The 55,525-nt window shown below is 67.1% G+C and carries 55 protein-coding genes (2 of these 55 running past the window's edge); 33 read left to right on the top strand and 22 right to left on the bottom strand.

Going from position 1 to position 55,525, the window contains the following annotated elements; translation table 11 throughout:
- A protein-coding gene (locus AC07U0_RS08315) for a TonB-dependent receptor (RefSeq protein ID WP_494719559.1) crosses the window boundary here: on the top strand, window positions 1-1,485 show its 3' portion. It extends 1,128 nt beyond the left edge of the window; the window shows 1,485 of its 2,613 coding nt (coding positions 1,129-2,613); the start codon falls outside the window, past its left edge; the stop codon is at window positions 1,483-1,485.
- A 278-nt stretch (window positions 1,486-1,763) separates the two neighbouring features.
- Here AC07U0_RS08315 and AC07U0_RS08310 read toward each other — a convergent pair whose 3' ends face one another.
- Window positions 1,764-5,003 carry an efflux RND transporter permease subunit gene (locus AC07U0_RS08310; protein WP_494719558.1) on the bottom strand — a complete coding sequence of 1,080 codons (3,240 nt, stop codon included), beginning with the start codon at window positions 5,001-5,003 and terminating at the stop codon, window positions 1,764-1,766.
- Between the two features lie 11 nt (window positions 5,004-5,014).
- Window positions 5,015-6,172 (bottom strand): efflux RND transporter periplasmic adaptor subunit, encoded by a 1,158-nt coding sequence (locus AC07U0_RS08305; protein WP_494719557.1) that lies wholly within the window; start codon window positions 6,170-6,172, stop codon window positions 5,015-5,017.
- Window positions 6,173-6,403: 231 nt separating this feature from the next.
- Between AC07U0_RS08305 and lepA the strand changes: the two genes are divergently transcribed.
- The 5 genes from lepA to AC07U0_RS08280 all read left to right on the top strand — a co-directional run bounded on the left by lepA (window position 6,404) and on the right by AC07U0_RS08280 (window position 11,899).
- Window positions 6,404-8,212 carry a translation elongation factor 4 gene (lepA, locus tag AC07U0_RS08300; protein ID WP_494719556.1) on the top strand — a complete coding sequence of 603 codons (1,809 nt, stop codon included), beginning with the start codon at window positions 6,404-6,406 and terminating at the stop codon, window positions 8,210-8,212.
- A gap of 2 nt (window positions 8,213-8,214) precedes the next feature.
- Window positions 8,215-8,931, top strand: coding sequence for an SseB family protein (locus AC07U0_RS08295; protein WP_494719555.1), 717 nt, complete (start codon window positions 8,215-8,217; stop codon window positions 8,929-8,931).
- A 91-nt stretch (window positions 8,932-9,022) separates the two neighbouring features.
- Complete coding sequence (gene dcm / locus AC07U0_RS08290) at window positions 9,023-10,225, top strand: DNA (cytosine-5-)-methyltransferase (protein WP_494719554.1); 1,203 nt, start codon at window positions 9,023-9,025, stop codon at window positions 10,223-10,225.
- Entirely contained in the window at window positions 10,218-10,667 is a 450-nt protein-coding gene (locus tag AC07U0_RS08285; protein ID WP_494719553.1) for a very short patch repair endonuclease, read from the top strand. Before dcm ends, AC07U0_RS08285 begins: the two co-directional genes overlap by 8 nt.
- Entirely contained in the window at window positions 10,667-11,899 is a 1,233-nt protein-coding gene (locus AC07U0_RS08280) for a type II restriction endonuclease (protein ID WP_494719552.1), read from the top strand. Before AC07U0_RS08285 ends, AC07U0_RS08280 begins: the two co-directional genes overlap by 1 nt.
- A gap of 94 nt (window positions 11,900-11,993) precedes the next feature.
- Here AC07U0_RS08280 and AC07U0_RS08275 read toward each other — a convergent pair whose 3' ends face one another.
- From AC07U0_RS08275 to AC07U0_RS08260, 4 genes are all read right to left on the bottom strand, one after another.
- On the bottom strand, window positions 11,994-13,202 hold the full coding sequence (locus AC07U0_RS08275) for an LL-diaminopimelate aminotransferase (protein WP_494719551.1): 1,209 nt from the start codon (window positions 13,200-13,202) through the stop codon (window positions 11,994-11,996).
- Window positions 13,203-13,292: 90 nt separating this feature from the next.
- Window positions 13,293-13,604: a GNAT family N-acetyltransferase gene (locus AC07U0_RS08270; protein ID WP_492031434.1), complete on the bottom strand. Its 312-nt coding sequence runs from the start codon at window positions 13,602-13,604 to the stop codon at window positions 13,293-13,295.
- A 61-nt stretch (window positions 13,605-13,665) separates the two neighbouring features.
- Window positions 13,666-14,496 (bottom strand): alpha/beta fold hydrolase, encoded by an 831-nt coding sequence (locus AC07U0_RS08265; RefSeq protein ID WP_494719550.1) that lies wholly within the window; start codon window positions 14,494-14,496, stop codon window positions 13,666-13,668.
- Between the two features lie 212 nt (window positions 14,497-14,708).
- A complete protein-coding gene (locus AC07U0_RS08260) occupies window positions 14,709-15,515 on the bottom strand; it encodes a hypothetical protein (protein WP_494719549.1) in 807 nt (268 codons plus the stop codon).
- Between the two features lie 364 nt (window positions 15,516-15,879).
- Here AC07U0_RS08260 and AC07U0_RS08255 point away from each other — a divergent pair, with 364 nt between their 5' ends.
- Window positions 15,880-16,422: an OmpA family protein gene (locus AC07U0_RS08255; RefSeq protein WP_494719782.1), complete on the top strand. Its 543-nt coding sequence runs from the start codon at window positions 15,880-15,882 to the stop codon at window positions 16,420-16,422.
- Between the two features lie 67 nt (window positions 16,423-16,489).
- Here the strand turns inward: AC07U0_RS08255 and AC07U0_RS08250 are convergent, their stop codons facing one another.
- The 5 genes from AC07U0_RS08250 to AC07U0_RS08230 all read right to left on the bottom strand — a co-directional run bounded on the left by AC07U0_RS08250 (window position 16,490) and on the right by AC07U0_RS08230 (window position 21,305).
- Complete coding sequence (locus tag AC07U0_RS08250) at window positions 16,490-16,903, bottom strand: arsenate reductase family protein (protein WP_494719548.1); 414 nt, start codon at window positions 16,901-16,903, stop codon at window positions 16,490-16,492.
- Window positions 16,900-17,604, bottom strand: coding sequence for an MIP/aquaporin family protein (locus tag AC07U0_RS08245; RefSeq protein WP_494719547.1), 705 nt, complete (start codon window positions 17,602-17,604; stop codon window positions 16,900-16,902). Before AC07U0_RS08245 ends, AC07U0_RS08250 begins: the two co-directional genes overlap by 4 nt.
- The gene (locus AC07U0_RS08240) at window positions 17,601-17,945 is read right to left on the bottom strand and encodes an ArsR/SmtB family transcription factor (RefSeq protein ID WP_494719546.1); all 345 of its coding nucleotides are present in this window, start codon (window positions 17,943-17,945) and stop codon (window positions 17,601-17,603) included. Before AC07U0_RS08240 ends, AC07U0_RS08245 begins: the two co-directional genes overlap by 4 nt.
- A gap of 124 nt (window positions 17,946-18,069) precedes the next feature.
- Window positions 18,070-20,958, bottom strand: coding sequence for a M16 family metallopeptidase (locus tag AC07U0_RS08235; protein WP_494719545.1), 2,889 nt, complete (start codon window positions 20,956-20,958; stop codon window positions 18,070-18,072).
- Between the two features lie 104 nt (window positions 20,959-21,062).
- Window positions 21,063-21,305: a hypothetical protein gene (locus AC07U0_RS08230; protein ID WP_494719781.1), complete on the bottom strand. Its 243-nt coding sequence runs from the start codon at window positions 21,303-21,305 to the stop codon at window positions 21,063-21,065.
- 52 nt (window positions 21,306-21,357) lie between these two features.
- Between AC07U0_RS08230 and AC07U0_RS08225 the strand changes: the two genes are divergently transcribed.
- Window positions 21,358-21,777: a hypothetical protein gene (locus AC07U0_RS08225; RefSeq protein ID WP_494719544.1), complete on the top strand. Its 420-nt coding sequence runs from the start codon at window positions 21,358-21,360 to the stop codon at window positions 21,775-21,777.
- 119 nt (window positions 21,778-21,896) lie between these two features.
- Here the strand turns inward: AC07U0_RS08225 and AC07U0_RS08220 are convergent, their stop codons facing one another.
- Both AC07U0_RS08220 and AC07U0_RS08215 read right to left on the bottom strand, forming a co-directional pair.
- A complete protein-coding gene (locus AC07U0_RS08220; protein ID WP_494719543.1) occupies window positions 21,897-22,574 on the bottom strand; it encodes a bifunctional 4-hydroxy-2-oxoglutarate aldolase/2-dehydro-3-deoxy-phosphogluconate aldolase in 678 nt (225 codons plus the stop codon).
- 93 nt (window positions 22,575-22,667) lie between these two features.
- Entirely contained in the window at window positions 22,668-23,471 is an 804-nt protein-coding gene (locus tag AC07U0_RS08215) for an alpha/beta hydrolase (protein WP_494719542.1), read from the bottom strand.
- A gap of 46 nt (window positions 23,472-23,517) precedes the next feature.
- On the opposite strand from AC07U0_RS08215, the gene AC07U0_RS08210 reads away from it, so the two are divergent.
- Window positions 23,518-23,775 (top strand): Lrp/AsnC ligand binding domain-containing protein, encoded by a 258-nt coding sequence (locus AC07U0_RS08210; protein WP_492948678.1) that lies wholly within the window; start codon window positions 23,518-23,520, stop codon window positions 23,773-23,775.
- 7 nt (window positions 23,776-23,782) lie between these two features.
- On the opposite strand, the gene AC07U0_RS08205 is transcribed toward AC07U0_RS08210, so the two are convergent.
- On the bottom strand, window positions 23,783-24,184 hold the full coding sequence (locus AC07U0_RS08205) for a hypothetical protein (protein WP_494719541.1): 402 nt from the start codon (window positions 24,182-24,184) through the stop codon (window positions 23,783-23,785).
- A 41-nt stretch (window positions 24,185-24,225) separates the two neighbouring features.
- Window positions 24,226-25,578, bottom strand: a complete 1,353-nt coding sequence (glmM, locus tag AC07U0_RS08200) for a phosphoglucosamine mutase (RefSeq protein WP_494719540.1) — start codon at window positions 25,576-25,578, stop codon at window positions 24,226-24,228.
- Between the two features lie 130 nt (window positions 25,579-25,708).
- Between glmM and glmS the strand changes: the two genes are divergently transcribed.
- From glmS to AC07U0_RS08160, 8 genes are all read left to right on the top strand, one after another.
- Window positions 25,709-27,529 (top strand): glutamine--fructose-6-phosphate transaminase (isomerizing), encoded by a 1,821-nt coding sequence (gene glmS, locus AC07U0_RS08195; protein WP_494719539.1) that lies wholly within the window; start codon window positions 25,709-25,711, stop codon window positions 27,527-27,529.
- Window positions 27,530-27,634: 105 nt separating this feature from the next.
- On the top strand, window positions 27,635-28,513 hold the full coding sequence (locus AC07U0_RS08190) for a UTP--glucose-1-phosphate uridylyltransferase (RefSeq protein WP_494719538.1): 879 nt from the start codon (window positions 27,635-27,637) through the stop codon (window positions 28,511-28,513).
- A 105-nt stretch (window positions 28,514-28,618) separates the two neighbouring features.
- Window positions 28,619-29,854 (top strand): argininosuccinate synthase, encoded by a 1,236-nt coding sequence (locus AC07U0_RS08185; RefSeq protein ID WP_494719537.1) that lies wholly within the window; start codon window positions 28,619-28,621, stop codon window positions 29,852-29,854.
- A 49-nt stretch (window positions 29,855-29,903) separates the two neighbouring features.
- Window positions 29,904-30,365, top strand: coding sequence for a translation initiation factor IF-2 (locus AC07U0_RS08180; protein WP_494719536.1), 462 nt, complete (start codon window positions 29,904-29,906; stop codon window positions 30,363-30,365).
- A 13-nt stretch (window positions 30,366-30,378) separates the two neighbouring features.
- Entirely contained in the window at window positions 30,379-30,834 is a 456-nt protein-coding gene (locus AC07U0_RS08175) for a hypothetical protein (RefSeq protein WP_494719535.1), read from the top strand.
- A 69-nt stretch (window positions 30,835-30,903) separates the two neighbouring features.
- The gene (locus AC07U0_RS08170; protein WP_494719534.1) at window positions 30,904-31,497 is read left to right on the top strand and encodes a hypothetical protein; all 594 of its coding nucleotides are present in this window, start codon (window positions 30,904-30,906) and stop codon (window positions 31,495-31,497) included.
- A gap of 151 nt (window positions 31,498-31,648) precedes the next feature.
- Window positions 31,649-32,281, top strand: coding sequence for a LysE family translocator (locus AC07U0_RS08165; RefSeq protein WP_494719533.1), 633 nt, complete (start codon window positions 31,649-31,651; stop codon window positions 32,279-32,281).
- A gap of 81 nt (window positions 32,282-32,362) precedes the next feature.
- Entirely contained in the window at window positions 32,363-32,956 is a 594-nt protein-coding gene (locus AC07U0_RS08160) for a CC0125/CC1285 family lipoprotein (protein WP_494719532.1), read from the top strand.
- Between the two features lie 33 nt (window positions 32,957-32,989).
- Here AC07U0_RS08160 and AC07U0_RS08155 read toward each other — a convergent pair whose 3' ends face one another.
- Window positions 32,990-33,730, bottom strand: coding sequence for a DUF6065 family protein (locus AC07U0_RS08155; protein WP_494719531.1), 741 nt, complete (start codon window positions 33,728-33,730; stop codon window positions 32,990-32,992).
- Window positions 33,731-33,797: 67 nt separating this feature from the next.
- On the opposite strand from AC07U0_RS08155, the gene AC07U0_RS08150 reads away from it, so the two are divergent.
- Window positions 33,798-34,319: a prolyl-tRNA synthetase associated domain-containing protein gene (locus AC07U0_RS08150; protein ID WP_494719530.1), complete on the top strand. Its 522-nt coding sequence runs from the start codon at window positions 33,798-33,800 to the stop codon at window positions 34,317-34,319.
- Window positions 34,320-34,376: 57 nt separating this feature from the next.
- Here AC07U0_RS08150 and AC07U0_RS08145 read toward each other — a convergent pair whose 3' ends face one another.
- Window positions 34,377-36,440, bottom strand: coding sequence for an OPT family oligopeptide transporter (locus AC07U0_RS08145; RefSeq protein WP_494719529.1), 2,064 nt, complete (start codon window positions 36,438-36,440; stop codon window positions 34,377-34,379).
- Window positions 36,441-36,586: 146 nt separating this feature from the next.
- Between AC07U0_RS08145 and AC07U0_RS08140 the strand changes: the two genes are divergently transcribed.
- A complete protein-coding gene (locus tag AC07U0_RS08140; RefSeq protein ID WP_494719528.1) occupies window positions 36,587-37,057 on the top strand; it encodes a cytochrome c in 471 nt (156 codons plus the stop codon).
- A gap of 3 nt (window positions 37,058-37,060) precedes the next feature.
- On the opposite strand, the gene AC07U0_RS08135 is transcribed toward AC07U0_RS08140, so the two are convergent.
- Window positions 37,061-37,891, bottom strand: coding sequence for a phosphatase PAP2 family protein (locus AC07U0_RS08135; protein WP_494719527.1), 831 nt, complete (start codon window positions 37,889-37,891; stop codon window positions 37,061-37,063).
- Window positions 37,892-38,089: 198 nt separating this feature from the next.
- Here AC07U0_RS08135 and mutM point away from each other — a divergent pair, with 198 nt between their 5' ends.
- From mutM to AC07U0_RS08100, 7 genes are all read left to right on the top strand, one after another.
- Window positions 38,090-38,953 carry a bifunctional DNA-formamidopyrimidine glycosylase/DNA-(apurinic or apyrimidinic site) lyase gene (gene mutM / locus AC07U0_RS08130; RefSeq protein WP_494719526.1) on the top strand — a complete coding sequence of 288 codons (864 nt, stop codon included), beginning with the start codon at window positions 38,090-38,092 and terminating at the stop codon, window positions 38,951-38,953.
- Window positions 38,954-38,963: 10 nt separating this feature from the next.
- On the top strand, window positions 38,964-39,497 hold the full coding sequence (locus AC07U0_RS08125; protein WP_494719525.1) for a DUF1697 domain-containing protein: 534 nt from the start codon (window positions 38,964-38,966) through the stop codon (window positions 39,495-39,497).
- The gene (locus AC07U0_RS08120) at window positions 39,494-40,273 is read left to right on the top strand and encodes a carbon-nitrogen hydrolase family protein (RefSeq protein ID WP_494719524.1); all 780 of its coding nucleotides are present in this window, start codon (window positions 39,494-39,496) and stop codon (window positions 40,271-40,273) included. The genes AC07U0_RS08125 and AC07U0_RS08120 overlap by 4 nt, the downstream gene beginning before the upstream one ends.
- A 73-nt stretch (window positions 40,274-40,346) precedes the next feature.
- Entirely contained in the window at window positions 40,347-40,835 is a 489-nt protein-coding gene (locus AC07U0_RS08115; protein ID WP_494719523.1) for a hypothetical protein, read from the top strand.
- The gene (locus AC07U0_RS08110; RefSeq protein WP_494719522.1) at window positions 40,835-41,311 is read left to right on the top strand and encodes a hypothetical protein; all 477 of its coding nucleotides are present in this window, start codon (window positions 40,835-40,837) and stop codon (window positions 41,309-41,311) included. The genes AC07U0_RS08115 and AC07U0_RS08110 overlap by 1 nt, the downstream gene beginning before the upstream one ends.
- A complete protein-coding gene (locus AC07U0_RS08105; protein WP_494719521.1) occupies window positions 41,311-41,526 on the top strand; it encodes a helix-turn-helix transcriptional regulator in 216 nt (71 codons plus the stop codon). The genes AC07U0_RS08110 and AC07U0_RS08105 overlap by 1 nt, the downstream gene beginning before the upstream one ends.
- Window positions 41,527-41,615: 89 nt before the next feature.
- Window positions 41,616-42,404 (top strand): enoyl-CoA hydratase-related protein, encoded by a 789-nt coding sequence (locus tag AC07U0_RS08100; RefSeq protein ID WP_494719520.1) that lies wholly within the window; start codon window positions 41,616-41,618, stop codon window positions 42,402-42,404.
- A gap of 6 nt (window positions 42,405-42,410) precedes the next feature.
- Here AC07U0_RS08100 and AC07U0_RS08095 read toward each other — a convergent pair whose 3' ends face one another.
- Window positions 42,411-42,971 carry a cell wall hydrolase gene (locus AC07U0_RS08095; protein ID WP_494719519.1) on the bottom strand — a complete coding sequence of 187 codons (561 nt, stop codon included), beginning with the start codon at window positions 42,969-42,971 and terminating at the stop codon, window positions 42,411-42,413.
- A gap of 275 nt (window positions 42,972-43,246) precedes the next feature.
- Between AC07U0_RS08095 and rpsT the strand changes: the two genes are divergently transcribed.
- From rpsT to gyrB, 6 genes are all read left to right on the top strand, one after another.
- Entirely contained in the window at window positions 43,247-43,516 is a 270-nt protein-coding gene (gene rpsT / locus AC07U0_RS08090; RefSeq protein ID WP_207870537.1) for a 30S ribosomal protein S20, read from the top strand.
- A gap of 530 nt (window positions 43,517-44,046) precedes the next feature.
- Entirely contained in the window at window positions 44,047-45,498 is a 1,452-nt protein-coding gene (gene dnaA / locus AC07U0_RS08085) for a chromosomal replication initiator protein DnaA (RefSeq protein ID WP_494719518.1), read from the top strand.
- Window positions 45,499-45,805: 307 nt separating this feature from the next.
- A complete protein-coding gene (gene dnaN, locus AC07U0_RS08080) occupies window positions 45,806-46,924 on the top strand; it encodes a DNA polymerase III subunit beta (protein ID WP_494719517.1) in 1,119 nt (372 codons plus the stop codon).
- Window positions 46,917-47,441, top strand: coding sequence for a hypothetical protein (locus AC07U0_RS08075; protein WP_494719516.1), 525 nt, complete (start codon window positions 46,917-46,919; stop codon window positions 47,439-47,441). Before dnaN ends, AC07U0_RS08075 begins: the two co-directional genes overlap by 8 nt.
- Complete coding sequence (recF, locus tag AC07U0_RS08070; RefSeq protein ID WP_494719515.1) at window positions 47,438-48,577, top strand: DNA replication/repair protein RecF; 1,140 nt, start codon at window positions 47,438-47,440, stop codon at window positions 48,575-48,577. The genes AC07U0_RS08075 and recF overlap by 4 nt, the downstream gene beginning before the upstream one ends.
- A 150-nt stretch (window positions 48,578-48,727) precedes the next feature.
- Entirely contained in the window at window positions 48,728-51,166 is a 2,439-nt protein-coding gene (gene gyrB, locus AC07U0_RS08065; protein ID WP_494719514.1) for a DNA topoisomerase (ATP-hydrolyzing) subunit B, read from the top strand.
- Between the two features lie 57 nt (window positions 51,167-51,223).
- Here the strand turns inward: gyrB and AC07U0_RS08060 are convergent, their stop codons facing one another.
- The gene (locus tag AC07U0_RS08060) at window positions 51,224-51,748 is read right to left on the bottom strand and encodes a hypothetical protein (protein WP_494719513.1); all 525 of its coding nucleotides are present in this window, start codon (window positions 51,746-51,748) and stop codon (window positions 51,224-51,226) included.
- A gap of 226 nt (window positions 51,749-51,974) precedes the next feature.
- Here AC07U0_RS08060 and AC07U0_RS08055 point away from each other — a divergent pair, with 226 nt between their 5' ends.
- A complete protein-coding gene (locus AC07U0_RS08055; RefSeq protein WP_494719512.1) occupies window positions 51,975-52,781 on the top strand; it encodes an alpha/beta fold hydrolase in 807 nt (268 codons plus the stop codon).
- A gap of 3 nt (window positions 52,782-52,784) precedes the next feature.
- Here AC07U0_RS08055 and AC07U0_RS08050 read toward each other — a convergent pair whose 3' ends face one another.
- Both AC07U0_RS08050 and recQ read right to left on the bottom strand, forming a co-directional pair.
- Entirely contained in the window at window positions 52,785-54,311 is a 1,527-nt protein-coding gene (locus AC07U0_RS08050; RefSeq protein WP_494719511.1) for a S41 family peptidase, read from the bottom strand.
- Between the two features lie 104 nt (window positions 54,312-54,415).
- Window positions 54,416-55,525, bottom strand: partial view of a DNA helicase RecQ gene (gene recQ / locus AC07U0_RS08045; RefSeq protein WP_494719510.1) — the 3' portion only. The gene runs 771 nt beyond the window's last position; 1,110 of the gene's 1,881 nt are visible here — the last part of the coding sequence; its start codon lies off the right edge, out of view; its stop codon occupies window positions 54,416-54,418.

Genomic DNA, 55,525 nt, shown 5'->3' with positions numbered 1-55,525 from the left:
ACCCAGGAAGTCCGTCTGGCCGGCCAGACCGACAAGCTGGACTGGCTGGTCGGCGCCTTCGCCACGCGTGAGCACATCGACCGCACCGACAGCTACGTCTTCGGCGCCGACTACACGCCGTTCCTGTCCTTCCTGCTGTCGGCCAACCTGAACCGCGCGGTTCCGGCCTTCCCGGTCAGCGCCAACGACATCGGTTGCTTCACCCGCGTGGCCCAGACGGCGCTCGGCCTGCAGCAGTGCCTGGGCACCGGTGGCGCGGTTTCGGGCGGCGGCATCGGTTATATCGTCGGCCAGGGCGTCCGCGACCAGTACAGCCAGGACTCGGACTCGCTGGCGCTGTTCACCAACAACACCTTCCACGTCACCGACAAGTTCGATATCACTGTCGGCCTGCGCTACACCTACGACTCCAAGTCGATGGACGCGCTGCAGACCAACCAGAACGGCAACTCCAACACCTGTAACGCGGCCCTGGCCAACTCGGCGGCCATCGTCGGGGTCCTGGGTGCCGCGGGTTCGTCGATCCTCGGCACCATGTGCCTGCCCTGGGCCAACAGCGCTTTCGAGAGCCGTGCGACGCACCAGGAAGAGAGCGACGGAGAGCTCAGCGGTACGATCAAGGCGGCCTATCGCTTCAACCCGTCGCTGATGACCTATGTGTCCTACGCGCGCGGCTACAAGAGCTTCGGCTACAACCTCGACCGCGTGCAGAACGGCATCACTCCGCTGGCCTCGACCTTCTTCCCGTCGGAACTGGTCGACAACTACGAAGCCGGCTTCAAGGCGACCCTGTTCGACCGCAAGGTCCTGTTCAACGTCAGCTACTTCGACCAGAAGGTTTCGGACTTCCAGCTCAACACCTTCCTCGGCACCGCCTTCGTGGTGGAATCGATCCCCGAGCTGAAGAGCCGCGGCTTCGACGCCGACTTCCTGTGGTTCACCCCGGTGGAAGGCCTGAGCTTCTCCAGCGGTCTGACCTACACCGATGCGAAGTACGGCAACTTCGTCGCCGCGGATCTGGCCAACCCCGCCAACTTCCCGCAACTGTCGCTGCTGCCGGGCCGCACCCCGTCGTTCGCGCCAGAATGGTCGGGCACGGGCTCGGTCAATTTCCAGCGCTCGATCGGTCACGGTCTGCGTCTGGGCGCCAGCCTGACGGCCAAATACACCAGCGACTACAACACCGGTTCCGACCTGCTGCCCTACAAGCAGCAGGACGCCATGACCCTGGTCAACGGCCGCATCACCTTCGGTTCGGAAGACGACCGCTGGACCCTCGAGGTCTGGGGCCAGAACCTGACCGACAAGGAATACATCCAGGTCGGTTACGCCGCCCCGCTGCAAGGCACCGCCTTCCAGTCGTCGGTCCAGACCACGGGCGCCTATGCGGGCACCTACTACAACCCGGCCCTCGATACGGCGACCTACGACGCCTACCTCGGCCAGCCCCGCACCTACGGCGTGACCCTCAAAGTCAAATACTGATCGTCCCGAAAAGAGGACGGAACTCAGAGGCCGGCCGGGGGCGACCCCGGCCGGTCTTTTTATGTCCTCTCGACTGGCGCAGCCGGGGAGGGGTTGAGCCACGCATCTTCCTTTTCCCTTGCGGGAGAAGGTGGCGCGCGGAGCGCGACGGATGAGGGGGCGCGCTGTCGAGGACGGTCAGCGCGGTTGATGCGAAGGCGGACTGAGAGGTCGGTACGACCCCTCATCCGAGCCGCTTCGCGGCCCACCTTCTCCCGCAAGGGGAGAAGGATCAGAAATTACTCCGCCGGCGTTTCCGCTTCCTCGGCCGGGTGGTGGTGGTGCTGACCGCCGAACCACTTGTCCATGCGGCGCTCCAGCCGGGTCTTGACCCCGTCGATCAGGCTGAACACCACCGGCACGAAGAGCAGGCTCAGCGCGGTCGAGGTGATCAGGCCGCCGATGACCGCGATGGCCATGGGCGAGCGGAAGGCCGTGCCCTCGCCGACGGCGGCGGCGATCGGCAGCATTCCCAGACCCATGGCGAAGGTGGTCATGATGATCGGCCGGGCCCGCTTGTGGGCGGCGTCGATCAAGGCCTCGCGCTTGGGCATGCCGCCGCGCATGGCCATGATGGCGTAGTCGACCAGCAGGATGGAGTTCTTGGCCGCGATCCCGGTCAGCATGATGATGCCGATCAGGGCCGGCATCGACATCGACTTGCCGGTGATCAGCAGGGCGAAGAAGGCGCCGCCGAACGACACGGGCAGGGCCGCGAGGATGGTGATCGGGTGGAAGAAGCTGCCGAACAGCAGCACCAGCACGACGTACATCAGCAGGATGCCGGTGAAGATGGCGAAGGCGAAGCCCGCGCCGAGTTCGGCGTTGGATTCCGCATCGCCAGTGAGCTGTTGGCGAACGCCCTGGGGCAGTTCCTTCATGGCCGGCAGTTCGTTGATAGCGGCGGTCGCGACACTCAGTGTCGTGCCCGAGGTCTCGGCGGTGATGTTGGCGACGCGCAGCCGGTCCAGACGGTCGATCTGGTTGGGACCGGCGCCGAAGCTGATGTCGGCGACGGCGGACAGGGGCACGACGGCGCCCGAGGCCGTCGGCACCTTGAGGTTCTCCAGCACGCCGAGTTTGGTGCGGGATTCCTCGGTCAGCATGACGCGGATCGGCACCTGACGGTCACCAAGGTTGAATTTCGGCAGCAACTGGTCGGCGTCGCCCAGGGTGGCGACACGCGCCACCTGGCTAATGTCCTGGGTCGAAACACCCTGCAGGGCGGCGACGTCGGCCTTGGGTGTGATCAGCAGTTCCGGCCGGACGAGGGCCGAGGACGACACCACGTTGGACAGGCCCTGAACACCGCGCATCTCGCGCTCCAGCCGCGCCGCGGCGGGCTCGAGCAGGGTGGGGTTATCGCTGACCAGGGCGACCTGCATGATGCCCGCGCCGCCGGCGCCGGAGCCGCCGAACTGGACCCGGGCGCCCGGCGTCTGACGCAGTGTCGGGCCGAAGTCCTTCTCGAACTCCTGCTGGCTCAGCTTGCGATCGCTGCGCGGCTTCAGGTTGACGGTCAGATTGGCCTTGCGCACCTCGCCCGCGCCGGAGCCGCCGCCGGGGCCGAAGCTGACCGTCGCCGAGCCGATGGAGGAATAGACGGATCTCACCTCGGGTCGCTTCAGAAGCTCGGTATTGATCCGCTGCACGGCGGCGTCGGTCTCGTCCAGCGTCGTGCCGGGCGGGAGCTGGATCGTCAGGCTGGACCGCGACTGATCCTCGACCGGAATGAACTCGCCGGGCAGACGGGTCGCCAGGAAGATGGAGAAGATGAAGAACAGCAGGCCCATCCCCATCACCCAAAGACGATGGTCGCAGAAGCGGGCGCGGACCCGCTTCATGAAAGGCGGCTTGCGCGTGGGTCGCGACAGATCGAAGTTGGCGTTTGGAGCCTGACCCGCAACGGCCGGAACTACCTTGCCGCGATCGCCCAGCGCCCATTCCAGGGCGTGGAGATAGGGCGCCATCCAGAACGGATCCTTGTGCTCCTTGCCCTGGTCGCGCTTGAGCAGATAGGCGCCCATGAGCGGGGTCAGGGTTCGGGCGACCAGCAGGGAGAACAGCACGCTGACGCAGGCCGCGATAGCGAAGCTGACGAAGAACTGACCGACGATGCCGGGCATGAAGCCGGTGGGGGCGAACACCGCCACCAGGGTCGCGGTGGTGGCCATGACCGCCAGGCCGATCTCGTCGGCGGCTTCGATGGCGGCCGGATAGGGCGGTTTGCCGTCGCGGATGTGGCGGACGATGTTCTCGATCTCGACGATGGCGTCGTCGACGAGGATGCCGACGGTCAGCGACAGGGCCAGCAGGGAGACGACGTTCAGCGACTGGCCGGCCATGTCCATGATCCAGAAGGTCGGGATCAGCGACAGGGGCATGGCGATGGCGGCGATCAGGGTGGCGCGCCAGTCGCGCAGGAAGACCAGAACCACCAGAATGGCCAGAAGGGCGCCCAGCAGCAGGGCCTCGACCGAGGCATGGAAATTATTGATCACGTCGTCGGTGGTGTTGGCCACCTGTTCGATCGTCACATCCGAACGCTCGGCGTCCAGTTTCTCGATCTCTTTCAGGGTGTTGTGATAGACGTCGACCTCGGACGAACCGATGGCGCGAGCCACGCCGAAGCCGACGACCTCCTTGCCGTTGAAGCGCGCGCGACCGCGCTGTTCGGACCATTCGTCGGTGATCTCGCCCAGATCGGCCAGACGCACCGACCGGCTTCCGACCGGGATCAGGGTCTCGCGCAGTTGCTCGACGGTCTTGGCCGAGCCGACAGTGCGGATCGCCTGTTCGGCGCCGCCCAGCTCGCCCCGCCCGCCGGGCAGGTTGATGTTCTGGGTGCGCAGCTGGTTGGAGACGGCGGCGGCGGTGACGCCGGCGGCCTCCAGACGGTCGGGGTCCAGTTTGATGCGGATCTCGCGGCTGACGCCGCCGTCACGACTGATCTGGCTGACGCCCTTCACGGAAAGCAGGCGTTTGGCCACGGTGTTGTCGACGAACCAGCTGAGCTCCTCGGGGCTCATGCCCGGCGCGCGAACCACATAGTTGGCGAAGGGGATGGCGCTGAACTCGATGCGCTGGACGATGGGCTCCAGCACGTCCGCCGGCAGGTTCTGGCGCACGCCGGCGACGGCGTTGCGCACGTCATTGGTGGCCTTCTCCAGGTTCACGCCCAGCTGGAACTCGATCGAGGTCGTGGAGACGCCCTCATTGACCACGGACTGGATGTGCTTGACCTGACCCAGACCCGCGACCGAGTCCTCGACCAGACGGGTGACTTGGGTCTCCATCTCGGTCGGGGCGGCGCCCGACTGGATCACCGTCACCGCCACGACCGGCAGGTCGATGTCGGGGAAGTTGTTGGTCCTGAGCTTGAAGTAGCTGGTCAGCCCCGCCACCGTCAGGACGATGAACATGAGCACGATGGGGATCGGGTTCTTGATCGCCCAGGAAGAGATGTTCTGGAAGCCCATGGCCGGGGTCCTTAGCGGGCGGCCGGAGCGGCGGCGGCAGGCGCAGCGGCGGCCGGCGCCGCGCTGACCGTCACATGGTCGCCGTCGCCGAGGAAGCCGGCCCCCTGGACCACGACGCGGGCGCCGGCCTGCAGGCCGTTGGTGATCACCACCGTCTGGCCCGACCGGTCACCGGTCGTGACGGGGGTGAAGCGGACGGTGTTGTTGGCGGCGATCAGATAGACGCCGGGCTTGCCTTCGCGGAACACCACGGCCGCGGCCGGAATGGTCAGGGCCGGGGCGTCGCCGACGTCGATCTCTGCGCGGGCGAACATGCCCGGACGCAGGCCGCTGCCGGGGCTCAGGGTGACGCGGGCGATGCCGAGACGGGTCTGGGCGTCGACCTGGGGCGTGACGATGCGCACGCTGCCGCTGACCGGGCCGTTGGCCTGTTCGGAAGTGATGACCGCGCCCTGACCCGCGCGGACCAGCGGCAGTTCGGTCTCGGGCACCTGGGCGTCGAGTTCGAGACGGCCGTCGCGGACCATGCGGAACAGTTCGCTGCCGGCCGAGATGATCTGGCCCTTGGTCACGCTGCGGCTGATGATCAGGCCCGAGACGGGCGCGCGGATGGTGGCCTGGTTGACCCGGGTCTGGGTCTCCGACAGGGCCGCGCGGGCCGAGGCCAGATTGGCCGCCGAGGCGCGCTGGTTGGCGAGCGAGGTGTCGAGGGAGGCCTGGCTGAGGAAGCCCTTCTCCTTCAGCTGCTGGGCGCGGGACAGGGCCGCGTCGTCGCGGGCGACATTGGCCTCCGCCGTCTGGACCTGCGCCTGTTGCTGGCGCAGCTGGGCGCGCAGCAGGACGTCGTTCATCTGTACCAGCGGCTGACCCTGACGCACGTACGAGCCTTCATCGACGTAGAGGCCGACCGCCGTCAGACCGCCGGTCTCGGCGCCGACCGGCACCTCTTCCCAGGCCGAGACGCTGCCCGAGGCCGAGACCTTGCGGCGCAGGCTGGTCAGGGTCGCGGTCGCCGCCGTCACCGTCTGGCCGGCCGCCGCCTGTTCCTGCTGCGCCTTCTTCGCCGCGTCTTCCTTGCCGCCGCCGCAGGCCGCCAACAGGGCCAAAGTCGCCGTCAGGGCCACGCCCGCATAGGCGCTGCGGGTCCGTGTCATGGTCGTGAGGGCCATGGGTCAGTCGTCCTGTCGATAAGCGCCCGCCCGGGGGAAGCGAGGCGAGAACGTCGAGCTGACGTTCCGGGTTCACTCGCCTTACCGCGTTCGCAGCCCGTTCTCAAACGCCAGCTTCGCCATTACCGGATTGTAATCCGTGCCGGAACCGGTTCCAGATCGGGCCTTCGAAGCCTGTCGCTTAGCCGAAGATTGGCGTTCCGACGCCCTCCATGCTAACCGCGCCGCACAATGACGACGCCCCCAATTTCCCGAATCCGCAACTTCAGTGTGGTAGCCCACATTGACCACGGCAAATCCACGCTTTCCGACCGGTTGATTCAATTTACCGGCGGCCTGACCGCGCGGGAAATGTCGGCTCAGGTTCTCGATAATATGGAGATCGAGAAGGAGCGGGGGATCACCATCAAGGCGCAGACCGTGCGCCTGAACTATAAGGCCAAAGACGGGCTCGACTATGTCCTGAACCTGATGGACACGCCCGGTCACGTCGACTTTGCCTACGAGGTGTCGCGGTCGCTGGCGGCGTGCGAGGGCTCGCTGCTGGTCGTGGATGCGTCCCAGGGCGTTGAAGCGCAGACGCTCGCAAACGTCTACCAAGCCATTGATAATAATCACGAAATAGTTCCGGTCCTGAACAAGATCGACCTGCCGGCGGCTGAGCCCGACCGGGTGCGTCAGCAGATCGAGGACGTCATCGGCATCGACGCCTCGGACGCCGTCATGGCCTCGGCCAAGTCGGGCATCGGCATCGAGGAGGTGCTGGAGGCCATCGTCACCCGCCTGCCGGCGCCGAAGGGCGAGCTCGACGCCCCGCTGAAGGCCATGCTGGTCGACGCCTGGTACGACCCCTATCTCGGCGTCGTCCTTCTGGTCCGCGTCTTCGACGGCGTGCTCAAGGCCGGCCAGCGCATCAAGATGATGCAATCCGGCTCGACCCATCTGGTCGACCGCGTCGGCGTCTTCCTGCCCAAGAACACCCCGGTCGACCAGCTCGGCCCGGGCGAGGTCGGCTTCATCACCGCCCAGATCAAGGAAGTCGCCCACGCCGCCGTCGGCGACACCATCACCGACGAGAAGAAGCCCACCGCCGAACCGCTGAAAGGCTTCAAGGAAGTCCAGTCGGTGGTCTTCTGCGGCCTGTTCCCGGTGGACGCGGCCGACTTCGAGGACCTGCGCGCCGCCATCGGCAAGCTGCGCCTGAACGACGCCTCCTTCACCTATGAGATGGAATCCAGCGCCGCCCTGGGCTTCGGCTTCCGCTGCGGCTTCCTCGGCCTGCTGCATCTGGAGATCATTCAGGAGCGCCTCAGCCGCGAGTTCAACCTCGACCTGATCGCGACCGCTCCCTCGGTGGTCTACAAGATCCAGCTGCGCGACGGCACCGAGATCGACCTGCACAACCCGGCCGACCTGCCCGACGTGATGCAGATCGAGTCGATCGCCGAGCCGTGGATCAAGGCCACCATCCTGACCCCCGACGAATACCTCGGCAGCGTCATCAAGCTGTGTCAGGACCGCCGCGGCTCACAGGTCGAACTGTCCTACGTCGGCTCGCGCGCCTTGGTGGTCTATGAGTTGCCGCTCAACGAAGTGGTCTTCGACTTCTACGACCGGCTGAAATCCATCTCCAAGGGCTATGCCTCGTTCGACTACGAGATCACCGACTACAAGGTCGGCGACCTGGTGAAGATGTCGATCCTCGTCAACGCCGAGCCCGTCGACGCCCTGTCGATGCTGGTCCACCGCGCCCGCGCCGAGACCCGCGGCCGCGGCATGGTCGAGAAGATGAAGGAGCTGATCCCGCCCCATATGTTCGTCATCCCGATCCAGGCGGCCATCGGCGGCAAGATCATCGCCCGCGAAACCGTCCGCGCCCTGCGCAAGGACGTGACGTCGAAATGCTACGGCGGCGACGCCACCCGCAAGAAGAAGCTCCTCGAGAAGCAGAAGGCCGGCAAGAAGCGGATGCGCCAGTTCGGCAAGGTCGAGATCCCGCAGGAAGCCTTCATCGCCGCCCTCAAGATGGACGAGGACTGATCATGGTCGCCCCCTATATTCCGACCCCCGCCCCCAATACGCTCGAAAAGGCCCTCGCCGCCCTTCTCGCCGACCCGGTCAAGGGACAGGCGGTGTTCGAACACGCCCTGCTGTTCGAGGTCGTCTATGTCGTCCCCACGGACGGCGTCCCGCCCGAGGGTCAGGTTCTGGGCGTCGACCGCCCCTTCATTCTGGAAGGCGTCACCCTCTCGGACGGCCAGAAGCCGACCGCCCTGTTCACCTCGCCGGAAAAGGCCAAAGCCGGCTTCGGTCCCGACACCCCGGTCATGGGGATGCGCGGCCTGCACGCGCTTCAGGCGCTTGAGGCCAACGGCGTCGTCCTGAACCCCGGCGCCCCGCCCGGACTGACGCTCAGCCCCGCCGAGATCGCGGCGATCGTCCTCGACGTCAGCGACGCCCGTCTTCAGGTCGGCGACGTCACCCTGAGCGCGCCCGAACGCGAGCCGCTCAACCTCGTCGCCCGCCTGCGCAGCGCCGTCGCCATCCCGCAGGTCTCCGGCGCCTGGCTGGCCCGCGCCGTCTGGGCCGACAATCGCGCCGACGGCTGGTATCTGGAAGTGCGCGGCAAGACCGGTCTGGCCGAGATCCGCCGCCGCGTCACCGCCTCCATCGTCGGCCTCGACTTCCATGGCGAGACCCTGGAAATGAGCATCGCCCCGGAAGGCCCGGGCGAAGGCGTGGGGTTGCGGCTGGTTTGAGGGGTAAGGCGGGAGATTGATTTTGTTCCCTTCTTGTTCTCCTGGCGGAAACCTGGCACTCTGTCATCCTGGATAAACGCGGGAATCAGCCGTGTCGGAGTATGCGATCATGGTGAAGCAGGCGGGTCGGGCGGTGGCCGATAAGGCTGTCGATCTCGGCTATATCGAGGGGCCTGCGAAACCTGCTGTCGCCCAACCGAAGCTTGAGCTGGTCCACGCCGGAGTTGGTGCAGGCACGGACGTGGCCGACTTTACCTTCATCGACCTGTTCGCCGGGATTGGCGGGTTGCGACGGGGGTTCGAGTCGATCGGCGGGAAATGTGTCTTCACCTCCGAGTGGGACAAGTACAGCCAGAAGACCTACGCGGCGAACTTCCCGAACGACGATCACGAAATCAACGGCGACATCACCAAGGTGGATGTCGAGGACATCCCGGCCCACGACGTGCTGCTGGCCGGCTTCCCGTGCCAGCCCTTCTCGATCGCGGGCGTGTCCAAGAAGAACGCCCTAGGCCGCGCCCACGGGTTCGAGGACAAGACCCAAGGCACTCTGTTCTTCGACGTGGCGCGGATCATCAAACACCACCAGCCGGCGGCCTTCCTGCTGGAGAACGTCCGCAACCTAGTCAGTCACGACAAAGGCAAGACCTTCCAGACGATCAAGGAAGTCCTCCAGGATCTCGGCTATACGATAGACTGGCGTGTGATCGACGGCCGCTACTGGACGCCGCAGCATCGCGAGCGGATTTTCATCGTCGGCTTCCGCGAGGATCAGGCCTTCCGCTTCGCGGATATGAAGATGCCCGACGCCGCGCCGAAGCTGGAAGTCATCCTGCATCCCGGCGATGGATCGGAAGTTCCGGACCAGCGGTTCACCGTCGGCAACTCGGGCCGGGTCTCGGACAAATATACCCTGACCGATCACCTGTGGAACTATCTGCAGCGCTACAAGGAAAAGCACCAAGCGGCCGGCAATGGCTTCGGCTTCGGTCTGGTCGGGCCCGGCGACGTCGCCCGCACCCTGTCGGCGCGCTACTACAAGGACGGGTCGGAAATCCTGGTGAAGCGGGAAGGGCAGTCGGTCCCGCGTCGTCTGACGCCGCGCGAATGCGCCCGGCTGATGGGCTTCGACAGCGCCCAGGGCAATGAGTTCATCATCCCTGTGTCGGACACCCAGGCCTATCGCCAATTCGGCAACTCAGTGGTTGTCCCGGCGGTGAAGGCCGTCGCCGAACATGTGAAGCCGCACCTGTTCCGGGCCCTCGGCAAGAAACCCAAAGCCGCCGTTGGCTGACGTCGTCGATCCGGCGACCCGTAGCCGGATGATGTCCGGTATCCGGGGCAAGAACACCAAGCCGGAACTGACCATCCGCAAGGCGTTGCACGCGCGTGGCTTCCGTTACCGGCTGCACTGCAAGCTGCCGGGCAAGCCGGATTTGTGCCTGCCGAAATACCGGGCCGTGATCTTCGTCCACGGCTGCTTCTGGCACGGCCACGATTGTCATCTGTTCAAATGGCCTTCGACCCGGCCGGAGTTCTGGCGGGAGAAGATCGGGCGGAACCGGGCGGTGGATGCGGCAGCGGAAGCGAAGCTGCTGGCCGATGGGTGGCGGGTCGGGACGGTGTGGGAGTGCGCTTTGAAGGGGCGGCAGCGGTTGACGTTAGATGACCTGACGGACGAACTGGTCGGGTGGTTGAAATCCGACAGGACCGGACTGGCCATCAGGGGCAGTTGATGAAGCGCGGTCATCTCTCGAGTTATTTTGCCGGCTTGGGCGTGAAGTCGCTGTCCGGAACCGAGGTCGACCCTTCGGTGTCTCGCGGCCATGAACTTCAGGGCGTGGATGCATTTCAGACCTTTCTCGGGGTGCCGACGGAGAAGCGGTCCATCATCGCGAAATACGTGTGGCTCGCTGACGACGAGGAGCCGCAGGTCTTTGAGGGGGCTGTCACCTGGTATGATAGCCGACGCGGGAAGGCTCATCGGGAGCCAGAACCTCGAATGTATTACCCGGTTGCCGCTGAGCCGATCGTCTACAGGGCCAATGCGGGAGATACCCTTTTTGTCCTGTGTGGCCGTGATGAGAGCCTGACGCTTCTGTTCTGTTCGAGCGGGAGCACCATAGAGAAGCAGCTCCTCTGGCTTTTCGGCCTCACTATTGGCGGTGACGAGGCCGTGGAGCGCGATCTTCGCGGCAATGACGACGTCGAGCTTGGTCTGTCAGCCAGATACGTTCTGGGCCTGATCGGGGTAGACGCGAGCGTTGAGGACGCGACCTATCTGTCCAAACTCGTCAAGAAATTTGGCAACCGCTTTCCGACCACAGCCGTCTTTTCGGCTTTCGCGCGACAGCTTTTCGGCCAAGCCAATATCCTCGCTGACCCCGACGGCACCCTTATGAGCTGGCTCGAGCTGGAAGAACTTCTCTTCTACACGTTCGAAAGGCACTTGATCGCTGAGCGACTGGATCAGGGGTTCGCCAACGGCGGCCAGACAGATGTCGATGGCTTTGTGCAGTTTTCTCTGAGCGTCCAGAACAGGAGAAAATCGAGAGCAGGCTATTCGCTCGAAAACCACCTCCAATATCTGTTCGCTGAGTCTGGATTGGAGTTTGAGCGCGGCGCCCAGACGGAAGGGAAGCGCAAGCCAGACTTCCTGTTCCCCGGTTCAAGGGCCTACCACGACGCAACCTTCCCAACAGAACGGCTCCTTCTGTTGGGGGCGAAGTCAAGTTGTAAGGACCGTTGGCGACAAGTGCTCTCTGAAGGCGCGCGCGTTCAGGCCAAACATCTGGTGACGCTGGAGCCGGGTATTTCGGTCAACCAGACGGACGAAATGCAACAGGAGAGACTTCAGCTCATTTTGCCGGCTGGCATTCACACCACCTATCAGCCCGCTCAACAGCAGTGGCTCATGTCAGTCAGCGACTTCGTCGAGCTCGCCGCCAAGAGGCAACGAGATGCCTGAGCTAACCTGACGCATCGTGTCGCCCCTTCCTGACCGCTGCGTGGTCTGTCCTCCCCATCGCCCGGCGGCGATGGGGAGGTGAAGTCGGCCTCCGCTACGCTTCGTCGCCGAAAGGGCCGTTGACGCCGCGGGCCTTGAGGAAGGCCTTGATGTTGCGGGCGGCCTGACGGATGCGCTGTTCGTTCTCGACCAGGGCGATGCGGACATAGCCCTCGCCGTTCTCGCCGTAGCCGACGCCGGCGGCGACGGCGACCTTGGCGTGGGTGAGGAGCTGTTTGGAGAACTCCAGCGACCCCAGATGCGCCAGCGCCGGGGGCAGGGGGGCCCAGGCGAACATGGAGGCGGCGGGTTTGGGGATCTCCCAGCCGGCGGCGGTGAAGCTCTTGCACAGGACGTCGCGGCGCTTGTGATACAGGGCGCGGTTCTTCTCGACGATATCCTGCGGCCCGTTCAGGGCGGCGACGGCGGCGGCCTGGATGGGGGTGAAGGCGCCGTAGTCGAGGTAGGACTTCACCCGCGCCATGGCCGCGATCAACCGCTTGTTGCCGACCGCGAAGCCCATGCGCCAGCCGGCCATGGAATAGGTCTTGGACAGGGAGGTGAACTCGATGGCCACGTCCTTGGCGCCCGGGACCTGAAGGATCGAGACGGTCGGCTTGCCGTCGTAATAGAGCTCGGAATAGGCGAGGTCGGAGATGATCCAGAGGTCGTTGGCCTTCGCAAAGGCGACGACGCGCTCATAGAAGGCCAGGTCCACCGTCTCGGCCGTGGGGTTGGACGGATAGTTCATCACCAGCACCTTGGGGCGCGGCACGGTGTAGGCCATGGCCCGCTCGAGCGCCTCGAAATACTTCTCGTCGGGCGTGGTCGGGACGCTGCGGATGGCGGCGCCGGCGATGATGAAGCCGAAGGTGTGGATCGGGTAGGAGGGGTTGGGGGCCAGGACCACGTCGCCGGGCTCGGTGATGGCGGTGGCGAGGCTGGCCAGACCCTCCTTGGAGCCCATGGTGACGATGACCTCGGTCTCGGGGTCGAGGTCGACGCCGAAGCGGCGGGCGTAATAGTTGGCCTGGGCGCGACGCAGGCCCGGGATGCCGCGCGACTGGGAATAGCCGTGGGCGTCGGGGTTGCGGGCGACCTCGATCAGCTTGTCGATGACGTGGGCGGGCGGGGGCAGGTCCGGATTGCCCATGCCGAGGTCGATGACGTCCTCGCCGGCGGTGCGGGCGGCGTGACGCATATTGTTGACTTCGGCGATCACATAGGGCGGCAGGCGCCGCATGCGGTAGAATTCTTCGGACATCGTCGGCTCACAGGGAAGGCTTGCCGCCGAGGTGAAGCCAAGGGGCGGAAGACGCAAGAGGCTTGCGTGATCCGCCCTCAGAAAGATGCGTCAGAGGCCGAGCGCGGTGCGGTAGTGGGGGTGGACGATGTCGGCCCATTCGCGGTGCTTCTGGATATAGCCGGCGAAGAAGGGGCAGGTGGGCAGGACGACGAGGCCGCGGTTGCGGATGTCGGTCAGGACGTGTTTCGCCAGACGGCTGGCGATGCCGCGGCCTTCGAGCGGGACCGGAACGAGGGTCTCGGAGATCAGCAGGCCGCCGGCGACCTCATTGTACTGGACCACGGCGGTCTGGCCGTCGACGACCAGCTCGTAGCGGTGGGTCTCGCGGTTGTCGGTGATTTCGGGGTCGAGGTCGGACATGGGGGGACTTTCAGGATGGGGAGGGGCGCCCGCTCCGGAGAGCGGGCGCGGAAGTCGGGGATCAGGCCTGGATGAAGGCCAGCAGGTCGGGGTTGATGACGTCGGCGTGGGTGGTCAGCATGCCGTGCGGGAAGCCGGGGTAGATCTTCAGCTGGCTGCCCTTGACCAGGGCGGCGGAGAGCGGGGCGGAGTCCGCGATCGGCACCACCTGGTCGTCGTCGCCGTGCAGCACCAGGGTCGGGACGGTGATGGCTTTCAGGTCCTCGGTGAAGTCGGTCTCGGAGAAGGCCTTGATGCCATCGTAGTGGGCCTTGGCCGAGCCCATCATGCCCTGCCGCCACCAGTTCTGGATGACGCCTTCCTGCGGTTCGACGCCTTCGCGGTTGAAGCCGTAGAAGGGGCCGGCGGCGACGTCGCGGAAGAACTGGGCGCGGTTGGCGGCGGTGCCGGCGCGGAAGCTGTCGAAGACCTCGATGGGCAGGCCGCCGGGGTTGGCCTCGGTCTTGAGCATCAGGGGCGGGACGGCGCTGACGAGGACGGCCTTGGCGACGCGGCCGGCGCCGTGTTTGACGACGTAGCGGACGACTTCGCCGCCGCCGGTCGAGTGACCGATGTGGACCGCATTCTTCAGGTCGAGGGCCTCATAAACGGCCGCGGCGTCGGCGGCGTAGGTGTCCATGTCGTGGCCTTCGGAGGCCTGACCCGAGCGGCCGTGGCCGCGGCGGTCGTGGGCGACGACGCGGAAGCCCTTGGCCAGGAAGAACATCATCTGGGCGTCCCAGTCATCGGCGCTGAGGGGCCAGCCGTGGTGGAAGACGATGGGCTGGGCGTCTTTCGGGCCCCAGTCCTTGTAGAAGATGGGCGTACCGTCGGCGGCGTTCACGAAGGGCATGGTTCTGATCCTGATTTCAGAGTTGGGGGACGAAGCTTGGGTACTCACCGGGGAGGGGCTTTCGTCGCCGCCGCGACCGGTGTGAGGCCAAGCTACCCGAACCCTGAGGATCGGAAATAGAAACGGTCGAAACACATTGTTTCTGAAAGGCGCAGTTTCGGAAACGACCGTTTACGAATCCGCGACCGTCGTCGAACGGTGATCTTCGCTCGTCAGAGGCCCAGCAGGTCGGACCAGCGCCAGCGGCCCGCGCCGAGGGCGAGACGCGGATCGCCGGGAGCGTCTCCGAGGCGGATCAATACCAAGCCGTTGACGACCTGGGCGCGGCAGGCGGCCGGGGCGAAGGCGACCTCGACGGCGATAGCCTGACGCAGGCCGGCCAGACCCTTGCCCTCCTGACCGGGGTTCCTGAGCCAGTCGCCGTTCCAGACCAGCAGGGCGCCGCGACCTCCGGAGAGAGACGAATGGGCGCTGGCGGCGACGGCGCGGATATTGGCGTCGCGGCGCAGCACGGTCTGGAGGCGTTCGACCATGTCGCACCGGCCGCCGCCGGTTCCGCTGCCCGGACCCGCGCCATTGCCGGAGCCGAGGCCGGACCCGTCGCCGGGGCCTGTGCCCTGACCCGATCCGGCGGTCAGGGCTCCGGCCAGTTGGGCCTCGCCGACGACCGAAATCTGGCCCTCGGTCGAGGCCGGGGCGGCGGCCGCGACGACCGTCGGGACCGTGGGGGGAGGAGTGCGGGCCGGACGATGGCGAACAGGCGCCGGGACGGGTTTGGGCGCCGGCAGGGGGGCGGCGGGTTCGGGCGCTTTTGGAGGCGTGGGTTTCTCGGCCTTCTCGGCGGGAGCGCCGCCGCCGGGATCGGAGCCCGGCGTGGGGGCGGGCGGGGCGACGGGCGGCGGCTCTGGCCGGGTCAGGGTGACGACGACCGGCGGGTCCATCGCCAGGGGCGGCGCGTGGGTCGCGAAAGGCAGGAGAAGGGCGACCAGAAGCAGGTGGAAGCCGACGCTGGCCGCCACGGCGATCGCACGACGGCGCCGGGTTCCGGGTCGCGTTCCGGCCCGGGTGGCGTCCTGTCTCTCTGAAGGCGGCGTCGACACGCGAAAAAAAGATCATTCGCGCGCGTCAGGAACGTGGCGGCGACCTCGCGCGTTTCGCTTCGCGAAAGGTCCCAAGTCACTGAAAATCTTATGGTCAAGCTGACGTAATCCGGCCCTTTCCCGGTCATTCTGAGGCCGATTCCGACCTTGCACCTGACCGGGCGCATTCACGCGGACGTCGCGCCCCGCCGGAATAAGGAGACTGATCTTGATCAGATCGACATTCATGGGCGCCGCGCCCGTCACCACCTTCAAGGGGCGTTTCACCCCCCGCGCGGTGGCCATGGCCGGTGTCGTGATGATGGTGGGGCTCACCGCAAGCGGCTGCGCCTCCCATCGCTTCGTACGGGACAATGTGGCCGTGGTTGACGCCCGCGTCGACGCCACCGACCAGCATCTGGCCCAGGTCGAGGGCACGGCGGGTCAGGCGCTTCAGCGCGCCAATGACGCGCATAAGCTGGCCGAGGGCAAGTTCCTCTATCAGGTCGTGCTGTCGGACGACTCGGTCAAATTCCCGACCGACGCCCACGACCTGTCGCCGGAGGCTGAACAGCGTCTGGCCGAACTGGCCACGCGTCTGAAGGGCGAGAACCGCAACGTCTATCTCGAAATCCAGGGCTTCACCGATTCCACCGGCAGCCCGGAATACAACGAGGAACTCGGCGCCCAGCGGGCCGAGGCGGTTCGCCGGTCGCTCAGCCGTCAGGGCATCGCCCTGAACCGGATGTCGACCATCTCCTACGGCGCCGAGACCCCGGTCGCGCCGAACACGACCCGCGAAGGCCGCGCCCAGAACCGTCGGGTGGCCATCGTCGTCCTGACGTAATCGACGGCGGCGGCCCGCCCGACGTGTGTCGCGTATGGCGTACCGGGGGCCGCCGCCCGTTTTGAGTTCAGACCCGGACGATCTCGCCGTCTTCCTTGACGAAGACGTCCGGTCGCCGTTCCAGCAGGTCGAACACGACCTCCGACGGACGGCACAGTTTCACGCCTTTCGGCGTCTCGACGAGGGGCCGGTTGACGAGGATCGGGTGGGCCAGCATGGCCTCGACGATCTGCGCGGCGGTCACGTCGTCCGCGAGCAGGCCGAGCGCCTCGGCCGGCGTTCCCTTTGTCCGCATCAGGGCCTTCAGACCCAGACCCGCGCGCGCCGCGAGGTCGAGGAGCTGGTGCTGCGACCAGCCCGTTTGCAGGTATTCGACGATCTCCGGTTCGTAGCCCGCCGCTCGCACCATGGCGACGACGTTGCGCGAGGTTCCGCAATCGGGGTTGTGGAAGATGACGACAGGGAATTCCGGGTCGCTCATGAGAGTTTCCGTGGGGTCAAAAGCCAGCCGAACACGGCCGTGGCCACCAGGGCGCCGGCGATCTGGGCGAGAATGAAGGCAGGGACGCTGGCGGGCGCGATGCCCGCGAAGGTGTCGGTCAGGGATCGGGCCAGGGTCACCGCCGGATTGGCAAAGGACGTCGAGGCCGTGAACCAGTAGGCGGCGGTGATGTAGAGGCCGACCGCGACCGGGGTCGTCTCGGGCCGGAAACGCGATGTGCCGAGGATGGTCGCCATCAGCCCGAAGGTCGCGACCGCCTCAGCGAGGACCTGACCGCCGCCAGATCGGACGTGGGTCGAAACCTGAAGCAGTGGCAGACCGAACATCAGATGGACGATCCAGACGCCGACGACGGCGCCAAAGGTCTGGGCGACGACATAGGCGAGCGCGCTCCGGTAATCGAGGTGGCGACGCAGGACGGCGGTCAGGGTCACGACAGGATTGAAGTGGGCGCCGGAGACCGGGCCGAAGATCCAGATCAGAACGATGAGGCCGCAGCCGGTGGCGAGGCTGTTTCCCAGAAGGGCGACGGCGTCGTTGCCGTTCGCCAGCCGCTGACCCATGACGCCGGAGCCGGCGACGACGGTCAGCAGCAGAGCCGAGCTGAGGGCCTCGTCCGCCAATCGCCGGGGCAGGTCGAAGCCCAGCGGGGTCGGGTGGGCGAGGATTTCGGTGGTCACGCCGCAGGTTCGCAACAGACCCGCGCGGTCTCGGCGAGGGGCGCGCAAATCTCCGGATGACCGTTGCAGCAGTCCTCGACCAGCCAGCCGAGAAGCCCCTGCATCTGGTCGAAACGGGCCGCGTGGAGGATCGACCGCCCGTCGCGGCGGGATGCGGTCAGTCCGGCCTGCGCGAGGATGTTCAGATTGGCCGAGAGGGTGTTGGGCAGGATGTCGAGCGTCCGCGCGACCTCTCCCGCCGCCAGTCCCGTCGGGCCGGCCCTGACCAGCAGGCGGAAGACGGCGAGCCGACCCGGGTGACCGAGGGCGGACAGCATTTCGGCGGCGAATATAGATTCCATATTTCCAGTATTATGGAAATGATAGGCGACGCAAGCCTTCGGTTGTCGGGACGTTGACCGCGCCAGGGCGGCCTTCCTGCTGGAGCATTTCGGGCGCTGAGGCGGGACCTCAGCGCCCGGGTTTTCAGAGGCCCAGCGTCGGGCTGCCGAGGTCGAGCGAGGCGGCCGGGATGACCACCAGATCCGGATGTTTGGCGCGCAGGGCGTCGATGAACATCGAGGCGTTGCCGACGACCACGACATAGGCCCGGTCCGAGCCGAGCGTGGCGACAGCGGCGGACTGGATCGTCTCGGGCGTCACCGCGTCGATCTTGGTCGCATAGGCCGTGCTCTCATCGAGCGGCAGGCCCAGGGTCACGGCCTCGGCGAGGAAGCCGCCCAGACCGCCCGTGGTTTCGATCGAGCGCGAGAAGCCGCCGGTCAGGAAGGTCTCGCGGTCGGTCGCCGCCGTCGGGGTGACCGTTTCGGTCTTGAGCCGGTCGAGCTCGGCCAGAACCAGTTCGACCACATCGGCCGCGCTCTCGTTCTTGGTCTGGGTCGAGGCGGTCAGGAGGGCGCTGTCGACGCGCGAGCCGAGCGCCGAATAGGCGCCGTAGCTGAGGCCGCGCTTGGCCCGGACTTCCTGGAACAGGTGACCGTTCTGGCCGCCGCCGATGACGGCGTTGGCGACCGCGAGCGGATAGAAGGACGGATCCGAGCGGTTCGGACCGCGCACGGCGGCGGAGACAGCGGCCTGGCCCGAACCCGGCAGGTCGATGACCACGACGCGCGGGGCCTGGACTTCGCCGGCGCGGGCGCCGACGGTCGGGACGGCGTTGGCCGGCTTGGCCCAGCCGCCCAAGGTGCGTTCGGCGAAGGCGAAGCCCTCTTCGGCCGTCATGCCGCCGGTGATGATCAGGGCGGCGTTATCGGGCCGCCACCACGCATCATGGAAGCCGACGATCTCGTCACGGCTGATGGCGCCGAGCGAGGCCACGGTGCCGCCCGAGGGCGCGCCGTAGGGCGCGGCGCCATAGGCGATGCGGTTCAGGACCTGGGAGGCCAGCGGGCCCGGCTGGCGCAGGGCGACGCGGAGCGCATTGACGGACTGGACGCGCGACCGCTCCAGCTCTTCCGGCGCATAGGTCGGCTTCTGCACCACGTCGGACAGGACCGCCCCGACGGCCTCGGCCGAGGCCTTGGGCGCCGAGACGAACAGGGTGGTGGAATCCGCCCCGGCGCCGCCGCCGATATTGGCGCCGAGCGCTTCGAGGGTGCGGGCGATCTCGGGGGCGGTGCGGCCGCCGGCCCCTTGGGTGGCGAGGTTGGCGGTCATGGAGGCCAGACCCGGGCGGGTCGCCGGATCGGCCGCGGCCCCGCCGGCGATGACCAGCTGGGCGTTCATGATCGGCAGGTCGGTGGACTTCGCCACGATGACCCGCAGGCCGTTGGGCAGGGTGCGTTCAGCGATGACAGGGGCCACTGCCGGGCGGGCGGCGCCCAGCGGCGGCGGGGCCTCGCGCTCACCCTCGGGCTTCAGGGCGTTGGGCGGAAGGATGGCGGGCGGCACAGTCAGGAAGGTCGGGACGGGCGTCGGGTTCTTCCAGCCGGTCTGATGGTCGAAGTCGGGCGTGCCTTCCGGACGCTGGCTTTCGTCGAGATAGCGGATCGAGACCCGGCCGCTGTCGTCGAGATACTGGCGGGCGACGCGCTGGACATCGGCGATGGTCACGGCCTTGATGGCGGCGACCCGTTTGTCCGGCGCGGAGGGATCGTGCTCGGCGATGACGGCCGAACCGAGCGAGAAGGCGCGGCCCGAGGCGGTTTCGCGGCCGCGCAGCTCCTGTGACAGCAGTTCGGTCTGGGCCTCCAGCAGTTCGGCCGGGGTGACGGCGGTGTTGCGGATGCGGTCGAGTTCGGCATTGAGCGCGGCCTCGGCGTCATCGATGGACTTGCCCTGGGCGACGGTGACCTGGGCGGTGATGGAGCCGCCTTCCTCGTCATCGCCGCCGGCGCGCAGATAGGCCGAGGCGGCCAGCTGTTTGTCATAGACCAAGGCCTGATACAGGCGGCTGGATTCGCCGCGCGACAGGATGGCGCTCATCACCTCCAGGGCGGGGCCGTCGGGGTCCGAGGCGCGGACGCCCTGCCAGATGGCGGCGATGGCGGGCAGGGGGACGTTGGGCGCATAAGCCACGATCGAACGCGGCTGGGTGCGTTTGACGAAGGCCGGGCGCTCGAAATGCGGGACCGGGCGGGCCGGGTTCTCGATGCCGGCGAAATACTGGTCGACCCATTGATCCAGCTGGGCCGGGTCGAAATTGCCCGAGACGATCAGGGTCGCGGTGGCCGGACGGTAGTAGGCTTCGTGGAAGGCCAGGGCGTCGGGCAGGGTAGCGGTGTCCAGCTGCTCGATCGAGCCGATCACCTGACGGCGATAGATGTGGTCGTCATAGGCGTTGTCGCCGATGATGAAGACGCCGAGGCGGCCGTAGGGCGGGGCATAGACGCGCTGGCGCAGCTCTTCCTTGACGATGGAACGCTCGGCGTCAAACACCGCCTGGTCGACCACCGGGCGGGCCATCCGCTCGGCGTGGGTCCACAGCATCTGCTGCAGATACTGCGGCGGGACGGTCTCGTAATAGTTGGTGGTGTCCTGACCGGTGGAGGCGTTGCGCGAGCCGCCCGCGTTCTCGACCATGGTCGAGATCTGGCCGTAGGGCAGGTTGACCGTCTTCCTCGACAGGATGTGCTCGAACAGGTGGGCGAAGCCGGAGCGGCCCTCGGGGTCGTCCTTGCCGCCAACATCGTACCAGAGCTGGACCGTCACCGTGCCGGCCGTCGCATCGGGCATGGCGTAGACGTTCAGCCCGTTGGCCAGGGTGCGGTGGGTGAAGTTCAGCGGCGGCGGGGTCAAGGCTTCAAGGCCGGCGGCGGCAGGCGCGGGGGTCTGGGCCATGGCGGGGGCTCCGGCGGCCAGGGCCAGCAGGGAACAGCCGAAGACGAGTCCGCGAAGCGGGGCGAGACGGGACATGGGCTGAACTCCGGCGGCGTAGGGGACGCGGGACCGTATCAGCAAGAACGCGGGTCGGAAGTTACGACGCTGTAATGTTGAGTCTGCCGCTGCGACCGGTCGTCTCAGTCGAACATCTCGGGCAGCTGGCCGGCCTTGAACAGGATGGTCGGGTTCTCGTCATAGTCGCCCATCTCGGTATCGGCCGAGACCGAAAAGGCCACGACGCCGAGGCGCAGGGGCGCCAGACGCTCGGCCTTGCGACGGGCCTCCTCGGGCGTCTTGCAGCCGACCTGGGGTTCGGCCTTCAGGGCCTTGCCGCGTCCCTGGACATAGGCCTGGACGATGTAGACGGTTTCTGTTGCCATCGCCTGCATGGCGGCCTGTTCGTCCCCGCGGTCAAGCGCTAAACCGTCGGCCATGACCTTGCGAACCCTCAGAGACCTGCCCGGCGTCGACGATCTGGAGCTGAAGGCGCTGATGAAGCCGCGTTTCGCCGATCCGGATGTGCCCGAGGGCCGCGACGAGATCGACGCCCTGTCCGTCGCCCTGTTCGGCCTGTCGCTGGACGCGGCCGACGATGTGGAGAAGCCCGCCGACTGGGACCGGATCGAGCGGCTGTCGCCGTCGGACATGGTCGAGGCGTTCGAGGCCGAGGGCTGGGACGTGACCGACAAGAAGAGGAAGCCGCTGAGGCTCCTGCCGCATCTGGCCCTGCCGCTGGTGCTCGCGATGAGAGGCTTGGCGGGGGAGCTGCCGTTCGTGGCCGAGCCGGACGTCAAGGAAACCGACTGGGGGTCGAACCTGGCGGCGGAAGCGAGCCGGTTCCGCAAGCGGTAACAACACAATCCGTCATCCTCGGGCTCGTCCCGAGGACCCAGATGTCAGCGAGCGGAACGTCGACGCCTGCACGCCGTCGCTACCATGGGTCCCCGGGACGAGCCCGAGGATGACGGTGATTATTTCTTGCTCGCCCGGAAGGCCGCGATGTTGTCGACGGCCATCTTCACATTGGCTTCGATGCCGGCCCAGTCCTTGGCCTTGATGGCGGCGTCGGTGATCAGTTTGGAGCCCATGCCCGCCGCGACGATGCCGGCGCCGAACCATTTGGCGATGGAGGCTTCATCGGGGTCGACGCCGCCGGTCGGCATGATCTTGGTCCAGGGCATCGGGCCCAGCACCGCCTTGACGAAGTCGGCGCCGCCGACGCTGGAGCCGGGGAACAGTTTGACGATCTCGCAGCCCAGCTCCTGGGCCTCGCCGATGTCGGTCACCGAGCCGCAGCCCGGGAAATAGGCGACCATGTGCCGGTTGCAGACCCTGGCCACTTCCGGAACCAAGCAGGGCGAAACCACGAAGCGGGCGCCGCGCGACATATAGAGGGCGGCCGTCGGGGCATCGACGATGGAGCCGATGCCGAGCACGACCTGCGGGTCGGTGCGGATCAGTTCGCGATGGATTTCGCCGAACAGGTCGGCGGCGAAGTCGCCCCGGTTGGTGAACTCGACGGCGGGAGCGCCGCCGCGCGCGCAGGCGCGGATGATGTTCAGGCAGACCTCGGGATCCGGATGATAGAAGACCGGCGCGACGCCTTGCGCTTCGAGGGCGGTCAGGACGGTCAGGCGGTTATGGCGCATCGGGAGGCTCTGGCTGGTGGGACCGGGTCGGTCCGGGGGCTGGAGGTGTCCTATCGCAACCGGTGGTCGGCGGGGAAGGTTTGCACGCGGAACTTATTGTTTCGCCAGTTCGACGATCCGCTTCACCAGCGCGCTGTCGGGATCGAGCAACGGACCCAGAACGGTGAAGTGGTTGAGGCCGGGCAGGGCCTCGTAGCGGGTTTCGACGCCGTTCTGGCCCCAGTGGTCGGCCATCATTCTCGACTGGCGCAGGAACTCCGGGCTCTCGTCGCCGCCGACGACGCAGTCCAGCACCGTGCCGCCCGGGGTCGAGCCGTTGGGGATGGGCCAGAAGACCGGCGACAGGGCGGCGGCCTCGTTGAGGTTGAGATCGAGCGCGGTGTTAATCGAGGTGCCGACCAGCGGACGCAGGTCGAAGACGCCGGAGATGGCCAGGGCGGCGGAGGCGCGGCCCTCGGACAGCATGCCCGCCGACATATGGCCGCCCGCCGAATGGCCGAAGACCATCGGGCGTTTGCCGGTGCGGCCGCGGATCAGATCGACGGCCGTGCGGACCTGTTCGAGAATCCGGCCCAGCCGCACATTGGGGGCGAGGTCGTAGGACGGGACGGCGAGACTGACGCCGTGCTGCAGCAGGGCCGGGGCCAGGCCGCTGAACCAGTCCTTGTCCAGCGCCTGCCAGTAGCCGCCGTGCAGGAAGACGGCGACGGGGGCGTCAGGTCCGGCGGAGAAGAAGTCCATGACCTCGCGCGGGCCGGGGCCGTAGGCGATGGTCTCGGGCGGCCGGGCGGCGCGGGCGGCCTCAGCCGTCGCCTTCCACCGGCCCATGGCCTCCATGTGATCGGGGACGCGGGCGCGGTTGTTGTACTCCGCCTCCAGATCGATCTCGTCTGTCACGCAACCATCCGCTAGAGACGCTCCAAACGCCGGAGGAGCCGCCGCCATGATGACCGCCATCTTCGTCTTCATCAAATGCGAGCTGGGGCACGCCAACGATGTCGCCGCCGACATGGTGGACAACGTCGAGAACGTCTCGGAGGTCTATTCGACCTCGGGCCAGTACGACCTGCTGGCCAAGTTCCAGCTGCCGAAGGAAATGGACATCGGGACCTTCGTCACGAAATCCGTCCAGACCCGGCCGCATATCCGCGACACCTTCACGGTGATCACCTTCTCGCCCTTCCTGCCGAGCGGGAAGTAGAGGCCTTCTAGCGTCGGTGTATTTCAAGGTCCCGCGTCAGGCCGCAGCGCGCCTGCAACGCGCCGTCGATCCCGCGCATGGCGGTTTCAAACGCCGTCGTCTCTTTGGCGGAAAACCCGGGGCCAAGGCGTTGAAGACCGTTGAAGTAGTCTATGCGACCACGGCTATCGCTTCGAATCTGAAGGATCGCCGGGTGCGCAAATCCGAAGCCGTAGATCCAGCCGTGGGATCGTATCTGGACCCGACCTGAAGCGGGCCAGAGTTCATAGCTCTCGTCGGCGAAATCGTGTTGGCTGATAAGGGTGACGCCGGGAACAGAAGCGAGTGCAGCTGTGACGCACCCTTCATCCATGGGCGTTGAAAGACGGCCCGACGAATAAAGGCCGTGAGGGAAGTCGCAGGCGGCCATAGGTATGGCGAGGCACGTCACCGCCGCCAGGAGGCCCGGCCTCATAACCCCGCCGAACGCACCGCCGCCGAGACGTCCGCCACTACGCGTTTGACCAGAGCCTCGTCGTCGCCCTCGGCCATGACGCGGATCAGTTTCTCAGTGCCCGAGGGGCGGACCAGAAGGCGGCCCGTGCCGTTGAGGGCGTTTTCGGCCTCGGCGATGGCGGCCTTGACGTTGGCGCTTTCCAGCGGCTTGCCGGCGGTGAAGCGGACGTTTTCCAGCAGTTGCGGCACGGGATCGAACTGGCGGGCCAGTTCGCTCATCGGCTTGCCGCTCTCGACCAGCACGGCCAGCACCTGCAGGGCCGCCATCAGGCCGTCGCCGGTGGTGGCGTGGTCGTGCAGGATGATGTGGCCCGACTGTTCGCCGCCGATGTTGAAGCCGCCCTCGCGCATCCGCTCCATGACATAGCGGTCGCCGACCTTGGTGCGCTCCAGCGTCAGGCCCTCGGCCTTGAGGCGGCGCTCGAGGCCGAGGTTGGACATGACGGTGGCGACGACGCCGCCGCCGCTGAGACGACCGCGCCGGGCGAAGTCGAGGCCGACGAGGGCCATGATCTGGTCGCCGTCGACGACCTGACCCTTCTCGTCGCAGATGATGACCCGGTCGGCGTCACCGTCCAGGGCGATGCCGATGTCGGCGCGGTAGCGTTTGACGGCCTCGGCCAGGGTCGCCGGATGGGTCGAGCCGCAGTCGGCGTTGATATTGGTTCCGTTCGGTTCGACGCCGACGGGGAAGACCTCGGCGCCGAGCTCATACAGGGTGGTCGGCGCGACCTTGTAGCCGGCGCCGTTGGCGCAATCGATGGCGACGCGCAGGCCCTTGAGGCTGAGGCGTTTGGGGAAGGCGGACTTGGCGATCTCGATATAGCGGGCCGGGACCTCGTCGTGGCGCTTGACCCGGCCGAGGCGGTTGGACGGGGCAAGACCGGCGTCGAGGCTGGCGTCCATCAGGGCCTCGATCTTGAGCTCGATCTCGTCGGAGAGCTTGTAGCCGTCGGGGCCGAAAAGCTTGATGCCGTTGTCGGCATAGTCGTTGTGGCTGGCCGAGATCATCACGCCGAGGTCGGCGCGCATGGAGCGGGTCATCATGGCCACGCCCGGCGTCGGAAGGGGGCCGAAGGTGCGTACGTCCATGCCGACCGAGGCGAAGCCGGCGACGAGGGCGGGCTCCAGCATATAACCCGACAGCCGGGTGTCCTTGCCGATGACCACCAGATGGCGGCGATCGTCGCCCGACATGAACAGGCGTCCGGCGGCGAGGCCGACGCGCAGGGCGACCTCGGCGGTCATCGGCGAGACATTGGCCTTGCCGCGAATGCCGTCGGTGCCGAAATATTTTCTGTCGCCCATGCCGGGTCTCCTTGTGGTCGCGCCCGCTTCTTATCCGGGTCCGGAAATCATCCGAAACGCCATTTTAGCAGCGTGGAGTCCTAATATCCCATAGAGGCGAGCTGGGTTCAGTCCCCGTGGAGCGAATATCATGTGCGGCATCATCGGCATCGTCGGGACCCAGCCCGTCGCGGACCGGCTGATCGACAGCCTCAAGCGGCTCGAGTACCGGGGCTATGACTCGGCCGGCGTGGCCGCCGTCGTGGACGGAAAGGTCGAGCGCCGCCGGGCCCAGGGCAAGATCAAGAACCTCGAGGCCGTGCTGGCCGAACAGCCCCTGGTCGCCCGGAACGGCATCGGTCATGTGCGCTGGGCCACCCACGGCGCGCCGAACGTCAGGAACGCCCACCCCCATACCGCTGGCCGGGTGACGCTGGTCCACAACGGCATCATCGAGAATTTCGCAGAGCTGAAGGCCGAACTGGCCGCGACCGGCCGCACCTTCGAAAGCGATACAGACACAGAGGTCATCGCCCAGCTGGTGGACGCCGAGCTGGCGACGGGCCTGGCGCCGCTGGAAGCCTTCAAGGCGACGCTGGACCGGCTGACGGGCGCCTATGCCCTGGCCGTGCTGATCGAGGGCGCGGACAATCTGATCCTGGGCGCTCGCCGCGGCAGTCCGCTGGTGGTGGGCGAGGGGCAGGGCGAGATGTTCCTGGGTTCGGACGCTCTGGCCGTCGGGCCCTTCACCAACCGCGTCATCTATCTGGAAGAGGGCGATTACGTCGCCATCGACCACGACAGCGCCCGCATCTTCGACGCCTCGGGCGCGGCTGTGGCCCGCCCGGTCAAGGTGGTGCCGACCTCCGCCGTCATGATGGAGAAGGGCAACTACCGGCACTTCATGGAAAAGGAGATCCATGATCAGCCCGAAGGCTGCCAGCGCACCATCGCGGCCTATGTCGACGCCCTGACCTCGCGCGCCGCCATGCCGGGCGATCTCGACTTCAAGGCGCTGGAGCGGATCCAGATCGTCGCCTGCGGCACCTCCTATATCGCCGGGGTGATCGGCAAATATCTGATCGAACAGCTGGCTGACCTGCCGGTGGACGTCGAGATCGCCTCGGAGTTCCGTTATCGCCAGCCGGCCCTGCGCCCGGGCTCGCTGGTTATCGCCATGTCCCAGTCGGGCGAGACCGCCGACACCCTGGCCGCCCTGCGCTACTGCAAGGCCAAGGGGATGAAGAGCGCGGTGGTGGTCAATGCCCAGGAATCGACCATGGCCCGCGAGGTCGATGTGGTCTGGCCGATCCACTGCGGACCGGAGATCGGCGTGGCGTCGACCAAGGCCTTCACAGCCCAGGTCAGCGTCATGATCGCCCTGGCCGTCGCCGCCGCCAAGTCGCGCGGCATGATCGACGCCGCCGAGGAAGAGCGGATGGTCAAGGTGATGCTGGAGGCCCCTCGCCTGATCGCCGAGGCCATCGGTCTGGAGGACGCGCTCAAGGAGATCGCCGTCGACATCGCCAAGGCCCGCGACGTGCTGTTCCTTGGCCGCGGTCCGATGTCGGCGCTGGCGCTGGAAGGCGCACTGAAGCTGAAGGAGATCAGCTATATCCACGCCGAGGGCTATGCCGCCGGCGAACTGAAGCACGGGCCGATCGCCCTGGTCGACGACAAGACGCCGATCATCATCCTCGCGCCCTATGACTCCTATTTCGAGAAGTCGGCCTCGAACATGAGTGAGGTCATGGCGCGCGGCGGGCAGGTGGTCTTCATCACTGATCCGGAAGGCGCCAAACACGCCCCTGTCGGCGCGCGGGTGGTGGTCACGGCCCCGGCCAGCGATCCGTTGGTTTCGACCCTGGTGATGTCCGCCCCGATCCAGCTGCTGGCCTATCATGTGGCCGTGGTGAAGGGCGCCGACGTCGATCAGCCGAGAAACCTCGCCAAGTCCGTCACGGTCGAGTAACGACGCTTCGCCGAACAGGGGCGGCGCGCGGGGCGGGTTCCACCGGCAACGCAAACCGGCCTATGATCGTTCGGCTGTCAGAAGAACTCCCCGGGCTGGAACTTGATGTCGTCTGCAAATCCTCGCGTGCGTAAGGCCGTGCTTCCTGTCGCCGGCCTCGGAACGCGGGTCCTGCCCGCCGCCAAGACGACGCCGAAGAACATGCTCAATGTCTTCGACCGGCCGATCCTGTCGCACATCGTCGAGGAAGCCCGCGCCGCCGGGATCGAGCATTTCATCTTCGTGGTCGGCCGCGGCCAGTCGGCGGTCGAGGACTATTTCGACCACGCCTATGAGATCGAGGCCATCCTCAAGGCCAAGGGCAAGGACGACATCCTGCAGCTGGTCCAGGCCGATCTGCCCAAGCCGGGCGAGATGAGCTTCGTGCGCCAGATGGCGCCGCTGGGCCTCGGTCACGCCGTCTTCTGCGCCCGCGACCTGATCGGCGACGAGCCCTTCGCGGTGATCCTGCCCGATATGCTGATGATGGCCGATACGCCCGCCCTGGGGCAGGCCATCGCCGCCCATGAGAAGACCGGCGGCAATATCGTCGTGGTCGAGCCGGCCCCCGAGGGCGAGACCTATAAATACGGCATCGTGGCTCTGGACGGTCAGGACGGCCGGCTGAACCGCATGACCGGCATGGTCGAGAAGCCGCCGCTCGGCACCGAGCCGTCGAACCTGTTCATCTCGGGCCGCTATGTGCTGACACCCGACATCTTCCCTCTGCTGGCCGACCAGCAGACCGGCGCGGGCGGCGAGATCCAGCTGACCGACGCCATGGCGCGGCTCATGAAGGTCAAGGACTTCCACGCCCTGGAATACGAGGGCACGACCTATGACTGCGGCGACGCTGTGGGCCTGCTGCGCGCCAATGTCGCCTATGCGCTGAAGCACCAGACCCTCGGCGCGGCCGCCCGGGCGGCGATCGCGGACCTGCTCTAGAAGCCTTCGCCGCATTCCGGCCCTTGCATCGGGGGGCGTCTGGTCCTTTAAGCGCCCGCAAACACGCCTTGTGCGCCTGCCTGCCGCTCTCCCGAAGGTCCCGCCATGTCCAAAGCTTCCGACAAGCCCGTCAAGAAGGTCGTCCTCGCCTATTCCGGCGGTCTGGACACCTCGATCATCCTGAAGTGGCTGCAGACCGAATATAACGCCGAGGTCGTGACCTTCACCGCCGACCTGGGTCAGGGCGAGGAGCTGGGCCCGGCGCGCGAGAAGGCGCTGAAGATGGGCATCAAGCCCGAGAACATCTTCATCGACGACCTGCGCGAGGAGTTCGTGCGCGACTTCGTCTTCCCGATGTTCCGCGCCAACGCCGTCTATGAGGGCCAGTATCTGCTGGGCACCTCCATCGCTCGCCCGCTGATCGCCAAGCGCCAGATCGAGATCGCCCGCATGGTCGGCGCCGACGCCGTCTGTCACGGCGCGACCGGCAAGGGCAACGACCAGGTCCGCTTCGAGATCGGCTATTACGCCCTGGAGCCCGACATCCGCGTGATCGCCCCCTGGCGCGAGTGGGAATACCGTAGCCGCGAGGCCCTGCTGGACTTCGCCGAGAAGAACCAGATCCCGATCGCCAAGGACAAGCGCGGCGAGGCGCCGTTCTCGGTCGACGCCAACCTTCTGCACTCGTCATCCGAGGGCAAGGTGCTGGAAGACCCGGCGGTCGAGGCCCCCGAGTTCGTTCACCAGCGCACCATTTCGCCCGAGGACGCGCCGGACACGCCGCACGTCTTCACCATGACCTTCGAGAAGGGCGATCCGGTCGCCATCGACGGCGTGGCCATGTCGCCGGCGACCCTGCTGACCAAGCTCAACGAGCTGGGCCACGACAACGGCGTCGGCCGTCTCGATCTGGTCGAGAACCGCTACGTCGGGATGAAGTCGCGCGGCGTCTATGAGACTCCCGGCGGCACCATCCTGCTGGCCGCGCACCGCGGCATGGAATCGATCACGCTGGACGGGGGCTCGATGCACCTGAAGGACCAGCTGATGCCGAAATACGCCGAGCTGATCTACAACGGCTTCTGGTTCGCCCCGGAGCGCGAGATGCTGCAGGCGGCCATTGACTACTCCCAGCAGAAGGTGTCGGGCACGGTGACGGTCAAGCTCTACAAGGGCAATGTCTCGATCATCGGCCGCGAGAGCCCTTACAGCCTGTACGATCAGGATCTGGTGACCTTCGAAGAGGGCGTCCAGGCCTATGACCACAATGACGCCGCAGGCTTCATCAAGTTGAACGCCCTGCGTCTGCGAGTGCTGGCCAAGCGCAACGCGCGGGGCTGACGCCGACAGAAAGTGCCTGCTCCTTTCATCTCCATTCGAGAGACCTGCGATGCGTAAATTGACCCTGCTGGCCGCCGCGGCCGCCCTGACCCTTTCGGCTCCGGCCTTCGCCCAGACGGCGCCCGCTCCGGCTCCGCAGGCGGCTCCGGCGGAAGAGGCGACCTCGCCCGAGGAGGCCGCGTTCGAGGAAAAGGCCGAGGTGTTCAGCGCCCACGTCCAGGCCATGGCCGCCGAAATGCAGACCGCCGTTACCGCCTCGGGCGCCGACGCCGCCAAGAAGAAGGTCGATCTCGACGCCATCCAGGCCAAGTACCAGCCTGAAGTCGACACCTTCGCGAACGAGCTCGAAGCGTTCGCCGGCAAGGAAATCGCGGCCGCTCCGGAAGACCGGCGCGCCGAGATGCAGGCCAAGCTCACCGCGGGCATGGCGCAACTGCGCAACCTGCCGGCCATGATGCGCGCCCAGATGGAAGAAGCCGCCGCCGCGCCGGCTCCGGCCCCGGCCCAGTAGTCGGACGCGCCCGATGATCCGGATCCTGAGCCTCGCCGCCGCCCTGACCGTCCTGACGGCGACGGGAGCGTTGGCTCAGGATGACGGCCCTGTGCGGACGGCGCCGTCGGCCGTCGCCCCGGCGACGACGGCGGTTCCGGACGAGGCGGCGGTCGAGGCCGCCGCCGCCGCCTTCGAGACCCAGATGGACGATATGGCGAGAGAGCTTGAGGCGGCGAAGACCGCTTCCGGCGCCGACGCCGCCGCCCTGAAGACGGCGACCGACGCCATCGTCGCCAGATACCAGCCCAAGGCCGACGCCTTCGCCGAGATGGTCGCGGCCTTGATCGCCAGCCGTCCGGTTGCGCCGGACGATCAGGCCCGGGCCCGCGCCGCCGTGCAGCAGGTCCGCGACATGCCCGGCATGATCCGCGACCACCATCTGGCGGCCACGACTTCAGTTCCGGCGGCGACCCCGCCGGCGCCTTAACGCGAAGTAACTTGCGGTAGCGGGGTTCGGGGAGGATTTTCCCGACATATCCCGCAAGGAAGCCGCGCCATGATCAAGATCCTGAGCCTCGCCGCCGCCCTCGCCGTCCTGCCCCTGACGCAGGCGGTCGCCGATGAGCGCAAGACCCCGTCCGAAGCCGCCATCGAGGCTGCCGCCAGCGCCTTCGAGGCCCGGATGGAGGCCTTCGGCGAACGCGCCGAGGCCATCAATGACGACAAGTCCCTGACCGACGCCCAGCGCGAAATGAAGATCGCGACCCTGTGGTCGGAGTACCAGCCCGAGGTCGCCGTCTTTACCGCCGTGGTCAGCCAGCACGCCGGCCAGATCGCCTCGGAGGCCCTGGCCAATATCGACGTGGACGCCCTGGTCCATGAGGCCCTGGACACCCCCGAGGTTCAGGCGGCCCTGACCGGCGCGACCGGCATGGCCCGCAACGGCGCCTGGGCCCAGAACGACCCGGAGCAGATGGTCACCTACGGCCTGATGGCCCAGTACGGCGTCGATCAGGCGATGGACGCGATCGCCGAGGCCGGCGACGACGACAAGGCCGAGGCCGCAGAGGCCGCCCGGGATGCGGAGGCGGACGCAGAAGCCGCCGCCGCTGACGCGCATGCGAATCACACGCCGCATACGCACCCCTGAGACCTTCCACTCTCCCCAGAACTGGAACGGGATCAGTCCTCCGGATCGCCATGAGGCCCCCACCTCGATCCGGAGTCAGGGCCGGCCGAAAGGTCGGCCCTTTTCGTTTGCGCGCTTGACCTGAAGACCCGGCGTGGCTGAAAGCCCGCGCATGAACAGCCTTCCCGTCGATCCGCATCTGTACGGCGCCTTTCTCGGCGTCATGGCGGTGATGGCGATCACCCCTGGACCGGCCAATGTCTTCCAGGTCGCCGTCGGCGTGGAGCGGGGCCGGGCGGCGGCGCTGCAGAGCGTGGTCGGGATGAATGCCGCGACCCTGGTCTGGTTCGGGGCGGCGGCGCTTGGTCTGGGCGCGCTGGTGGCGGCCTTTCCGCAGGTGTTCAAACTGGTCGCCATCGGCGGCGCCCTCTATGTGGCCTGGCTGGGGATCAAGGCGCTGCGCGGCGCCTTCGCCAACGAAAGCCAGCCAAAAGCGATCGTCACGGTGCGCGACCGCAGCGCCATCGTGAACGGCTTCATGGTCCAGATCGCCAACCCCAAGGCCATCCTGTTTTTCACCGCCGTCCTGCCGCCGTTCCTCGACGTTCAGCGGCCGATCGTTCCGCAACTGTTGTTGTTCGCGATGGCCACCATCAGCATGGACGTGCTGGCGATGAGCGCTTACGGTCTAGGTGGAGCCGCGCTGGCCCGCCGCCTGTCGGAGCCCCGGTTCCGGCGCGGGTTCGGGATTTTCGTCGGCGTCCTGCTTTTGCTTGCCGCGGTTCTGATTGTTTCACGATTGTAAGGGGTTACCGGTCCGGAACGGATACGGTTATCACCCGTTGAGCAGAAAAGGCGGTCGTGCGGCCGCCATGGGAGTTCAGTGATGAAGACGCGTTTCCTCAAACCGGTTCTGCTCGCGGCGGCCGCGAGCCTGGCGCTCGCCGCCTGCGCCACATCGACGCCCTACCAGCCCGTCGGCACCGGCGGCGCGCGCGGCGGCTACGCCGAGCAGCGGCTGGAAAACGACCGCTTCCGGGTCAGCTTCGCGGGCAACTCCGTGACCTCGCGCGAACAGGTCGAGATGGGGCTGCTGCTGCGCTCGGCCGAACTGACCAAGCAGAACGGCTTCGACTGGTTCGCCACGGTCAACCGCGCCACCGACCGCGACACCCGCTACCAGACCCTGGGCGGCGTCGGACCCTATAGCGATCCCTTCTACGGCAGCCGTTACGGCGGCTACTGGGGCCCGTCCTGGCGCTTCTACGGCAACGGCGGCTGGAGCCCCTGGGGTAGCCCGTGGGGCCGTGGCTGGGGTCCGGGCTTCAATGACTGGGACGTCCGCCAGATCGACCGCTACGAAGCCTCCTCGGAGATCGTCATGGGCCGCGGCGCCAAGCCCGCCGGCGACCCCAACGCCTTCGACGCCGGCGAGGTCATCGCCAACCTTGGGCCGCGCGTGACGCGGGCGGGTTCGTAAGCCTCAAAATCCTCCCCCGATGGGGGAGGATCTCTACCCGATCCTCGGCGACTTCAGACGGCGCTTGTTGGAGTGGCTGGCGGGGGCGTTGCCGAGGTCCTCGGGCAGTTCGCCCTTGAAGTAGAAGCGCTGCCACGCCTCCTTGGCCGCGTCGGGATCGCCCGAGGCCAGGCGGGTGTTAAAGTCGGTGCGCTGGCGGTTCCACGCCTCGAACTGGCCGGCCATGACCGGATTGGATTCCAGCGTCCGGATGACCGGCTGGAAGGCCTCGATCTTCTTGTGCTCCAGAAGGGTGATGAAGCAGAAGGGCTCGCCCTTCTCGAACTTGATCCGGCCCGGCCGCGTGAAGATCCAGTTCATCGTGAAGGGGAAGGGCAGCCAGTCGGTCTCGATCAACCCGACCAGGGGCTGGATGCCGTCCTTCACATGGTTGGGCGATCCCGAGCACTGCATCCCCCAGCCGGGCGGCGTGCGGAACAGATACTGGGGATGCATGGTCAGGACGCCGCGCGAGAAGTGCGAGGTCACGAAATGGCTCAGCGTCGGCTGGGGTCGGTCGGGCGTGATGGTAATATCTGACTGCTGCGGCCCGCCGTTCCATTCGGCGGTGAAGCCGAAGGGGCAGAGGATCTCCCACCCCGTCGTATTGGCCATGTTCAGCGGCAGGCAGCGATAGGGGTGGCGCGAGATGAAGGCGTCCATCCAGTTGCGGGACTGGCGGCCGGGCACGAGGTCCGGCGGCGTCGCCGTCATCGGATAGCATTCCAGTTCCAAGGCCGGGCTCCGTTCTGTAAGCGGGACAGGCGCCATTCCTAGCCCGTCCTCCGCCCCGACCTCAACCATGTCCGACACGCCTGTTGTTCCCGCCTACGATCGTGATCGCCTGCTGGCCTGGATGGCGGAGAATGGCGTGGATCAGCTTACTCACGACCATCCGGCGGTGTTCCGCGTCGAGGAGGGGCTCGACCTCAAGGCCGACCTGCCGGGCGTCCACACCAAGAACCTGTTCCTGAAGGACAAGAAGGGGCGGCTGTGGCTGATCTCGGCGGCCCAGGACACGGTCATCGACCTGAAGCGGGCGAGGACGGCGCTGGAGGCGACGGGCAATCTGTCCTTCGGCAATGAGGGCCTGATGTACGAGACCCTGGGCGTGAGGCCGGGCTCGGTGACGGCGCTGGGGCTGATCAATGATCTCGACCGGCGGGTGACCTTCGTCCTCGACAAGCGACTGCATGAGGCGGCCCTCGTCAACTTCCACCCCCTGATCAATACGGCGACCACGGCGCTGGACCAGGCGGCCTTCCGGCGGGTGATGAGCCTGCTGGGCCGGGAGCCGATCGTGGTGGATTTCGAGGCTCCCTAACGAAAAAGGGGCGCATCCGGCGGATGCGCCCCTTGTCGTCGCGGTGGCTGGAAGCGGTTAGCCCGCGACCTTGACCGAGACCCGCTTGATCCAGCCGTAGAGAACGAAGCTCAGGACGGCGAAGGCGACGACGCCCGCCAGCATGGCCGGCCAGGCCGAGCCTTCGGGGATCAGGCCGAAGGGGCTTTCCTTGCCCGTGCCGACGATGACGCCCGCCAGCAGGACCCCGAACAGGCTCTCGCCCACGATCAGGCCCGAGGCCAGCAGCACGCCCATGCGGCGGCCGACGTCGGCGTATTTGGTGCCGGCGATGGCCTTGTCGTAGAACCAGCCGACCACGGCGCCGACCACCAGCATGGTGGTGACGGCGGCGGGCAGGTAGAAGCCGATGCCGACGGCCAGAGGCGGCAGCTTGATCTTGCCCCTGGTCGCCTTCTCGAGAATGGCGTCGAGGATGATGATGACGACGCCGATGACGGCGCCGACGCCGATCAGGTCCCAACGCAGCTCGCCGGAGATGACGCCCTTGGCCAGGGCCGAGATCAGGGTCGCCTGCGGGGCGGCCAGCGGGGCGTCGGCGATGCCCTTGGGGCCGCCTTCGAAGCCGAAGGCGCCGTTCAGCTGGCTCAGGATGAAGGGGATGACCAGGGCGCCGGCGACGACGCCGACGATCAGGGCGACCTGCTGACGCCAGGGCGTGGCCTCGACCAGCTGGCCGGTCTTGAGATCCTGAAGGTTGTCGTTGGCGATGACGGCGACGGCGAAGACGACCGCGGTCACCATCAGGGCGAAGGCCACGAAGGACGGATCGGCGGGGACATTGGCGATCGCCATCACCACCAGCATCAGCAGGGAGGCGACGACGATGGCGATGATGCCGACGCCCGAGACCGGGCTGTTCGACGAGCCGATCAGGCCGGCCATATAGCCGCAGATGGCGGCGACGGCGAAGCCGATGACGATCACATAGACCAGACCGCCGATGACGAGGATCGGGGCGCTGGCGGCCAGCGGCGTGCCCTGGGTGAACAGGGCCAGGACCGTGGCGATGCCGACGAGGGCGATGATCGACAGGCCGCCGACGATGCCGATCGGAATGTCCTGTTCGGTGCGGTCGAGGACCTCGCCACCGGCGCGGCGCCGTTGGGCCGCGAGGGCGGAAGTCAGGCCGCCGACCAGCGGGCCGAGCAATTTGATCAGGGTCCAGATGGCTGCGACGCCGATGACGCCGGCGCCCATGAAGCGGACCTCATTGCGCCAGACCTTGGAGGCCAGCTCCTCGGCCGGGGCCGAGGCGAGGGTGGCGGCCAGCGAATGGATGCCGAAATGCGAGCCGAGGAAGGCCACGACGTCGGGCGAGGTCAGCAGCGGCACGGCGATGCACCAGGCCAGGATCAGGCCGAACAGCTGGGCCAGACCCACGGTCAGGCCGATCAGGTGACCAGCGCCCAGAAGGGCGAACTGCATGCCGAAGCCGACGCCGGTGGCTCCGCCGCCGAGGAAGGCGGGAAGCTTGAGGAATTTGGCCGTCTCGCCGGCGAAGGCGCGCGCGGCGATCAGGAAGGCGAAGGCGGCCGAGACGATGGCGCCGACGATGACGACGCCGAGGCCGGCCTTGTTCTCGCGCACGGCTTCTTCGCTCTGGTCCACGCCGGGGGAGCCGACCGTCAGCACCTCGGCGGCGGCGACGCCTTCGGGGTAGGGCAGGTTGGCGTTGACCACCAAGGCGCGGCGCAGCGGGATGGAGAAGGTGACGCCGAGCACGCCGCCGAGGACGCAGATCGCCACCGACTCCCAGAACGGGAAGTCCATCCACCAGCCGACCATGACCAGACCCGGCAGGACGAAGATGATGGAGCTCATGGCCCCGCCGACCGAGGCCACGGTCTGGACAGTCATGTTCTCCCAGATGGTCGAGCCCTTGAAGGCGCGCAGGATCGCCATCGAGATGACCGCAGCCGGAATGGCCGAGGCGAAGGTCAGGCCCACCTTCAGGCCCAGATAGGTGTTGGCGGCGGTGAAGATCACCGCCAGCAGACAGCCCAGGATCAGGGCGCGGATGGTGAGTTCGACGCGCTTGACGCGCGATACGCCGGGCGCGGCGGTTGGGGTATCGGTCATAAGGTCCCTCTTTGAGCGCGGAGGTAAGCCGGAAACGCCCCCGCTGGCAACGGCGGCGCTGTATGAGGGCCGATCACCTGATCCGATCCCTTGACGTCGAGGCCGCTGCGGCGAACTGTCCCACATCCGTTTCGAGGAAGACCGCCATGCGCCGCATCATCGTCACCAGCGTCATCGCCCTGTTGTGCGCGGCGGGGGCGGCGGGGGCCCAGACCTCGGCGTCACCGTCGGCGACCGAGACCATCGCGGCGAGGAAGGCGGCTTTCAACCTGTCAGCCGTGGCCTTCAGCACCATGAATGCGGCGGCGGCCTCGCCCACGCCGGATCCGCGCCAGCTGTCGTTCAGCGCCCAGGCCCTGGCGCGCTGGGCTCACGCCCTGCCGGGTCTGTTCCCCGCCGGGACCAGCGCGACAGACATGCCGGGCGAGACCACGGCCTCGCCGGCCATCTGGGCCAATCGCGCCGACTTCGAGGCCAAGGCCGCCGCCTATGCCGCAGCCGCCGACAGGCTGGGCGAACTGACCGAGGACACCGAGGCCTTCAAGGCCCAGCTGGCGGTGGTCAGCGATACCTGCAAGTCGTGCCACCAGCCCTACCGGGTCCGTCCCGGCCACTGACCGTCAGGCCGTCGCGAAGGCTCCGGCCCGCGCCTGACGCGCCGCATAGGGGCAGGCGACCATGACCCGGTGCAGGACCGCCAGCACCAGTCCGGTGATCGCCCAGGACAACAGGATGTCCGACAGATAATGGCCGCCGAAGGCCAGCCGGTTCATCGACAGGGCCACGGCATAGGCGATCAGGGGCGCCGCCGCCTTCGCCCGCCAGTCGCGTGGCAGCAGGATCAGGCCCGCCACCATCCAGGCCGCCGAGGCCGCCTCTCCGGAGACGAAGGAGCAGTTGTGGGCGCAGGCCTGCGACAGGGTCCAGGCGGGGGTGAAACCGGCCTCGCCGCCGAACAGATCGGTCTGGATCGGCCGGGCCCGGCCCCAGCTTCCCTTCAGCCAAGTGTTGACCACCAGTCCCGGTCCCAGCGCCAGACCGATCAGCAGGAAGCCGCAGCGGCGTGCGCACAGGGTCCGTCGCTCGCTGTCGCGGAACAGACGCATCGCCACCCCGGTCAGGGCGGCCAGCAGGATCAGACCCATGACCCAGGTGGAGCTCTTGCGCAGCGCCTTCAGCGCCGGTTCCTGCGACAGGAAGAAGCCGTCGCCAACGCGGTAGAAGGCGTCGCTGACCGCGAGGTCGACGCCGGGGAAGGCGATGAAATAGGCCGACAGGCCGAGGACGGCGATCAGGGCCAGGGTCGTCGGCTCCGACCAACGGACGCGCACGCCGACGGCCAGCCGCAGCCGCCCGGCCTCCTCGCGGATCGCGCTGTGCAGCGTCGCCAGAGAAGGCGTCGCCCATGCGGAAGTGAAGGGCGCACGCGCCCGCGTATATTCGGCGTCCATCGTTCCCCCCGGATCGATATCCCCAACTCAAAGGACGGGCGCAGTCTGGCGAGGATCGGCGTCGGCAAGGTCACGGCGGCGTGGCGGTTCCGCCTCGGTTTTGCGGCAGGGATGTGAGGGTCGTTCAGGCTCCGGAACGGTTACAGTCACGCTTGTCTCGGCGCTTCTCTCCGACGTCTCAGCGGGTTAGGAGAGGCCATGCCTGAACTTCCCGAGGTCGAAACGGTCCGACGCGGCCTGGAGCCCGTTCTGGTCGGCGCCCGTCTGACCCGGGTGCGACAGAATCGCCCCGATCTGCGCTTCCCCTTCCCCGACCGTTTCGTCGAGCGGTTGGAGGGGGCGACCGTCACCGCCATCGACCGGCGCGCCAAATATCTGCTGGCCCGGCTGTCGACCGGGGAGACCTGGGTGACCCACCTCGGCATGACCGGCCGTTTCACCCTGGACGGGACCCAGATCGGGGAGTTCGAGGAGCCGGCGCCCATCGCGGGCAAGCATGAGCATATGAGCTTCTGCGCGGTGAAGGACGGTCTCGCGACCCGCGTGGGCTTCGCCGACGCCCGCCGGTTCGGCTTCATGGGCCTCATACCCACAGAGGAGGCCGAGGCCCATCCGTGGTTCGCCGCCATGGGGCCCGAGCCGCTCGGCAACAGCTTCTCCGCCGCCCATCTGGCCGAGGTCTTCGCCGGCAAGAAACAGAACATCAAGGTGTCGCTGCTCGACCAGAGGAACGTCGCCGGTCTGGGCAATATCTATGTCTGCGAGGCCCTGTACCGCGCCCGGATCTCGCCCCTGATCGCGGCGGGCAAGGTCTCGCGGCCCCGGCTGGAAACCCTCGCCTCGGTGATCCGCGACGTGCTCAACGACGCCATCGCGGCGGGCGGTTCGACGCTGAAGGATTTCGCCAACGCCGAGGGCGGGCAGGGCTATTTCCAGCACCGGTTCGACGTCTATGGCCGCGAGGGCCAGCCCTGCCTCGGCGAAGGCTGCACGGGCGTGGTCAAACGTATCGTCCAGGCGGGGCGCTCGACCTTCTATTGCCCGAGCTGCCAGAAGAAGTAGGGCCGCCTCGATGACCCACCGCATCATCCTCTTCCGCGGCATGAACACCGGCGGCGTCCGCGCGCCGGTCAGCGAGCAGCGGACGATGGCGGAGGCGATGGGGCTGAAGAACCCGCGCACGCTTCAGGCCAGCGGCAATCTGGTGGTCGAGAGCGGCATGGCGACGGCGGCGCTGGAAGACGCGATCGAGACGGAGATGGCGCGCCGTTTCGATCTGAAGATCGCCGCCATGGCCCGCACGCCCGATCAGTGGGCGAAACTGATCGCCGCCAATCCGTTTCCGAAGGAGGCTGAGGCTCACCCCGCCAAGGTGGTGGCCATGGTCATGAAGGACGGGATCAAGTCAGGCGCGCTCGACGCCGTTCAGGCCCTGTGCCGCGATGGGGAGGATGTCCAGGCGGTGGATGGCGTTCTCTATTTCTGGTTCCCGAACGGTCAGGGCGTCTCGGAAATCTTCAAGAAGGTCACGCCGAAGATGCTGGGCATGGGCACCGGCCGGAACTGGAACACGGTGCTCAAGCTGGGCGAGATGGCTGGGCTTTGACCGCGCCGCCTGCCGGGACGGTCCGGATCGCCGCCGCCCAGACCCCGGAGTTCATTGGCGACCTCGACGGCGCCCTGGCCTGGCTGATCGAGACGGTCGAAGCCGCAGCGGCGCAGGGCGTTGCCCTGCTCTGCCTGCCCGAGGGCTTCCTTCAGGGCTATCTGACGACGGAGGATGAGGCGCGGCGTCATGCGCTCGACCTGTCGTCGGCGGCGTTCCGGGCGACGTTGGATCGCCTGCCGAAGTCCGGACCGATGATCGTCTTCGGCCTGATCGAGACGGACGGCGAGCGACTGTTCAATACGGCGGCGGTGGTGGAGCGCGGCGTCCTCGTCGGCCGCTATCGCAAACGGCATCTGCTCAAGGGCGAGGCCTGTTTCACGCCAGGCGACGACCCCGGCCTGTTCTCGGTTGGGGGCCTGACCTTCGGGATCAATATTTGCCACGACACCACCGCCCCGGAGGCCGCTCGCGAGGTCGCCGGTCTCGGCGCCTGCATGATCCTCTGCCCGGCCAACAATATGATGCGGCGCGAGGCGGCAGAGCTCTGGAAGGACCGGCACAACGCAATCCGGGGCGAACGCTGCCGCGAGACCGGGTTGTGGATGCTCTCCGCCGATGTCACCGGCGAACGGGACGGGCGGCTGGCGCTCGGGCCTACTTCGGTTATCGACCCGTCGGGAGAGGTCGCGGCGCAGCTGCCGCTCGGGGCGCCCGGCCTGCTGGTGTTTGATTTACCGCTCGCGGAGATGTCCGAAAAATCCGACCTAATGTAAAAAATACTAGACTCTATGTCTGCTCCATGAGACACCGCTTTCCGCCGCCGCACCGTGCGGTCGAGGAGGCCTCATGTCGTTTCGTGAAAAGCATCTGTGGGTCAGCATCGTTTCCAGCGTGGCGGTGTGGGGCTGGTATTTCTGGTTCGTGGCCCGGCATCTGACCGCCGGCTGGCGGACGGACGACCACTTCACCGCGACGCTCAGCATCGCTTTCCTCGGCTGTCTGATCCTGGTGGTGCTGATCGAGGCGATACTGACCTTCATCGCCACGGCGATCACGCCCAGGGCCGAGCGGAAGATGAAGGACGAGCGCGAGATCCACGCCGCGCTCAAGGCGAGCCACATCGCCCTGATGGCGCTGATCGGCCTGATCTTCTGCGTCTCTGCCGCCTCCTGGCTGGCCGGGGTGGTTGACGACAATATGGTGGGCGGGCGCGCGGTCTTCTCGGTCAACGGCAATCTGATGGTGGCCCTCGCCAATGTGCTTCTGGCCTGTCTGGTCCTGACCGAACTGGTGCGGGCCGGGGTGACCCTGATGCTGTTGCGGGGACTGCGCTGATGACCGTCTCGGAGAAGAAGGCCTGGATCAGTCTGATCGTCAGTGCGGCGATCTGGAGCGGCTATGCGGCGCTGGTCGGATGGCATGCGCTGCTCGGCGACGAACTCGGCCGCTGGCCGGTGGCTCTGTTCGTCGAGGCGGTGGCGGTGAGCCTCGCGGCCCAGTTCGGCCTCTCGGTCCTCATGCAATTGCGTGACCACCCTCTGGCCTGGGCCGTGGTCGATGAACGGGAGCGGCTGATCGAGGGACGGGCGGCGACGCTGGCCTACGGTCTGTTGATCGTGGCCGTCGCGGTCGTGGCCCTGCTCTGCGCGGTGGTGATCGGCGTGGGTCTGCCGCTCGGGAACTATCGACTTGTTCCGGCTGGCGCGCTGAACCCGACCATGGTCATGGCCGGTGGCCTGCTGCTGGCCATCGTTCTGGCCGAGATGTTGAAGTCGGCGACGGTGCTCGTTCTGCATCGGCGCGCCCTCTGATGGCGGCGCCCCCTCCGATCAAAAACCGCATCCGCGAGCTGCGTTTCCATGCGGCCGAGATGACCCAGGCGGCTTTGGCCGAGCGGATCGGCATGACCCGCCAGACCATCGTCGCCATCGAGCAGGGCAAATACTCGCCCAGCCTCGAGGCCGCCTTCCGTATCGCCAAGGTGTTCGGCGTGCCGATCACCGATGTCTTCGAGTGGGAGGGATAGGGCCGCACATTCGCCGGCCTCGCTTGCACGATCGCGGGTTTCGCGCCCCCGTCGGCCTTTGTATGCAGGGCGCATATAAGGAGCCCCCGATGTCCGACGCTTACGACAACATCCTGATCGAACGCCACGCCGACGGTTATGCGGTGGTGACCCTGAACCGGCCCGAGGCGCTGAACGCCCTGAACTCGGCCCTGTTCAAGGATCTGGCCGACTTCCTTGATGCGGTGGAGCGCGACGACAGCGTGCGCTGCCTGATCCTGACCGGATCGGGCGAAAAGGCCTTCGCCGCCGGCGCCGACATCAAGGAGATGGCGGACCAGACCTATGCCCAGATGTATGCGAACAACTATTTCGCCCTGGGTCACGACCGCATCACCCGGTTCAGGAAGCCGATCATCGCGGCGGTCAACGGCTTTGCCCTGGGCGGCGGCTGCGAACTGGCCATGCTGTGCGACTTCATCGTTGCCTCGGACAAGGCGAAGTTCGGCCAGCCGGAGATCAATCTGGGCGTCGCGCCCGGCATCGGCGGCTCCCAGCGGCTGACGCGTCTGGTCGGCAAGTCCAAGGCCATGGACATGGTCCTGACCGCCCGGATGATGGACGCCGCCGAGGCCGAGCGCGCAGGACTGGCCTCGCGCGTCTTCCCCCATGCCGAGCTGATGCACGAAGTGCGCAAGATCGCCGCCCGCATTGCGGCCCAGAGCCCGCTGGCCGTCATGGCCAACAAGGAGATGGTCAACGCCGCCCTCGAGACGACGCTGACGCAAGGGGTGCAGTTCGAGCGCCGCCTGTTCCACTCCCTGTTCGCCTTCGACGATCAGAAGGAGGGGATGGCGGCCTTCGTCGAGAAGCGGAAGCCGGAGTTCAAGGGCTCCTAGGCCGGCTCAGCTTCCCGGGCGGGCCGGCATCGAGCCGGCGTTGCAGCGGGCGGTGTCGCCACGGTCGCAGGCCGCAACGGTGGCGCGCCAGTCGGCCATGGCCTTCTGGTAGCGGTCTTCCTGCTCGGCGTTGTACTCGGCGCGCGACTGGGCGTTGATCTGCGCGTCGATCTGCTGACGCTCGGTCTCGGCCTGAACGTCGGCCTTCTGTTCCTTGTACTCATGAACCGCCTCGGAATAGGCGGCGGCGTTGGCCTGGTCGGTCTGGTCGGCCAGTTCGTTGCGCTGGGCCACCTGGGCGTTCAGGCGTTGGGTGATCGAGACCTCGACCGGGTTCTGCTCGGAATCCGGAGCCGGGGCGTTGGTCTCGCCCTTCAACTCAAGGGCCGCGTTGGTTGAGGCGGCGGCCTGGGTCCGGGTCTGTGAGCCCGGGGTGGGGGCGGGCGCTCCGAGCAGCGCCGAGACGTTGTCGGCCGGCGCGGGCGCGGGTGTGCTGCTTTGCTGGGCCAGGGTCGGCCCGGCCAGCAGGGCCGCGACGGCGGCCAGAACGGGAGCGGTGCGTTTCATATCTCAAGGTTCCTTCCGAACAGCCCCCGGGGCACGGAAACGCACCAGACCCCGAAAGGGCTCCCCTCGCCATCCTGAGGGGCGTCTCGGGTGAAGTCCGGAGGCCCCGGTCCGGCTCCGCGGACTGTTCCAAGGCGGGGGCGGTCGATATGATCGCAAGACAGCGACGGACTCGCGTTGACCCCTGCCGCGGGTTCAGCTATAGCCGCGCCTCTTCAGATTTCCGCGCCGTGGACACTGTGCTCCGCGGCGTTTTCCGTCTCATAGGTTTACCGATGGCCAACAACGCCGGCGCCCGTAAGGCGATCCGTAAGATCGCCGCCCGCACCGAAGTCAACAAGGCGCGCCGCACGCGCGTCCGCACCTTCCTGCGCAAGTTCCAGGAAGCGGTCACGGCGGGCGACGCCGGCGCCGCCAAGGACGCCTTCATCACCGCTCAATCCGAGCTGATGCGCGCCGTCACCAAGGGCGTGGTTCACAAGAACACGGGCTCGCGCAAGGTCAGCCGCCTGGCTGCCCAGCTCAAGAAGATGTCGGCTGCCTGATACAGGTTCCGGCGCCCGTTAAACGGGTCCGTTAACTTTCGTAGGATGCCCTACGGTCAAGCTTGCGGTCTGGATGCATACGGATCGGATTTTTTCGAACCGTCATTGTAAAATCCAATGAATTCAACGGCGAGGCAGCTTCGGTTGCCTCGCCGTTTGCACGTCTGTCGCTAACTGTTCACAGGAGAATCCATGCTCGCCTGTCGGGTGAAATCCGCATTTCCCCAAGCCGGGTTTGGATTTAGCGGAGTCAAACAATTTAAGTACGAATCGACGTTCGAATCAGCGTTGACCCTCCCGCCGCCGAGCGTAAGTTTTGGGTTCTAACGCACTTCCATCCCCACACGGATGAAGACGGCGGGAACGAGGTTCCAGTCGGCGGGAGACGTCAAACCGATAGGCCGCACCCGGCCCGTTGAAGCACACGCTTCGCGGGACAGGACAATGCGTCCCTGAATTTGCCGGACCCACGTGGGGGATGAGGGTGTGTGACCGACGTCAGAAGGACGCCGGGATCGGATGACTTTTTTATGGCGGGTGGCTTAACGATGGGGGGCTTGGCAGTGACGAGCATGACGGACCCGGATCGGATCTGGACGGAGGCGGCGGGCCGTCTGCGCGCGGAAATCGGCGAAGGCCCCTTCAGCTCCTATATCGCGCCCTCGGCGGTCCGCGCCGACGGCGCCGGCCAGCTGATCCTCGTCACCCCCACCGCCTATGCCCGTGACTGGGTGCGCAAGAACGCCCTGCGTCGCATGAACGAGCTGTGGCTGGGCCTGGACGGCCTGTCTCGTCGTCTGGAGGTCCGTTGCCGTGCCGAGGTCGGCTCACCGGCCCCGGCGACCGCCGTGGTTCAGGGCGTCGTTGACACCGTTGTCGCCGCTGCTGCCATTCCGGTCGCTACCGTGGCTCCCGTCGCCGACGGCGCCCGCGCCGTGCGCGCCGCCGGCCTGCAGGAACGCCTGACCTTCGACAGCTTCGTGGAAGGGCAGGGCAACGCCTTCGCCCTGGCCATCGCCAAACAGGTCGCCAGCTGGGCCGACGGTCACTTCAATCCGGTCTTCTTCTGCGGCCCCTACGGCTACGGCAAGACCCACCTGCTCAACGCCATCGCCTGGGAGGCCCAGCGCCTCAAGCCCGAGGCCAAGGTGGTCTATCTGACCGCCGAACGCTTCCTGTCGACCTTCGTGCGCGCCATGCAGGACCGCTCGACCGCCGCCTTCAAGGAAAGCCTGCGTTCGGCCGATATGCTGCTGCTGGACGACGTCCAGTTCGTGGGCGGCAAGGCTTCGACCCAGGAAGAGCTGCTCTCGACCCTCACCGCCCTGATCGAGGACGGCAAGCGGATCGTGCTGTCGGCGGACCGTCCGCCCACCGCCCTGTCGGAAGTCGAGCCGCGCCTGCGCAGCCACCTGTCCGCCGGCCTGACCTGCCCGGTCGAGCCCGCCGACCGCGCTCTCAAGATCGCCGTCGCCCAGAACCGCCTGGCCGCCTTCGCCAGAATGGGCGTGGTCCAGGGCGAGGCGCCCCGCGAAGTGCTGGAGCAACTGGTCGACCGCACCCCCGGCTCGGTCCGTGAGCTGGAAGGGGCCGTCAACACCCTGGCCGCCGCGGCCGGTTCACGCCTGTCGAGCCTGGGCGTGGATGAGGCCGCCGGCCTGCTGGGCGCCGCCCTGCGTGGCGGTCCCGAGCGCCGCATCACCGTCGACGAGATCCAGAAGACCGTCGCCGAACACTTCAACATGAAGCAGGCCGATCTGCTCAGCGAGCGCCGGACCCGCGCCATCGCCCGTCCGCGCCAGATCGCCATGTATCTGTGCAAGCAGCACACGACCCGCTCCTATCCCGATATCGGCCGTCGCTTCGGCGGGCGCGACCACACCACCGTCCTGCACGGCGTGCGCAAGATCGAGGAACTGCTGCCCGCCGACGACCAGATCGCCCGCGACGTGGAAGCCCTGACGCGGAAGCTGCGGGGCTGAATGGAATGGCAGTGCCTTCGCTGCGGTGAGGGTATCGCCCCTTCGGATCCTCACGCGGTCCGGATATCGGTGCAAAATCTCTGGGATGCTACGGCGGAGCAGGGCTTCGCCGCCCATGCCGAGTGCGCGAAACAGGCCCTGACCGGCTCGGAGCCCTTCGATCCGGTCGCTTTGGCGGACTGATCAGGGGTCTTGATGGGGGATAGGGGGTGACACCCGTTGCCCCTTTCACCCAATCCGCTAGTGTCACGGGCCAATCTGTAAGGCGACGCTGCGATTCCGCGTCGCGACCGGGCGATAAGACGATATGCAGCTGACCATCGAACGATCCGCGCTCCTGAAGGCCCTCGGGCATGTGCAGAGCGTGGTCGAGCGCCGCAACACCATTCCGATCCTGTCCAACGTCCTGCTCAGCGCCGGGCGCGACAGCCTGTCGTTCGCCGCGACCGATCTGGACATGGAGATGATCGACCGGGCCGACGCCGTGGTCCAGGTCGAGGGCCAGATCACCGCCCCGGCCCACACCCTGTTCGAGATCGTGCGCAAGCTGCCGGACGGCGCCGAGGTTTCCCTGACCTATAACGGCGACGATCCCCGGCTGACGGTCTCGGCCGGGCGTTCGCGCTTCAACCTGCCGGTCCTGCCGGCGGGCGACTTCCCCGTCATGTCGACCGACGCCTCGGGCGCCCGGTTCAGCCTGATGAAGGAGGATCTGGCCCGCCTGATCGACAAGACCCGGTTCGCCGTCTCGACGGAAGAGACGCGCTACTATCTGAACGGCCTGTACCTGCACACGGTCGCCGACAACGGCATTCCGCTGCTGCGCGCCGTGGCCACCGACGGCCACCGTCTGGCCCTGGCCGAGACCCCTGCTCCCGAGGGCGCCGCAGGCGGCCCGGGCGTGATCGTGCCGCGCAAGACCATCGATCAGGTCCGTCGTCTGCTGGATGACGGAACCGGCCCCGTCGAGGTTCAGGTCTCGCCGCAGAAGATCCGTTTCGAGTTCGGTCAGGCCAGCCTGACCTCCAAGGTCATCGACGGCGCCTTCCCCGACTATATGCGGGTCATTCCCAAGGGGAATGACAAACAGGCCGACATCGACAACGCCATGTTCTCCAAGGCCGTCGACCGCGTGGCCACCATCTCGGCTGAAAAGAGCCGGTCGGTGAAGCTGGCGTTCGAACTGGACCGCGTCACCCTGACGGTGCGCAACATGGAGGCCGGCCAGGGCGTCGAGGAGGTCGAGATCGGCTATTCCGAAGAGCCCTTCGAGATCGGCTTCAACGCCCGCTACCTGCTGGACGTCGCCGGCCAGATCACCGGCGAGAACGCCACCTTCATGTTCGCCGACCCGGCCAGCCCGACCCTGGTCCTCGATCCGGGCGATCCGGGCGTGCAGTACGTTCTGATGCCGCTGCGTGTCTGAGGCTGAAAGCCCCGAGGTCCTCGTCATTCGCAAGCCCTTGTGGCGACGGACTTCGGGAATCTGGATCGGCGGCGCAGGGCTGGCCATTCAGCTGGGTTTGATCGGAATGCTCTGGTCGATCGGCGTCTGGTTCTGGGACTACCGCGCCGCGCTCTTCTGCGTCTTCCCCCTTATGATGCTCTTCCTGATCGGGGCCTCGATCCACAGCCTGATCCTGAACGAGCGGCTTTTTCTTTCATCGTGGGGGCTGGAGGTTCTCTCGCAGGATCTCAGGGTGAAGGTGCGCTGGGCGGACGTCGAGCGGTTCCGGATCGAGCGCCTGCCGGATCGGATGCATCCCCTCGTCGGCTGGAATTACGATGAGGAGGCTATCCGTGAAAACGTCTCCTGGTGGAAAGCCATGCGCATGGGCGCGGTCATGCACCGGACGATGGACGAGGATATCGGCTCGGGGTGGGAGATGTCGCCCGAAATCCTGTGCGACACGCTTGAGCGCTGGCGGGTCCGGTACTCTTGATCACTGCCCTCACCCTCACCGACTTCCGCTCCTATGCGAGCGCGACCCTGCCCGTGGGGGCGGGGCCGGTGGTGCTGCATGGGCCGAACGGGGCGGGCAAGACCAATCTGCTGGAGGCGCTGAGCCTGTTCACGCCCGGGCGCGGCCTGCGCGGGGCGACGGCGGTCGAGATGGGGCGGCGCGAACCGGGCGAGGCCGGCGGCCGGGCTTGGGCCGTGGCCCTGACGCTGGACGCAGGCGATGGGGATGAGATCAAGCTGGGCACCGGGGTTCAGTCGGCGGGCGCGGCGCGGCGCATCGTGCGCATCGACGGGGAGACGGCGCCGCCGGGGCGGCTGCTCGACTATCTGCGGCCCGTCTGGGCGACGCCCGAGCAGGACCGGCTGTTCTCCGACGCCCGGGCCGAGCGGCTGAAATTCTTCGACCGGCTGGTGTTCGCGGCGAACCCCGCCCATGCGGCGACGGTCTCGGCCTATGAGAAGGCCCTGCGCGAGCGGCTGCGGCTGCTGACCGACGGGGCGGAAGGCCGGGAAGCCGACCCCCTGTGGCTCGATGCGCTCGAGCTGCGGCTGGCCGACAGCGGCGCTCGCGCGGCGATGGCCCGTGCGACCGCTCTGGAGGCCCTGCAGGCGGGTATCGACGCGCGCGGCGACCGTCCTTTCCCCCAGGCCGATCTGGGCCTCTCCGGTGAAGCTGAGGGGCTGGCCGTGTCCGGCGCCGACGAGGCCGCGATCGCCGCCGTGATCCGCGAGGGCATGGTGCGCTCGCGTGGGCGCGACGCCGCCGCCGGCCGGTCGCTGTACGGTCCCCACCGCTCCGACCTGACGGCCCTGCATCGCGAGAAGAACCGGCCCGCCGCCGAGGGGTCTTCGGGCGAGCAGAAGGCGCTGGTCCTGAACCTGATCCTGGCCCAGATCGTGCGATTGAAAGCGGAGGGCGGCGCTTCGCCCGTCCTGCTGCTGGACGAGGCTCCGGCTCACCTCGACGCCAACCGTCGCGCGGCCCTGTTCGACGAGATCGTCGCCCTGGAATTGCAGGCCTTCATGACCGGCACCGAGGCCGTTCTGTTCGAGGATCTGAAGGGCCGTGCGCGCTTCGTCCGGGTCGAGGGTGGAAGCCTTTCGACCGAGGGCTGAACCCTCCGCTTTCCCTCGCTTTTCGTGTGGGTTTTCCTATATAAACGACAGATCGAATCCGCCTGAATCGGCGGGTCTCTGAAAGCTCTTCCCTGCGGGCCGGATGGCCGTTCGCCATCCCCTTGGACGCCCGCGTCTCCGGACGATTGAATGACCGACCAGAACGAAAACGCCCGTCACGAAGATACGGCCGAAGAAGCCGCCTACGGCGCGGAATCCATCAAGGTTCTCAAGGGGCTGGACGCTGTCCGCAAACGCCCCGGCATGTACATCGGCGACACCGACGACGGCTCCGGCCTGCACCACATGGTCTATGAAGTCGTCGACAACGCCATCGACGAGGCCCTGGCCGGTCACGCCGATCTGGTCGAAGTGATCCTGAACGCTGACGGCTCGGTCACCGTCACCGACAACGGCCGCGGCATCCCGGTCGACATCCACGCCGAGGAAGGCGTCTCGGCGGCCGAGGTCATCATGACCCAGCTGCACGCCGGCGGTAAGTTCGACCAGAACTCCTACAAGGTCTCCGGCGGTCTGCACGGCGTCGGCGTCTCGGTGGTGAACGCCCTGTCGGACTGGCTGAAGCTGGTCATCTTCCGCAACGGCAAACGCCACGAGATGAAGTTCGAGCGCGGCGACACGGTCGAGAGCCTGAAGGTCACGGGCGACGCTCCCCTGCGCGACAACGGCAAGGTCCTGTCGGGCACCCAGGTCACCTTCTATCCGTCGGTCACCACGTTCAGCCACATCGACTTCGACCTGAAGACGCTGGAGCACCGGCTGCGCGAACTGGCCTTCCTGAACTCGGGCGTGGTCATCAAGCTGCAGGACCATCGCGGCGCCGAGCCGATCGACATCCTGCTGCACTACGAGGGCGGCGTGGAGGCCTTCGTGCGCCACCTCGACAAGTCCAAGACACCGCTGCTGAAGGACGTGATCGTCATTCGCGGCAAGAAGGACAATATCGAGATCGACATGGCCCTGTGGTGGAATGATTCCTACCACGAGACGATGTTGTGCTTCACCAACAACATCCCCCAACGCGACGGCGGCACCCACCTGTCGGCCTTCCGCACCAGCCTGACGCGGGTCATGGGCGCCTATATGGAAAGCTCGGGGGCGCTCAAGAAGGAGAAGGTCGCGCCGTCTGGCGAAGACGCTCGCGAGGGCCTGACCTGCGTCCTGTCGGTCAAGGTGCCGGATCCCAAATTCTCGTCGCAAACCAAGGACAAGCTGGTTTCGTCCGAAGTGCGCCCGGCCGTCGAGGGCCTGTGCACCGAGGGCCTGTCGCAATGGTTCGAGGAACACCCGGTCGAGGCCAAGGCCATCGTCGCCAAGATCATCGAGGCGGCTTCCGCCCGTGAAGCGGCGCGCAAGGCCCGCGACCTGACCCGGCGCAAGTCGGCGCTGGATATCTCCAGCCTGCCCGGCAAGCTGGCCGACTGCCAGGAACGCGATCCGGCCAAGTCCGAACTGTTCATCGTCGAGGGCGACTCCGCCGGCGGCTCGGCCAAACAGGCCCGCAACCGTGAGAACCAGGCGGTCCTGCCCCTGCGCGGCAAGATCCTGAACGTCGAGCGCGCGCGCTTTGACCGGATGTTGTCGTCCGAGCTGATCGGGACCCTGATCCTGGCGCTGGGCACCGGCATCGGGCGCGACGACTTCAACGCCGACAAGCTGCGCTATCACAAGATCATCCTGATGGCCGACGCCGACGTCGACGGCGCCCACATCCGGACCCTGCTGCTGACCTTCTTCTACCGGCAGATGCCGGAGCTGATCGAGCGCGGGCACGTCTATATCGCCCAGCCGCCGCTCTATAAGGTCTCCAAGGGCAAGAACTCCCGCTACCTGAAGGATCAGGCGGAGATGGACTCCTACCTCATCGAGGAAGGGTCGTCGGAAGCCGAACTGGATCTGGCCACCGGCGAGCGCCGCACGGGTCAGGACCTGCAGGCCCTGGTGCGCGAGGCCAAGGCGTTCAAGGCCCTGGCCGACCGTCTGTCGCAGCGCGCTCCGGCCTTCGCGGTGGAGCAGTCGGCCCTGGCCGGGCTGTTCGCCGAGGACCATGGGGACCCGGCCGCAGCCGCCGCCCGCCTGAACCTCTATGCCGAAGAGGGCGACGGTGACTGGTCGGGCGAGCCCGGCGTGCAGGGGGCGGTGGTCTTCAACCGCGTCCGCCGCGCTGTGTCGGAGACGATCGTGCTGGAAGAGGCTCTGCTGCGCTCGCTGGACGCCCGCCGTCTGGCCGAACGCGCCCATGCCTTCGATGGCGTATTCGACAAGCCCGCCGTCTATCGCCGCAAGGACAAGTCCACGACCATCCGTGGCCCCATCGACCTGCTGAACGCCGTGCTCGACGCGGGCAAGAAGGGCTTGGCCATCCAGCGCTACAAGGGTTTGGGCGAGATGAACCCGGAACAGCTGTGGGAGACGACGCTGGACGCCAACGCCCGCACCCTGCTGAAGGTCTCGGTCGAGCACCAGGAAGACGCCGACGACCTGTTCGCCAAGCTGATGGGCGACGTGGTCGAGCCGCGCCGCGAGTTCATCCAGGCTAACGCCCTGGACGCGGCGGTGGACGTCTGATCATCACCGGCAGGCGATCCGCGGGCTGAACCTGCGGATCGCCTCCGTAGTGTCGCCCTATTGGCGTCCGCCGTCGATGAAAGCCTTGATCGAGGGGTAGCTCTTCGTGGTGCGGTCGCCGTCGCAGACCAGCTGGGCCAGATAGGCGTCGCGCGTGTCCGGCGCGTAGACGGCCCATTCCTCGGGTTCGTCGAAGCGGTCGGTCTGAACGCCATTGGCGCCGTATTCGATCGAATAGACGAGCCGCGACTGTTTGGCCGAGCAGCGCACCTCGATCTGATCGGCAGAGTAGCCGTAGTCGCTGGCGCCGCCGGTCAGCGGGACCTTGGCCACGGTGGCGCTGATCACGCCATCCGTGGTGACGAAGCCTTTGACGTCGGTCAGATAGATCTTCACGTCGCTGCGCGAGAACGGGTTCCAGTCCTCGGCGGACTCCGGAGCCGGAGGCGGGGCCGGAGCCGGTTCAGCGGTTTGGGCGGGTGTCGCCGCGGGCCCCGTACTCTGGGCCGCATCCCGGGCTGAGGCGGTTCCGGCGACGACGAGGCCGACCGTGAGCGCCGCGATTTGCAGTATCGTCTTCATATGGTGTTTCCCCATCTCTCCCTGACGTGAAGCGAATATCATCCCTGTGCGGGACGGTTTGCAAGCGCCTGGAGACCGTCGAAATATGGGATTGAGCGACTTCGGCCATCTTCGCGCGTTACGTCAGCCCATGACTCGATGGCTACTCCTTCTCCTCGTCTTCATGGCCGGTCCGGCCATGGCCCGGGCGCCGCTTCCGCCCGCGCCCCAGGCGGGGAATCCGCCTGTGTTCCAGTCCGACCGGATTGTTGTCGAGACCCGAGGGCAGGGGCCGGACGTGATCCTGATCCCCGGCCTGGCCTCGACCAGCGAGGTCTGGCGCCGCACGGCGGATCGGCTGGATGACCACTATCGCGTCCACCTGGTCTCACTGCGCGGCTTTGGGCAGATTCCTGCTGGAGCCAACGCCCAGGGGACCATCATCGGCCCCGTGGCCGGCGAGATCCGGCGCTATATCGCCTTGCAGCACATGAATCGTCCGGCGGTCATCGGCCATTCGATGGGCGGGCTGATCGCCCTGAGGATGGCGGCGGACGCCCCCGGCCAGATCGGCCGGGTGATGGTGGTGGACGCCGCCCCCTTCTTCCCGTCGCTGATCAGCCAGGGCGCCACGGTCGGCGACGTCGAGCCCCTGGCCCGGATCGCCTATCAGGCCCTGATGTTCCTCGGCGACGAGGCGCTGCGGCAACAGGGCACAGCCATCGGCGATCAACTGGGTGGGGCGTCGAACAGTCTGTTCAGCTCGATGGGCTGGCAGGGCGGCGACCGGGCGATGTTGGCCCAGAGCCTGTACGAGGTCATGACCACCGACCTGCGCCATCGTCTGCCGGACATCACCGCGCCGGTGACGGTCGTCTATGGCTGGAGCCCGGATGACGCCTCGCCGCGCGCCCATGTCGACGGCCTGTTCCGCGCCAGCTACGCCAGCCTGCGGACGCCGGCGACCTTCGAGCGGATCGAGGGGGCGGAGCATATGGTCATGCTGGACCGGCCGACGGCCTTCTATGCGGCGCTGGACCGGTTTCTGGACTGAGGGTCAGTCCGGCTGGATCCCGCGGATGAAGGCCAGCACGGCCGCGTCATCCGCCATGTCCCCTTCGAAGACATGGGCGGGCTTGTGAGGTTCATTATTGCCTCGCACCCGGCCGCGATAGACCTTCATCGGCAAGGCGATGCTGGCCAGCCCGCTGGGCAGGACCGTCTCGCGAATGTCCATGTAGACGGTGTCTGCGGATGTCTCGCGCCCGACCTGTATGCCGCCGGCCGCCTTCCAGATGTCGACGGTGTCCAGGCATGCCGAGGCGCAGAGCGAATCCGTCAGCACATAGACCTGACCCGCCAACAGTCGGGGCGCGGGAGGCGGCGCGGCCGTCTCCTGACCTGAGGGTTCCCCGTTTGCACTACGCCAGTAGGGCTGGCCGGCGGCCTTGGCCGCCTTCATGCCGTTCAGGGTGGTTTCTGCCCAGGTGATGTATTCGGCCTGACTGTTCGAGGCGCGAAACTGGGCGAGGAGCTCCGAAATCCGGGCGATATTGCCGTCCGAGGCGCGCCAGTCCACGGCGTCCGAACCGGACTGGACATGGGCGCCCATCCAGTCGTCGCCCCACAGAACCTGCGCCATCAGTTCGCCCCAGCCCGAGGTGCCGCCGCCGTTGCCGCGCAGATCCAGAACCAGATATGGGGCTGCGCGCAGGGCAGATTGCCGGGCGTTCAGGTCGGCCATCAGGGCGGTGAGGCTGGCGTGCGCCTCGCTCGCCGGATCGCCGTTGAACGATGGCGTCGAGATCCAGAAGCCGCCGTCGTCGAGCGGCCTGAGCCCGAAGTCGGGATGGGCGCGCTGCGCCAGTCTGGCCCGGCGCGCATTCAGATCGTCGGGGGTCGCGCGCCAGCTCAGGGCATAGCTGCGGGTCGCGCCATCGACCTCGAACCGGCACTGGCGCAGTTCGTTGATCCAGGGATTCTGCGACCCGAGAAATTGCCAGTCGCCGTAAAGGACGCGCTGGGATTCCAGGAACCAGCGTCCCCGGAACTGGCCGATCCGCTGTTCGGCCAGGGTATCCGCCGCGACGCCATCGCAGTCGATCAGTCTGGCTCCAAGCGGCGGGGTCGTCGCGTCGCCTTCGTCACGGTCGGAGACCACCTGATCGGCGCCGCGATAGATCGTCAGGAAGCCCGGCCAGCGCGTGGCGAACCCGAAGTTCGGCTGTGTCACGTTCATGGCGACGTGGCCGTCCTCGAAGTCGGCGACATAGGCGCGCAGGGCCCACCACCATCCGCCGGCGTCGGTGGTGGTCCGCGCCCGTTCCAGCGCAACGGTCAGGCCATGATCCAGGCGGGGGCGGAAAGCGGGGTTGAGGGGATCCTGCGCGCCGGGGTGGCTGTCCACCATCAGGTCGTGCAGGGCCGTCGCATCCTGGGTCAGGGTCGCGGACCAGTCGCGCGGCTGGTCCATGGGGCGAGGCGCCGGGGGCGGAGCCTCTGCGGATACAGCTTGTGAGACCTGGGCCTGTGCGGCGTTCGCCATCGCCAGACAGGCCACGCCCGTCGCCAGAAGCCGTTTCATCTCGAATCCCTCAACCAGTGTCAGGCGGGGGAGGTGGCAAGCGGGCGGGCGATGCGCCAGTTAAGCTTTCGTCATTTGGACGCCGGCAGCCCAGGCTGATTGCGTCAGCCTGCGGCCCGCAGGGCCTCCAGCAACCCCTTGCCATAGCGATCCAGTTTGGACTGGCCGACGCCGGACACGGCGCCGAGGGCGTCGAGGGAGCCGGGCTCGACAATGGCGATTTCCAGCAGGGTCTTGTCCTGGAAGATGACATAGGGCGGGACGTGCTGTTCTGCTGCGCGGTCACGACGCCAGGCGCGCAGGGTCTCGAAGCGGGCGCGGACGTCGGCGTCCAGAGCCTCGACGGCGGCGTTGCGGTCATTGCGGGCCCGGCGGGGCTCGGCCCGGCCCGTGAGGGAGGCGGCCGGGACGCGACGCACTTCGATGGCCCGCTCGCCGCGGTAGACGGCGCGGACGGCCTCGGGGTCGCCCAGCCCGACCAGCGGTTTGCCGTCATTCGGGTCTTCCAGCAGCAGGCCCTCGAACAGCAGGTGGTCGACGATGTCGCGCCAGCCGTTCTGCGATACGTCCTGACCGATGCTCCAGGTGGAGAGGTCGCTTTCCCACGGCTGGACGTCCTTCGTCTTGCCCAGCAGGTGATCGATGACGCGGTTGCGGCCGAAACGCCCGCCAAGACGCTGGACGGCGGCCAGCGCCTTCTGGGCCTGGACGGTGGCGTCATAGAGAGCGGGCGGATCGCTGCAGACGTCGCAGACACCGCAGACGCCCGCATCGGTCTCGCCGAAATAGCGGCGCACGGCCTGGGGCCGGCAGATCGCTCCGTCCAGCATGGCGAACAGGCGTCGCGCCTTGCCCACCTGAACCGCCTTGACCTCTTCGGGCATGGGGCGGCTGTCGAGGCGACGCAGGTTCCAGGCGATGTCGGAAGGGCCGTAAAGGGTGATGCCCTCGGCCGGTTCGCCGTCGCGTCCCGCCCGGCCGATCTCCTGCCAGTAGGCCTCCAGCGAGCCGGGCGGATCGGCGTGGATGACGAAGCGGACGTCGGCCTTGTCCACCCCCATGCCGAAGGCGATGGTCGCGACCATGACGGCGCCTTCCTCGGCGAGGAAGCGGGCGAGGCGTTTGTCGCGGTCGTCCGTGCCCATGCCGGCGTGATAGGCAATGGCGTTGGTCCCGGCGTCCCTGAGCGCCTGGGCGACGCGGTCGCACCCGTC

This window comes from Brevundimonas sp. GW821-FHT02A10 (assembly GCF_059422025.1).
The sequence above is the reverse complement of the archived record's forward strand: the minus strand, read 5'-3'. Positions and strand labels throughout refer to the sequence as shown.

Coding starts and splice junctions, on each gene's coding strand:
- AC07U0_RS08140 (WP_494719528.1), top strand. CDS start 36,587: ATGCGCCGCATCATCGTCACCAGCGTCATCGCCCTGTTGTGCGCGGCG.
- dnaA (WP_494719518.1), top strand. CDS start 44,047: ATGGCGGGTGGCTTAACGATGGGGGGCTTGGCAGTGACGAGCATGACG.
- AC07U0_RS08230 (WP_494719781.1), bottom strand. CDS start 21,305: ATGGCAACAGAAACCGTCTACATCGTCCAGGCCTATGTCCAGGGACGC.
- AC07U0_RS08135 (WP_494719527.1), bottom strand. CDS start 37,891: ATGGACGCCGAATATACGCGGGCGCGTGCGCCCTTCACTTCCGCATGG.
- AC07U0_RS08105 (WP_494719521.1), top strand. CDS start 41,311: ATGGCGGCGCCCCCTCCGATCAAAAACCGCATCCGCGAGCTGCGTTTC.
- AC07U0_RS08115 (WP_494719523.1), top strand. CDS start 40,347: ATGTCGTTTCGTGAAAAGCATCTGTGGGTCAGCATCGTTTCCAGCGTG.
- mutM (WP_494719526.1), top strand. CDS start 38,090: ATGCCTGAACTTCCCGAGGTCGAAACGGTCCGACGCGGCCTGGAGCCC.
- AC07U0_RS08280 (WP_494719552.1), top strand. CDS start 10,667: ATGAAGCGCGGTCATCTCTCGAGTTATTTTGCCGGCTTGGGCGTGAAG.
- AC07U0_RS08100 (WP_494719520.1), top strand. CDS start 41,616: ATGTCCGACGCTTACGACAACATCCTGATCGAACGCCACGCCGACGGT.
- AC07U0_RS08190 (WP_494719538.1), top strand. CDS start 27,635: ATGTCGTCTGCAAATCCTCGCGTGCGTAAGGCCGTGCTTCCTGTCGCC.
- AC07U0_RS08225 (WP_494719544.1), top strand. CDS start 21,358: ATGACCTTGCGAACCCTCAGAGACCTGCCCGGCGTCGACGATCTGGAG.
- AC07U0_RS08175 (WP_494719535.1), top strand. CDS start 30,379: ATGATCCGGATCCTGAGCCTCGCCGCCGCCCTGACCGTCCTGACGGCG.
- AC07U0_RS08275 (WP_494719551.1), bottom strand. CDS start 13,202: ATGTCCGAAGAATTCTACCGCATGCGGCGCCTGCCGCCCTATGTGATC.
- AC07U0_RS08270 (WP_492031434.1), bottom strand. CDS start 13,604: ATGTCCGACCTCGACCCCGAAATCACCGACAACCGCGAGACCCACCGC.
- AC07U0_RS08150 (WP_494719530.1), top strand. CDS start 33,798: ATGTCCGACACGCCTGTTGTTCCCGCCTACGATCGTGATCGCCTGCTG.
- glmM (WP_494719540.1), bottom strand. CDS start 25,578: ATGGGCGACAGAAAATATTTCGGCACCGACGGCATTCGCGGCAAGGCC.
- AC07U0_RS08235 (WP_494719545.1), bottom strand. CDS start 20,958: ATGTCCCGTCTCGCCCCGCTTCGCGGACTCGTCTTCGGCTGTTCCCTG.
- AC07U0_RS08210 (WP_492948678.1), top strand. CDS start 23,518: ATGATGACCGCCATCTTCGTCTTCATCAAATGCGAGCTGGGGCACGCC.
- AC07U0_RS08095 (WP_494719519.1), bottom strand. CDS start 42,971: ATGAAACGCACCGCTCCCGTTCTGGCCGCCGTCGCGGCCCTGCTGGCC.
- AC07U0_RS08250 (WP_494719548.1), bottom strand. CDS start 16,903: ATGAGCGACCCGGAATTCCCTGTCGTCATCTTCCACAACCCCGATTGC.
- AC07U0_RS08145 (WP_494719529.1), bottom strand. CDS start 36,440: ATGACCGATACCCCAACCGCCGCGCCCGGCGTATCGCGCGTCAAGCGC.
- AC07U0_RS08125 (WP_494719525.1), top strand. CDS start 38,964: ATGACCCACCGCATCATCCTCTTCCGCGGCATGAACACCGGCGGCGTC.
- gyrB (WP_494719514.1), top strand. CDS start 48,728: ATGACCGACCAGAACGAAAACGCCCGTCACGAAGATACGGCCGAAGAA.
- AC07U0_RS08295 (WP_494719555.1), top strand. CDS start 8,215: ATGGTCGCCCCCTATATTCCGACCCCCGCCCCCAATACGCTCGAAAAG.
- lepA (WP_494719556.1), top strand. CDS start 6,404: ATGACGACGCCCCCAATTTCCCGAATCCGCAACTTCAGTGTGGTAGCC.
- AC07U0_RS08265 (WP_494719550.1), bottom strand. CDS start 14,496: ATGCCCTTCGTGAACGCCGCCGACGGTACGCCCATCTTCTACAAGGAC.
- dnaN (WP_494719517.1), top strand. CDS start 45,806: ATGCAGCTGACCATCGAACGATCCGCGCTCCTGAAGGCCCTCGGGCAT.
- AC07U0_RS08165 (WP_494719533.1), top strand. CDS start 31,649: ATGAACAGCCTTCCCGTCGATCCGCATCTGTACGGCGCCTTTCTCGGC.
- AC07U0_RS08180 (WP_494719536.1), top strand. CDS start 29,904: ATGCGTAAATTGACCCTGCTGGCCGCCGCGGCCGCCCTGACCCTTTCG.
- AC07U0_RS08255 (WP_494719782.1), top strand. CDS start 15,880: ATGGCCGGTGTCGTGATGATGGTGGGGCTCACCGCAAGCGGCTGCGCC.
- AC07U0_RS08160 (WP_494719532.1), top strand. CDS start 32,363: ATGAAGACGCGTTTCCTCAAACCGGTTCTGCTCGCGGCGGCCGCGAGC.
- AC07U0_RS08170 (WP_494719534.1), top strand. CDS start 30,904: ATGATCAAGATCCTGAGCCTCGCCGCCGCCCTCGCCGTCCTGCCCCTG.
- AC07U0_RS08050 (WP_494719511.1), bottom strand. CDS start 54,311: ATGAAACGGCTTCTGGCGACGGGCGTGGCCTGTCTGGCGATGGCGAAC.
- AC07U0_RS08305 (WP_494719557.1), bottom strand. CDS start 6,172: ATGGCCCTCACGACCATGACACGGACCCGCAGCGCCTATGCGGGCGTG.
- AC07U0_RS08220 (WP_494719543.1), bottom strand. CDS start 22,574: ATGCGCCATAACCGCCTGACCGTCCTGACCGCCCTCGAAGCGCAAGGC.
- rpsT (WP_207870537.1), top strand. CDS start 43,247: ATGGCCAACAACGCCGGCGCCCGTAAGGCGATCCGTAAGATCGCCGCC.
- AC07U0_RS08310 (WP_494719558.1), bottom strand. CDS start 5,003: ATGGGCTTCCAGAACATCTCTTCCTGGGCGATCAAGAACCCGATCCCC.
- AC07U0_RS08205 (WP_494719541.1), bottom strand. CDS start 24,184: ATGGCCGCCTGCGACTTCCCTCACGGCCTTTATTCGTCGGGCCGTCTT.
- AC07U0_RS08060 (WP_494719513.1), bottom strand. CDS start 51,748: ATGAAGACGATACTGCAAATCGCGGCGCTCACGGTCGGCCTCGTCGTC.
- glmS (WP_494719539.1), top strand. CDS start 25,709: ATGTGCGGCATCATCGGCATCGTCGGGACCCAGCCCGTCGCGGACCGG.
- AC07U0_RS08240 (WP_494719546.1), bottom strand. CDS start 17,945: ATGGAATCTATATTCGCCGCCGAAATGCTGTCCGCCCTCGGTCACCCG.
- AC07U0_RS08110 (WP_494719522.1), top strand. CDS start 40,835: ATGACCGTCTCGGAGAAGAAGGCCTGGATCAGTCTGATCGTCAGTGCG.
- AC07U0_RS08185 (WP_494719537.1), top strand. CDS start 28,619: ATGTCCAAAGCTTCCGACAAGCCCGTCAAGAAGGTCGTCCTCGCCTAT.